Origin of the sequence: Pseudomonas sp. FBF18, assembly GCF_024261405.1 — a bacterium.
Taxonomy (GTDB): domain Bacteria; phylum Pseudomonadota; class Gammaproteobacteria; order Pseudomonadales; family Pseudomonadaceae; genus Aquipseudomonas; species Aquipseudomonas palmensis.
Map to the genome: position 1 here is coordinate 77063 of NZ_QKRS01000014.1, position 57671 is coordinate 134733.

A 57671-nucleotide genomic window follows, 5' to 3' on the forward strand; every position below is an offset into this window, starting at 1 on the left:
GCAAAAGCAAGAGCAAGAGCAAGAGCAAGAGCGGGAGCGGGAGCGAAGCCGTTTCTGAAGGGCAAAAAAAACCCCGGCACCTTTCGGCCCGGGGTCTCTTTCAACACATCAGATCAATGCGCGTAGGTCAGCAGCAGTTCGGTCGGCACCTTGGTGTCCAACGACATCATCACGCTCAACGCAGTGATGGTGAAGATGGAAAACACGAACAGCTTGCGCGCCCACAGGCGATCATCCACAGCCTTGTAGCCGGTCCAGGCCATGTACAACCAGTACATGCCCATCGCCGCCGCCACGGCCATGTAGCTCATGCCGGCATAACCACCGATGGTCAGCATCAGGGTCGCTGCCAGGAACGCCACGATGTACCAAAGGATGTGTTTCTTGGCCACCAGGATGCCACGCTTGACCGGCAGTACCGGAATCGAGGCCGCCAGGTAGTCGTTGAAGCGGAAGATCGCGATCGCATAGGAATGCGGCATCTGCCACAGGCTGAACATCACCAGCAGGGTCAACGCAGCCAGGTCGAAGCTGTTGCTCACGGCGCAGTAGCCGATCACCGGAGGCATGGCACCGGACAGGCTGCCTACCAGGGTGCCGTGCACCGATTTGCGCTTCAGGTACAGGCTGTAGAAACCCACGTAGATGATGAACCCGATCAGGCCGAACAACGCTGCCAGGGCATTGGCCTGCACGTACAGCAGGCCAAGCCCGGCCACCCCGAGCAGGGTGGCGTAGGCCAGCGCGATCTTCAGCGAGACCTGCCCTTGAACCATCACACGGTTCTTGGTGCGCTCCATCTTGATGTCGATGTCACGGTCGATGCAGTTGTTGAACACGCAACCGGACGCCACCACCAGCGAAGTGCCGATCACCGTGGCCAGGAACAGCATGAAGTCCACATGCCCTTGCGCGGCAAGGAAGAAACCGCCTGCCACAGAAAGCACGTTACCGAAAATGATCCCCGGTTTGGTGATTTGGATAAAGTGCTTAAAGGACATGCCGTCTTACCTCACTTCGCCATCATGCTGGTGTGGATGCTGAACATGATCCACAGCGACAGGCCGACCAACAGTGCAATGACCAACCCGGTGAACAGGAAGGCGCTGACGTTCTCACGCTGCTCTGGCGAACGGTCCAGGTGCAGGAAGTAGTACAGGTGCACGACGATCTGGATGACCGCGAAGGCCACCACGATCAGTACGGTCATGTCTTTGGGCAAGGTCGGGTACATCACCAGACCGAACGGGATCAGCGTCAGGATCACCGACAGTACGAAGCCGATTGCGTACGACTTCACGCTGCCGTGGCTGCCCTCGGCGTGCTCGTTATGTGCGTTAGCCATTTACAGAACCCCCAGCAGATAGACAACGGTGAATACGCAGATCCAGACCACGTCCAGGAAGTGCCAGAACAGGCTCAGGCAACCCATGCGGGTCTTGGCCGAACCGGTGATGCCCTTCTTCTGGATCTGGTACATCATCACGGCCATCCAGATCAGACCACCGGTCACGTGCAGACCGTGGGTGCCGACCAGGGCGAAGAAGCCCGACAGGAAGCCGCTGCGCTGCGGGCCGAAGCCTTCGCTGATCAGCAGGTGGAACTCGTTGACTTCCATGACGATGAAGCCAAGGCCGAGCAGGAAGGTGACTGCCAGCCAGGCCAGTACACCGTTCTTGTTGCCCTTGTACATCTGCAGCATGGCGAAGCCGAAGGTGATACTGGAGAACAGCAGCAGCGCGGTTTCAGCCAGTACATACGGCAGTTCGAAGATGTCGTGACCCGACGGGCCGCCGGCAAAGTTGCCGGACAGCACCGCGTAGGCTGCGAAGATCGACGCAAACAGGATGCAGTCGGTCATCAGGTACAGCCAGAAACCGAATACGGTCATCTGGCCCGAGTCGTGGTGTTCTTCGTGCCCATGGTCGTGACCATGAGCAGCATCAGCATTGATTACATGACTGGACATTGATTAAACCCGTTCAAACGATTCGACAGGCGCACCGACTGGCGAGCCGGTAGCCAGACCGAGGTGCTTCAGACGCTCACCTTCGATACGTGCCACTTCCTCGGCAGGAACCATGTAGCCCTGGTCGTCACGCGCAGCGTGAGCAACGAAGACAGCGATGGTGCCGATCAGGCCGACCGCGGCCAACCACCAGATGTGCCAGATGGTGGCGAAACCGAAGACGGTCAACAGCGCGCCCATGTACAGACCGGTAGCGGTGTTGTTCGGCATGTGGATCGGTGCGTACTGGGCCGGAGCCTTGTAGGCGATACCGGCGCGCTTGGCTTCGGTCCATGCGTCCAGGCCGACTTTTTCCGGCATGGTGGCGAAGTTGTAGAACGGCGGTGGCGACGAGGTCGACCATTCCAGGGTGTGCGCATTCCATGGGTCGCCAGTGACGTCCATGTTGTCCTTGCGATCGCGGATCGACACGTACAGCTGGATCAGCTGGCAGGCGATACCGAACAGGATCAGCACGGCACCGACCACGGCCACGTACAGGTACGGTTCCCAGGCAGGGTTGTCCGAGTGGTTCAGACGACGGGTCATGCCCATGAAGCCCAGTGCGTACAGCGGCATGAAGGCCACGTAGAAACCGGAGATCCAGAACCAGAAGGCAGCCTTGCCCCACTTCTCGTTCAGGGTGAAACCGAAGGCTTTCGGGAACCAGAAGGCGAAGCCGGCAATGTAGCCGAACACCGCACCACCGATGATCACGTTGTGGAAGTGAGCGATCACGAACAGGCTGTTGTGCAGCACGAAGTCAGCACCAGGTACGGCCAGCAGTACGCCGGTCATGCCGCCGATCGAGAAGGTCACCATGAAGCCCAGGGTCCACAGCACTGGCGCGGTGAAGCGCAGACGGCCCTGGTAGATCGTGAACAGCCAGTTGAACAGCTTGACCCCGGTCGGGATCGAAATGAGCATGGTCGCCAGACCGAAGAAGGTGTTGACGCTGGCGCCCGAACCCATGGTGAAGAAGTGGTGCAGCCATACGCCGAAGCCCAGAACCGAGATCGCACCCGAGGCGTAGATCATCGACTTGTGGCCGAACAGGCGCTTGCCGGTAAAGGTCGAGATGACTTCCGAGAACACGCCGAACGCCGGCAGGATCAGGATGTACACCTCAGGGTGACCCCATGCCCAGAACAGGTTGACGTACATCATCGGGTTCCCACCAAGCTCGTTGGTGAAAATGTGGAAGTCCAGATAACGGTCAACGGTCAGCAGTGCCAGGGTCGCGGTCAGGATCGGGAACGAAGCCACGATCAGGATGTTGGCCCAGGTGCAGGTCCAGGTGAAGATCGGCATGTCCATCAGCTTCATGCCAGGGGCGCGCATTTTCAGCACGGTGGCCAGGAAGTTGACACCGGTCAGCGTTGTCCCCAATCCGGATATCTGTAGCGCCCAGATGTAGTAGTCGACACCGACCCCAGGGCTGTACTGGATACCCGCCAGCGGTGGATAGGCCACCCAGCCGGTCTTGGCGAACTCGCCCACGCCCAGGGAGATGTTGACCAGCGCAACGCCGGACACCAGCAGCCAGAAGCTCAGGGAGTTGAGGAACGGGAAGGCAACGTCACGTGCACCGATCTGCAGAGGCAGGGCCAGGTTCATCAGGCCGGTGAAGAATGGCATCGCCATGAAGATGATCATGATCACACCGTGAGCGGTGAAGATCTGGTCATAGTGTTCAGGAGGCAGATAGCCCTCGGCGCCGCCAGTGGCCATGGCCAGCTGGGTACGCATCATGATGGCGTCGGCAAAGCCGCGCAGCAGCATGACCATCGCGACGATGATGTACATCACCCCGATCTTCTTGTGGTCGACCGACGTCAGCCACTCGGTCCACAAGTAGGTCCACTTGCGGAAATAGGTGATTGCAGCAACCAACGCGAGACCGCCGAGCGCGATCATGGCGAGGGTCACCATGACTATCGGCTCGTGATACGGGATCGCGTCCAGACTAAGTTTACCGAACATCTTTTACTCCTCTGCCCCAGCAGCTGAATGCATACTCACGTCCATCGCTTCGGCCGCTTCTTTGTGCTCTTTCTTCTCGTGCACCACCGGCTTGCCACGGTTCATGCCCTCGTACTTGTCGACGATGGACTGGAACATGTTTTCCGGGGCCACGCTGTAGAGCGCAACCGGGTTGTTTTCGCTAGGTTTGGCCAGAGCCTCGTAGGTGGCCTTGTCCAGTTGTTGCGGCGACTGCTTGACCTCGTTGACCCACGCCTCGAAATTTTCCTGGGACGTGGCGATCGCCTTGAACTTCATGCCGGTGAAGCCGGCACCGCTGTAGTTGGCGGAGATCCCGTCGAACTCGGCGTTCTGGTTGGCAATCAGGTGCAGCTTGGTGGTCATGCCCGCCATCGCGTAGATCTGGCCGCCCAGGCCCGGGATGAAGAACGAGTTCATCACGGCGTCGGAGGTCACGCGGAAATTGACCGGGGTGTTGGCCGGGAAGACGATCTTGTTGACCGTGGCAATGCCCTGTTCCGGGTAGATGAACAGCCATTTCCAGTCCAGCGCGACCACGTCGATCTGCACCGGCTTCACGTCGGAATCCAGTGGACGGTACGGGTCCAGCTTGTGGGTGGAGAGGTAGGTGACATAACCCAGGGCGATGATGATCAGCACCGGGATGGACCATACGGCCACTTCGATCTTGGTCGAGTGCGACCAGTCAGGGGTGTAGGTGGCAGCCTTGTTGGAGGCGCGATACTTCCACGCGAACGCGATCGTCATGAAAATGACAGGAATCACCACCAGCAACATCAGGCCGGTAGCGATCAGGATCAGGTTCCTTTGCTCAATGCCGACCTGGCCCTTCGGGTCGAGCAGGGTCCAGTTGCACCCACTGAGTAAAAGCATGCCTAAAAAGGGCAGAATGCCAAACAGTCTGGGGTAACGCTTTTTACTCATCTCACGACCTCTAGAGCAGCTTGCTTCAATGCAATTTGTGTTTTGGTCGCCAACACTTCGTCCTGCCAAGCGTCAGCATTTATGGGATCGAATACGGTCACGCCGGAATTCAGCTGCGGCTGCTCGGCAGAACCGGTGTGCAACGGTGCTTATTGTTTTGACTTCGTAGGCAATCAGGCCTGTTTACAGACCAATTCCATTTGGTGCGGAAAATCACGGGAGGGGGGTCAGCCCGGCATCGCCGCAGGCGATGCTCGTCAGAGTCACGAAAGGGGCCGGAGCTCCTTTAATCCTGCAACTCGCAAGCGGTGCCGAACGGAAATTGGGGGCGATTGTAGTGACGTAACATGGCCATGACTATGACTTATTGAGCAACAGTCCTTTACAGAAAACGTAACAATAGCGCAGCAAAAATCAATTTCGCGACAGTTTGTCGCACCCCTGGCTGTAGCCCTGAAATGCCCGTACCGCAAGGGTTGGGACTTGATCCAGGTCAACCTGGAGGCGACTTCTTCGGAAAATTCTCAAGCCCTGCGCACTTGCCTCGACACGGGACTTTTGTCTAACGCTGGCGACGGTTGCGGTAGATGCCCAGCGGCACCAGTACGGCGGTCAGCACAAAGGCCAGCAGCGCCCATTGCGCCAGCGACAGCCCCAGCACCGGCGGGTACGGCGTCGAGCAGAAACCATCCACCTGGAACACCAACGGCAGCACCGAGGCCAGCGGCAGGCCGTCGACGATCGGCTGCAGGGTGTCGATGCCGCAGCTGACGGCCGGGTTGGCCAGAATGTAGGCGTGGTTGCCCGCTGCAGCAATGCCGCCGATGGCGCTCAGCACCACCAGGGCCTCGAACAGCGTGAGGCTGCGCCGCCCGGGCATGGCCGCACCGATGAAGGCGAACAGGGCGATGAACAGCAATGCATAGCGCTGCAGGATGCACAGTGGGCACGGTGCCTCGCCCAGCACGATCTGCATGTACAGGGCACCGCCGATCAGCGCCAGGCAGATGGCGCCCAGCAGTACCAGAAAGCGCCGTTCCCGATTCAGGCGCTGCGTTAGATCGTTCATTCCCGTTCCCTTCACTAGATAGGTGGCTCAAGCCTGGGCGCAATTCTACACGCCGACCATGACCACAGGGAGTGAAGGTTAAACCGATTAAAAGAAGATTAAGGTCGGCAGCTTAGCCGGCGCCTGCAGCACATTCGTGCACCTGCAGGCGCCGGCATTGCCGGCGAACAGGCCCCGGCCCTTACTCGAGTGCCGCCGCCGGCCCAAAGAACTCGTAGCGGCTCTGCTGCTCCGGCACCCCCAGGGCCTTGAGCTGACGCCTGATCGCCGCCATGAAGCCCTTGGGCCCCAGGAAGTAGGCGTCCAGGTCACGCTCGACCGGCAGCCACTGCGCCAGTTGATCCTGGCTCAGCAGCCCCACGGCGTCGGCCGGCAGGCTCACCCCATCATCCTCGGCGTAGCAATAGAAGCGCTTGAGCTGCGGATGACGCGCCGCGCGTTCGTCCACCCAGTCGCGAAACGCATGCACCGCACCGTTGCGCGCGCAATGAATGAAGTGCACCAGGCGACCGCTGGCCAGGGCCGCGTCGAGCATCGCCAGGGTCGGGGTGATCCCTACCCCGCCGCTGATCAGCACCAGCGGCTTGTCGCTGGCGCTCAGGGTGAACTCGCCCGCCGGCGGGAACAGCTCCAGGGTATCACCCACCTGCAATTGCTCATGCAGGTAGTTGGACACCTTGCCGCCCGCCTCGCGCTTGACGCTGATGCGGTACTCGCGGCCGTCACCCAGCGCCGACAATGAATAGTTGCGCCGGTGCTCCTGGCCATCGATCTGCACCTTCAGGCCCAGGTACTGACCGGGCTCGCCCTTGAGAACCGGGCCGCCATCGAGCGGGGCGAAGTGAAACGAGACGATCTCGCTGCTCTCCTGCACCCGCGCCGCCAGCCGGAACGCCCGCGCACCGCGCCAGCCACCCGGCGCCTGGGCCTTCTGCTGGTACAGGCCCTCTTCGGCGCCGATCAGGATATCGGCCAGTTGCTGGTAGGCCGCGCCCCAGGCCGCGATCACCTCGGGGGTGGCGATCTCCTTGCCGAGCACCTCTTCGATGGCACGCAGCAGGCAGGCGCCGACGATCGGGTAATGCTCGGGCAGGATCTGCAGCGCCACGTGCTTGTTGATGATCTGGTTCACCAGGCCGCCCAGTTGCTCGAGCTGGTCGATATGGCGTGCATACATCAGTACGCCATTGGCCAGCGCCCGCGGCTGGTCGCCGCTGGCCTGGTTGGCCTGGTTGAACAACGGACGCACCTCGGGGTATTCGCTGAGCATCAGTTTGTAGAAGTGCGTGGTCAGCGCCTCGCCGCCGCTTTCAAGCAGCGGAACGGTGGCTTTGACGATGGCACGATCTTGGGCATTGAGCATGGGTAACTCCCGGGCCTTATGGCTTCTGGATAATCTGCCCGGGTTGTTTCAGCTTTCGTGCCAACTATTAAATCCATATAAATCAATAGCTTGAATATTTTGGAGTCAAATTGACCACAGCCCTGCTAGAGTCATAAAGACTCGAAGGAGTCATCATGACCGCAAAATCACTGCTTACCGCACTGCTGCCCCTGGTCAGCGACCTGTCTCGCGAGCTGCCCGAACGCGAACGCTACCGTCGCCTGCTCGAAGCCATGCGCGCCCTGTTGCCATGCGACGCCGCCGCGCTGCTGCGCCTGGATGGCGAATGGCTGGTACCCCTGGCGGTGGACGGCCTGAGCCCGGACACCCTGGGCCGGCGCTTCAAGGTCAGCGAACACCCGCGCTTCGCCGCCCTGCTCAGCCGCAGCGAGCCGACCCGCTTTGCCAGCGACAGCCAGCTGCCCGACCCCTACGACGGCCTGGTCGAGGGCCTGCACCAACACCTGGAGGTACACGACTGCATGGGCTGCCCGCTGTTCGTCGACGAACGGCCCTGGGGCCTGATCACCCTCGATGCGCTGGCCCCGGAGCGCTTCCAGCAGGTCGAGCTGGACGCCCTGCAGGCCTTCGCCAGCCTGGCCGCCGCCACGGTCAACGTGGCGCAACGTATCGAACGCCTGGCCCTGCGCGCCGAAGACGAACACCAGCGCGCCGAGATCTACCGCCAGGCCAGCGGCCAGCAGCACCAGGAACTGATCGGCCAGAGCAAGGCCCACAAGCACCTGCTCGAAGAGATCCGCCTGGTCGCCGGCAGCGACCTGACCGTACTGGTCACCGGTGAAACCGGAGTCGGCAAGGAGCTGGTGGCCCAGGCCATCCACCAGCAGTCGGCGCGTGCCGACAAGCCGATGATCAGCCTCAACTGCGCCGCCTTGCCCGACACCCTGGTCGAGAGCGAGCTGTTCGGCCATGTGCGCGGCGCCTTCACCGGCGCGGTGGGCGAGCGACGCGGCAAGTTCGAGCTGGCCAACGGCGGCACACTGTTTCTCGACGAAGTGGGCGAACTGTCGCTGGCCGTGCAGGCCAAGCTGCTGCGCGTGCTGCAAAGCGGACAGCTGCAGCGCCTGGGCTCGGACCAGGAGCACCAGGTGGATGTGCGCCTGATTGCCGCCACCAACCGCGACCTGGCCGAGGAAGTGCGTGCCGGGCGCTACCGCGCCGACTTCTACCACCGCCTGAGCGTGTACCCGCTGCGGGTGCCGGCGCTGCGCGAGCGCGGGCGCGACGTGCTGCTGCTCAGTGGCTACTTCCTGGAGCAGAACCGCTCGCGCATGGGCCTGAACAGCCTGCGCCTGAGCAGCGATGCCCAGGCCGCGCTGCTGGCGTACGACTGGCCGGGCAATGTGCGCGAACTGGAGCACCTGATCGGCCGCTCGTCGCTCAAGGCGCTGGGCCAGCACCCCGAGCGGCCGAAGATCCTGACCCTGGAGGCCCGCGACTTCGACCTGCCCGGCGCCGGCCCGGGGGCAGCGCCCAGCGTGGCGGCGCCACTGCCACCGCCGCCCGGCACCGACCTGCGCCAGGCCCTGGACCTGTACCAGCGCCAGCTGATCGAGGCCTGCCTGGAGCGCCACCAGCACAACTGGGCCAGTGCCGCGCGCGAGCTGGGCCTGGACCGCGCCAACCTCAGCCGCCTGGCCCGCCGACTGGGGCTACGCTGAAGTGCAGTGGCGGATTAAAGCCTGGCGTGCTCGGGTCGATAACCCGGCAGATCCCTTACTCTCTTTGCCCTGAAGGTGCCTATGGCCTCGCAAAATGCCCGCGCCGACTCGCTGTCGCTGCTGCTGTTCACCCTGCGCAGCGGCAAGCTGATGGCAATCAACCTGCTCAAGGTCAGCGAGATCATCCCTTGCCCGCCCCTGACCAAGCTCCCGGAATCGCACCCGCACGTCAAAGGCGTGGCCACCCTGCGGGGCAACTCGCTGTCGGTCATCGACCTGTCGCGCGCCATCGGCGAGCGCCCGTTGGAAGACCCCAACGGCGGCTGCCTGATCGTCACCGACATCAGCCGCTCCAAGCAGGGCCTGCACGTGCAGGCGGTGAGCCGCATCGTGCATTGCCTGAGTACCGACATCAAGCCGCCGCCCTACGGGTCGAGCAGCAAGGCATTCATCACCGGGGTAACCCAGGTGGACGGCACGCTGGTGCAGGTGCTGGACATCGAAAAGGTCATTCATGGCATTGCGCCGCCGCCGCGTGAAGTGAGCAGCAGCGAGCTGAACCCCGAAGACGCCGCCGTTCTGCAGGCCACCAACATACTGGTGGTCGATGACAGCCATGTGGCACTCCACCAGTCGGTGCTGACCCTGCGCGGCCTGGGGCTGGAATGCCACACCGCCAAGAGCGCCAAGGATGCCATCGACACCCTGCTGGAGCTGCAGGGTACCGACCGGGAGATCAACGTAGTGGTCTCGGACATCGAGATGTCCGAGATGGACGGTTACGCCTTCACCCGCACGCTGCGCGAAACGCCTGACTTCCAGCACCTCTATGTACTGCTGCACACCTCGCTGGACAGCGCGATGAACAGCGAGAAAGCCCGGCTGGCAGGGGCGAACGCGGTGCTGACCAAGTTCTCCTCGCCGGAACTCACCGATTGCCTGATCGTGGCAGCGCGGGCGGTGGCTTTCGCCGAGCGCTGAGACGGCCCCCTTCGCCGGCAAGGCCGGCTCCTACAGGCACCGCGTACCCTTGTAGGAGCCGGCCTTGCCGGCGAAAAAAACCGGACAAACGCTGAAACGCTCCCGCTCCTGCAAAAATCGACGCTCTGGCATAATCAGCGGCCTGCCCCCCCATGAGCCGCCCATCATGAAAACCCTTACCTTTACTCTGCTGGCCCTGTTCAGCCTGGGCGCCCACGCCTCCAGTGATCAAGCCTGGGCCGACCACGAACAAGCCCTGACCAGGGCCTGCCTCGCCGCCAGCCAGTTCAAGGATGCCCGGCCCGCCAGCAAGCCGGCCGAGTTCGACGACCGCGTCGGCTACAGTGCCCTGCTGATCAGCGGCCACTACCCGCAAAAGCACATGAAGAACCAGAAAGGCAGCGAGCTGTGCCTGTTCGACAAGCAGCGCAAGACCGCCTTCATCACCGAATGGACCCCCGCCAAACCGTGACCAGCGCTGCAACCTCACTCCAGTTCGACTGCACCGGCTGTGGCAAATGCTGCAATGGCCACCACGTTCCCCTGACCCTCGACGAAGCGCGCCACTGGGTGGCAGATGGCGGCCAGCTCATCGTGCTGGTGGAAGCCTTTCTGGCCAACGGCCTGGGCCTGCCCGACGCCCAGCGCGAGCACGCCACCCGCCGTGCCTGCGCCGTGCCCTGCGGCAGTACCCAGGCACACGTGGCCATCACCTTCGCCGCGTTCAACCCCGGCGCCTGCCGCAATCTGGATGCCGACAACCTGTGCCGCATCTATGAGCGCCGGCCGCTGGTGTGCCGCATCTACCCCATGGAAATCAACCCGCACATCCCGTTGCGCCCCGACGCCAAGGACTGCCCGACCGAAGCCTGGCAACGCGGCCCGGTACTGATCCACGGCAGCCAGCTGATGGACCGCCAACTGGCCGAGCTGATCGAGCGCTCGCGCCAGGCCGACCGCGACGATATCCACGCCAAGGTGCAGATCTGCCAGCAACTGGGCATCACCACCAGCGCGCTCAAGGGCAACGGCTTCACCGCCTACCTGCCCGACACCGGGGCGCTGCACGCCGCCCTGCACGCCCCGGGCAACGCCGCGCTGGCGCCCTGGACCCTGCACGTGGAAAGCCCGGCGCTGGTCGAGCAACTGCATCAGGCCGGCGCCCGGGTGTGCAGCACATCGGCTGGCCACTACAGCTTCATCGGTTTCTGAGCGGCGCCTAACGGCGCTGCCAGAACTCCTCGGCCAGGCGCCGGAGGTCTTCGGCCAGGCCGGCCACGTCGCTGGCGTTGGCATGCCCGTGCTGACCGGCCACCACGCTCTCTTCGCTGGCCTGGCGAATGCTGATGATGTTGCGGTTGATATCTTCGCTGACCAGGCTCTGCTGCTCCACCGCCGCAGCAATCTGCAGGCTCATCTCGCTGATCTGGTTGACCTGCTGGCTGATGCCGTCCAGCGCCACCGCCGCCTGCTGCGCCTGCTCGACGCTCTGCCCGGCATGCTCGCGGCTCTCGTGCATGGCCTGCACCGCATCGCGGGTGCCGCGCTGCAAGGCGCTGATCATGCGCTGGATTTCGCCGGTGGACTCGGCCGTGCGCTTGGCCAGGCCGCGCACCTCATCGGCGACCACCGCAAAGCCACGCCCCTGATCCCCCGCCCGCGCCGCCTCGATGGCCGCGTTCAGTGCCAGCAGGTTGGTCTGCTCGGCGATGCTGTGGATAACCGACAGCACCCCGGAAATTTCCATGCTGTGGCCTTCCAGGGTGTGGATAACCTCGGTGGCAGCGCTCAGTGCGCTGGCCAGTTCGAGGATGCTGCTGCGGCTGCGATCCACCAGCTGGTGACCATTCTGGGTGGCATCCTCGGCATGCTCGGCGGCCTCCGAAGCCTGCTGGGCATTGCTGGCCACCTCGGCCACGCTGGTGGTCATCTGGTTGATTGCCGCCGCCACCTGATCGGCCTCGCCCTGCTGGCCCAGGGTGGTGGTGTGGCTGTGCTGCAGGTGCTGGGCCAGCTCTGCGGTATGGCCGGCCAGGCGCTGCGAGGTGTCGCCAATGCGCCCCACCACCGCCCCGATCTGCGCCTCGAGCATCAGCAGGGCGAATTCGATCTGCCCCACGGCGCCCGCCTTGCCGGTATACAACTGCTGGCTCAACGGGTTGTCGGCAATCGACTGCGCCCGCACACGCAGTTGTTCCAGCGGGCGCAGCAGCGCCGACACCAGCAGCGCACTGAGCCCACCGGCGGCCACCAGCTCCAGCAGCCACTGCCACGGCAGCGCCGGCAACAGCAGGCGGCTGGTGCCCAGCACCACTGCCAGCACCAGGCCTGTGCCCAGCCCCAGCTGCAACGCCAGCCCAGGGCGCGGCAGGCGTTGCCACCAGGGCAACGGGCGCTGCTGGCGCAAGCGTGCATAGCAGCGTTCGGCGGCCTCCACCTGCGCCGGGGTGGGCTTGGTGCGCACCGACTGGTACTCCACCGTCTGGCCCTGGCTGGTGACCGGCGACACGAATGCGCTGACCCAGTAATGGTCGCCATTCTTGCAGCGGTTCTTCACCAGCCCCATCCACGAGCGGCCGGCCTTGAGGGTCTGCCACATCTGCGCAAAGGCCTGGGAAGGCATGTCGGGATGGCGTACCACATGGTGCAACTGGCCAATCAGCTCGTCGCGCTCGAACCCGCTGACCTTGAGAAAATCCTCGTTGGCATAGGTAATGGCGCTGGTCAGATCGGTGGTGGAAAGGATATTCGCGTCACCGGGGTAATCTACATTGCGGCCGGTCACAGGCAGATTGCTCTTCATCGAAAGCGCTCGCGTTTTTATAGGTGGAGGGGCGGCAGGGCGAGAGACTCTACGGGGCAACATTTAGTAAAACCTTGATCCAGCGCAGACTATTGGCACTTGGCCATCTGCCAGCTGACAGCGCTGACAGGTGGGCGTCACACTGCTGACCCCCAGTAGCAGCTATAACCTACTGACAGCCCTCCTTTTTCTGCCCTGGCGCCGTGCACGCATGCGAATTTCCAGCTCTCGAGTGTTTTTTTTCGGCCTGATAGCGTTGCTGCTGGGCCTGGCGCTGTACCTGACTTTCGGTCGCCACACGGCCAGCCAACCGGCCATGCCCGTGGCCACCCCGGTCAGTGTGATCCAGGTGCAGCAGCAGGATGTGCCGCACTACCTCAGCGCCATCGGCGCGGTGCAGTCGCTGCACAGCGTGCAGATCCGCCCCCAGGTGGAGGGCGTGCTGACCCGGATCCTGGTCAAGGAGGGCCAGCCGGTGCAGGCCGGTGACCTGCTGGCCACCCTGGATGACCGCAGCATCCGCGCCAGCCTCGAGCAGGCCCAGGCGCAACTGGGCCAGAGCCAGGCCCAGCAGCAGGTGGCCGAGGTCGACCTCAGGCGCTACCGCCTGCTCAGCGAAGACAACGGCATCTCGCGCCAGACCCTCGACCAGCAGCAGGCGCTGGTCAACCAGCTCAAGGCAAGCATCCTCGGCAACCAGGCAGCGATCGCAGCGGCCAAGGTGCAGTTGTCGTACACCCAGATCCGCTCGCCGGTCACCGGACGGGTGGGCATTCGCAACATCGACGAAGGCAACCTGGTGCGCACCAGCGACGCCCAGGGCCTGTTCAGCGTGACCCAGATCGACCCCATTGCGGTGGAGTTCGCCGTGCCGCAGCAATGGCTGCCGACCCTGCAGGGGCTGGTGGCCGCCGAACCCCCGGCGCCGATCCGTGCCTACCTCGAAGGCAACGGCGACAGCGGCGGCCTCCTGCTGGGTGAAGGGCACCTGAGCCTGATCGACAACCAGATCGCCGCCAACACCGGCACCCTGCGCGCCAAGGCCGCGTTCGACAATGCCCAGGCCCGCCTGTGGCCGGGGCAACTGGTGAGCCTGAAGATCCAGACCAGCATCCAGCGCGATGCGCTGGTGGTGCCCCCCGGCGTGGTGCAGCGGGGCATCGACCAGCACTTCGTGTACCGCGTCGAGGGCGACAAGGTCGCGGTGGTGCCGGTCAAGGTGCTGTACCAGGACAGCAATCTCAACGTGATCAGCGGCGTAGCGGTCAACGACACGCTGGTGGCCGACGGGCAGTCGCGGCTCAGGCCCGGCGCCCGGGTCGAGGTGCTGGCAGCCCCGCCCGCCGCGCCCGTCGGCGACGATGTTGCCGGCAGCGGTGTGCAGCCATGAGCGGGCGCAGCTCGATCAGTGCGTGGTGCATCGACCGCCCGGTGGCCACCCTGCTGCTGACCTTCGCCCTGGTGCTGCTGGGCGTGGTGGCGTTCCCGCAGTTGCCGGTGGCACCGCTGCCCGAAGCGGACTTCCCCACCATTCAGGTCAGCGCGCAGCTGCCCGGCGCCAGCCCCGAGACCATGGCCTCGTCGGTGGCCACCCCGCTGGAGGTGCAGTTCAGCGCCATCCCCGGCATGACCCAGATGACCTCCAGCAGCGCACTGGGCTCCACCAGCCTGATCCTGCAGTTCACCCTCGACAAGAACATCGACACAGCCGCCCAGGAAGTCCAGGCCGCGATCAACACCGCCTCCTCGCGCCTGCCCCAGGACATGCCGAGCCTGCCCACTTGGCGCAAGGTCAACCCGGCCGACAGCCCGGTGCTGATCATGACCGTCAGCTCCGCGCAGATGCCGGCCAACGAACTGAGCGACTACGCCGAAACCCTGCTGGCACGCCAGCTGAGCCAGATCGACGGGGTCGGGCTGGTCAACATCACCGGCCAGCAGCGCCCGGCGATTCGCGTGCAGGCCCAGCCGGAAAAACTCGCCGCCATCGGCCTGACCCTGGCCGACCTGCGCCAGGCCATCCAGCAGACCAGCCTCAACCTGGCCAAGGGCGCGCTGTACGGCGACAGCAGCGTGTCGACCCTGGCCACCAACGACCAGCTGTTCCACCCCGATGAATACGCCCAGCTCATCGTCGCCTACCGCGACGGCGCCCCGGTACACCTCAAGGACGTGGCCACGGTCATCAACGGCGCCGAAAACGCCTATGTCAAAGCCTGGTCCGGCGACCAGGAAGGCCTCAACCTGGTGGTGTTCCGCCAGCCCGGGGCCAACATCGTCGACACCGTGGACCGGGTCATGCAGGCGCTGCCGCACCTGGAGGAAATGCTCCCGGCATCGGTGCAGGTGTCGGTGCTCAGCGACCGCACCCAGACCATCCGCGCCTCGCTGCACGAGGTGGAGATCACCCTGCTGATCGCCGTGCTGCTGGTGATCGCGGTCATGGCGCTGTTCCTGCGCCAGTGGTCGGCCACGCTGATCGTCTCCAGCGTGCTGGGGGTATCGCTGGTGGCCAGCTTCGCGCTGATGTACCTGTTCGGCTTCAGCCTGAACAACCTGACCCTGGTGGCCATCGTCATCGCCGTGGGGTTTGTGGTGGACGATGCCATCGTGGTGGTGGAAAACATCCACCGGCACCTGGAGGCCGGCGACGACAGCCGCACGGCTGCCCTCAAGGGCGCCGGCGAGATCGGCTTCACCGTGGTCTCGATCAGCTTCTCGCTGGTGGCCGCGTTCATCCCGCTGCTGTTCATGGGGGGCGTGGTGGGGCGGCTGTTCAAGGAGTTCGCCCTCACCGCCACCTCCACCATCCTGATTTCGGTGGTGGTCTCGCTGACCCTGGCGCCGACCCTGTGCGCGCTGTTCATGCGCCGCCCGCAACACCCCGAGCACGCCGCGCCGACCTTCGGCGAGCGCCTGGTGGCCGGTTACGATCGTCTGCTGGTCAAGGCCCTGGCGCACCAGCGGCTGATGCTCGGGCTGTTCTTCGTGACCCTGGCCCTGGCCATCGGCGGCTACGTGGCCATTCCCAAGGGCTTCTTTCCGGTGCAGGACACCGGCTTCATCCTCGGCACCACCGAGGCCGCGGCCGACGTGTCGTACCCGGACATGGTGCGCAAGCACCAGGCGCTGGCGAAGATCATCGAGGCCGACCCTGCGGTACGCGCGTTCTCGCACTCGGTGGGGGTTACCGGCAGCAACCAGACCATCGCCAACGGGCGCTTCTGGATCGCCCTCAAGGACCCTGCCCAGCGCGACGTGTCGGCCAGCGAGTTCATCGACCGGCTGCGCCCCAAGGCCGCCCAGGTGCCGGGCCTGGTGCTGTACCTGCGGGCCGGGCAGGACATCAACCTCAGCTCCGGGCCCAGCCGCAGCCAGTACCAGTACGTGCTCAAGAGCAACGACGGCCCGGCGCTCAACCTGTGGACCCAGCGCCTGACCGAACGCCTGCACGCCAACCCGGCGTTCCGCGACCTGTCCAACGACCTGCAGCTGGGCGCCAGCGTGACCCGCATCGACATCGACCGCCAGGCCGCCGCGCGTTTCGGCCTGACCACCGCCGACGTCGACCAGGCGCTGTACGACGCCTTCGGCCAGCGTCAGATCAGCGAGTTCCAGACCGAGACCAACCAGTACAAGGTGATCCTGGAAATCGATGCACGCCAGCGTGGCAAGGCCGAGAGCCTGGCCTACTTCTACCTGCGCTCGCCCCTCAGTGGCGAGATGGTGCCGCTGGCGGCGCTGGCCAAGGTCGCGGCGCCCAGCACCGGGCCGCTGTCGATCAGCCACGACGGGCTGTTCCCGGCCGCCAACCTGTCGTTCAACCTGGCACCGGGGGTAGCCCTGGGCGATGCGGTGAGCATCCTCGAACGCACCCAGCGCGAGCTGGGCATGCCGGCCTCGATCATCGGTACCTTCCAGGGCGCGGCCCAGGCCTTTCAGAGTTCGCTGTCGAGCCAGCCGTGGTTGATCCTGGCCGCGCTGGTGGCGGTGTACATCATTCTGGGGGTGCTCTACGAGAGCTTCGTGCACCCGCTGACCATCATCTCCACCCTGCCCTCGGCGGGCCTTGGCGCACTGGCGCTGCTGTGGCTGATGGGCCAGGACTTCACCATCATGGGCCTGATCGGCGTGGTGCTGCTGATCGGCATCGTCAAGAAGAACGGCATCCTGCTCATCGACTTTGCCCTGGAAGCCCAGCGCCAGCGCGGGCTTGCGCCAGAGGCGGCGATCCACGAGGCGTGCCTGACGCGCTTTCGTCCGATCATCATGACCACCCTGGCCGCCCTGCTGGGCGCGGTGCCACTGATGCTCGGCGCCGGGGCCGGGGCCGAGCTGCGCCAGCCGCTGGGCATCGCGGTGGTGGGCGGGCTGCTGGTCAGCCAGGCGCTGACACTGTTCACCACGCCGGTCATATACTTGGCCCTGGAGCGCCTGTTCCACCGCCGCCGCAACGACCTGCCGGCGGCCCGGCCGATCGAGAACTGAGAGCCGACCATGCGCGTGCTGATTATCGAAGACGAACAGAAGACCGCCGACTACCTGCATCGCGGCCTCACCGAACAAGGCTTTACCGTGGACCTCGCCCCGGACGGCATCGAGGGCCTGCACCTGGCCCTCGAGGGCGACTACTCGGTGATCGTGCTCGACGTGATGCTGCCGGGCCTGGATGGCTACGGCGTACTGCGCGCCCTGCGTGCACGCAAGCAGACCCCGGTGATCATGCTCACCGCCCGCGAGCGCGTCGAAGACCGCATCCGCGGCCTGCGCGAAGGCGCCGACGACTACCTGGGCAAGCCGTTCTCGTTCCTCGAACTGGTGGCGCGCCTGCAGGCGCTGACCCGCCGCAGCGGCGGGCACGAGCCGGTGCAGATCCAGGTCGCGGACCTGTGGGTGGACCTGATCAGCCGCAAGGCCAGCCGCGCCGGCCAGCGCCTGGAACTGACCGCCAAGGAGTTCTCGCTGCTCAGCGTGCTGGCGCGGCGCCAGGGCGAGATCCTGTCCAAGACCGCGATTGCCGAGCTGGTGTGGGACATCAACTTCGACAGCGACGCCAACGTGGTGGAGGTCGCCATCAAGCGCCTGCGCGCCAAGCTCGACGGCCCGTTCGAGACCAAGCTGCTGCACACCATCCGAGGCATGGGCTATGTACTGGAAAGCCGTGCGCACTAACTCCATCGCCCTGCGCCTGAGCCTGCTGTTCAGCCTGGTGGCGCTGGGCGTGTTCCTGCTGATCGGCGGTGCCCTGTACAAACAGGTCGACCGCAGCCTCGACCTGCTGCCGGAGGCCGAGCTGGACGCCCGCTACAGCGTGCTGGAATCGGCGCTGACCCGCTATGGCACCCGGGAGCACTGGGCCAAGATCACCAACAAGCTCAACCTGCTGGGCGAGGAAGACCGGCGTATCCGCTTCTGGGTGGTGAGTGGCGACGCGCACTACGAGTACGGCCAGCCCGACGCCGCGATACGCGACTTTGCCGCCGGCCCGCTGGGCATGCGCGACCTGCAGCTGGAGGGCCGGCCGTACCCGTACAAGGTGCTGGTGAGCGAGCTGCCGGCGCTGGACCGGCGCCCTGCCCTGCGCTTTCTGCTCGGCATCGATACCGAAACCTTCTGGCACACCCAGCACACCCTGCTGGGGGCATTGATCAGCCTGGCGGTGATCGGCGTGCTGCTGGCCTCGGCCCTGGGCTACTGGGCCGCGCGCATCGGCCTGCGCCCGCTGCGGGCGCTCTCGGCCGAGGCCCAGCAACTGGCGCCACCGCACCTGAGCGCACGCCTGTATGCGGCCGACCTGCCGCCAGAGCTGCAACAGTTCGCCGGCACCTTCAATGCCACCCTGGAGCGGGTCGAGCAGGCCTATTCACGCCTGGAGGGGTTCAATGCCGACGTGGCCCATGAGCTGCGCTCGCCCCTGACCAACCTGATCGGCCAGACCCAGGTGGCGCTAACCCGCGGTCGCAGCGCCGAACATTACTTCGAGGTACTGCAATCGAACCTGGAGGAACTGGAGCGGCTGCGCAGCATCGTCAACGACATGCTGTTCCTGGCCAGTGCCGACCAGGGCAACAAGGCCACCGCGCTGACCAGCAGCTCGCTGGCCGAGGAAGTGGCGACCACCCTGGACTACCTGGACTACATCCTCGAGGACGCCCAGGTACGGGTGCAGGTCAGCGGCGATGCACGGGCGCGCATCGAGAAGGCGCAGTTGCGCCGGGCGCTGATCAACCTGCTCAACAATGCGGTGCAGCACACGGCCCGCCAGCAGGTGATCCAGGTGCATATCGAGCGTCAGGGCGAGCAGGTATGCATTGCCGTGAGCAACCCGGGCCCGGCCATCGAGGCCGTGCACCTGCCTCGCCTGTTCGAGCGCTTCTACCGGGTGGATGCCGCGCGCAGCAACAGCGCCGTGGGCAACCATGGGCTGGGGCTGGCGATCGTCAAGGCGATTGCGCTGATGCATGGCGGCAGCGTGTTTGCGCGCAGCCAGGCGGGGGCCAATACCTTCGGGATTCTGTTGCCGGCCTGAAGCCCCCATCGCGGGTCAAGCCCGCTCCCACAAGGGCCAGCGAACACCCTGTGGGAGCGAGCTTGACCCGCGATGGGCCAAACGCTGCGCTCGACTGTTGCCCGAAATGCAACAGTGCATTGCCCAATCCCCTCTGTTTCAACCCCCCACCGAGGACTATCGTACCCACACCAAATAGATAGCTTGCTATGCAAGAAGGTAGCTTCAAATGTCCAACAGTATGGGTATTGCCAGTATTTTCGTCCTGTCGTCCGTATTGCTCTCGCCCCTGGCCATGGCCGAGGAGTCCCCTGCTTTCGTGGCGCAGTACGCCGCCCGCGCCGCTGCCGCGCAGCAAGGCCGCGAAGCCCTCGCCCAGCAGCAGGACCACGCCAAAAACCTGGAGCAGACCGCGTCCAAAGGTTCTGCGAGTGCCGACAAAGACAGCTGATACGCTGCCTCTGCCTCTCTCCTATTCCCTCGACTGCTGCGCTGGCGACGTGTTCGCCTGCGTGGCCGTCTTTCAAAGCCGCTGCTATCAGCGGCTTTTTTTTGGCCTGGACAAAAGCTTCTACGGCCAGAGATGTGTCCTCACAAGAAAACACCGCTTCGCACAATAAAAAGCTGCATCCCTCACCTCAAGGAGTCCACACCGGTGATCCACGCGTTTCGCTTGACCCCGCTGTTCGTTGCGCTGGCTGCAACGATGCCCCTGCACGCCCAGGCCGACGAGGCCGAAGGCTTCGTCGAAGGTGCGCACCTCGACGTGCTCAGCCGCAACTACTACCTCAACCGCAACCAGCTGCAGCGCGGCAACCACGACAACCGGGAATGGGGCCAGGGCTTCATCGGCAAGTTCGAGTCCGGGTTCACCCAGGGCACCGTGGGCTTTGGTCTGGATGCCCATGCCATGCTCGGCCTCAAGCTGGACGGCGGTGGCGGTACGGCGGGTTCGAGCATCCTGCCCTACCACTACAAGGACGATGGCGAACTGGGCAAGGCCCCGGATTCGTTCTCCAATGCCGGCGCTGCCATCAAGCTCAAGGCCTTCGACACCGTACTGCGTGCCGGCGACCTGTTCCTGACCAACCCGGTGATCGCCGGTGGCGAGACGCGCATGCTGCCGCAGACCTTCCGCGGCGTCAGCCTGACCAACAACAGCATCGACGGGCTGCAACTGGAAGGCGGCCAGGCCAGCTTCACCAAGCTCTACAACCAGAGCGGCCACAAACGCATCGGCGCTACCTACGGCAACCTGCCAGATGACCGCGAAAGCCGTCACCTGAACTGGGCCGGCGCAGCCTGGGCACCGGTCGAAGGTTTTACCAGCAGCCTGTACGCCGCCGAACTCAAGGACGTGTGGAACCAGTACTACCTGGACCTGGACTACACCTGGCAGCTCGCCGACGGCGTCAGCCTCAACCCCGGCCTGCACTACTACCACACCCAGGACACCGGCGATGCGCTGCTGGGCAGCATCGACAACAACACCTACAGCCTGCACCTGGCGCTCGGCGTGGGTAACCACACCGTCACTGCGGTGTACCAGCGGGTCAACGGCAACACGCCGTTCGACTACATCACCCTGGGCGACAGCGTGTACCTGGACAACTCGCAGATGTACTCGGACTTCAACGGGCCTGGCGAGCGTTCGTGGAAACTCAAGTACGCCTATGACTTCGCCGGCGTCGGCATGCCCGGCCTGACCACCGCCGTGTCGTACTCGCGCGGCAAGCTGGACCTGAGCAAGGTCGACCCGGCCAGCGCCGGCTACAGCAACTGGTACAGCGCCGACGGCGACAATGCGCGCCACTGGGAACGCGACATGGACCTGGCCTACGTGTTCCAGCAAGGCTCCCTCAAGGACCTCAGCGTGCTGCTGCGCTGGGCCTCGCACCGTGGCAGCCAGGGCTACGCCCAGGTCGACAACGATGTGGACGAATACCGCGTGATCGTCGAATACCCGCTCAACGTCTTCTGATCCCACCGCCATGCGCCAAAGAGCTTGCAGGATGCAGGCTCTTTTCCTGCAAATAGCCCCAAGATGCCGTACATCAATCGGCACCAGCAACAGCTTGTCCGACAATCTGCACCCGCCTAGAATACCGCCGCCTCGCACCTGCCCTTTCAACGACAGCGGTACGAATCACCTCCATCATGCCTTCGCGCCTTCCGCCCCAGCGCCCGACCCTGTACGGGACTCATCCGGAGTTGATCCTTAACCTGGGCAGTTGCCTGGCGGTTCTGGCCATCATCACCATCGTGACCTTCCTGCTGGTACGCGAAAAAGCCAACGTGGGCCAGGCGGCCGCACGCTCGGCCAGCAATATCGTGCAGTTGATCGACACCGACATCGTGCGCAACGTCGAGCTCTACGACCTGTCGCTGCACGGACTGATCTGGGCCATCCAGCGCCCTGAACTGGCCAGCGTGGCCGCGCCGCTGCGCCAGCAACTGCTGTTCAACCAGGCCTTCACCGTGCCGTTACGCGGCGACATCCTGTGGCTGGACCGCAACGGCAACGTGGCGGCCGACTCCACCAGCGTGGTGCCACGCAGCGCCAACTTTGCCGACAGCAGGGTGTTCCAGGCCCATCGCGACAACCCCGGCCTGGGCCTGGTCATCAGCCCGCCATTCAAGGCACGCCTGGGCGAGCTGGACTGGTGCATCAGTTTCAGCCGGCGCATCAACGATGCCGATGGGGCCTTCGCCGGTATCGCGTCAGGCGCCCTGCGCCTGGCCTACTTCAGCGAGCTGTTCCAGCGCCTGGACATCGGCCGCGACAGCAGCGTCAACCTGTTCAACAGCGACGGCGTGATGCTCGCCCGCCACCCTTCGCTGCCCAGCGACCCGCTGATCGGCGCCGACCTGTCCGAGCAACCCAACTTCAAGCGCGCAATGGCCCAGGGCAACGGCAGCTTCACCGCGCGTTCGAGCCTGGACGGCAAGCATCGCCTGTACACCTTTTCACGGGTGGACGACCTGCCGCTGCTGGTGGTGGTGGCCTTGTCCACCGACGAGGTCTATGGCTCGTGGCGGCGTACCGCACTGGTGGTCAGTATCGCTACCGGCCTGTTGTGCATCGGCATCCTCTGGCTGTCGTTGCTGCTGGGGCGCGAATTGCGCAGGCGCCACAGCGCCGAGCAGGGCCTGGCCGAACTGGCAGCCACCGACAGCCTCACGGGGCTGGCCAACCGCCGTCAGCTCGACCAGGTACTGCGCCGCGAATGGGCACGTGCCCAGCGCAGCCAGCGCCCGCTGGCGGTACTGATGGTGGATGTGGACCACTTCAAGGCGTTCAATGAACGCCACGGTCACCAGGGCGGAGACGAAGCGCTACGCCAGGTGGCGACGACGATCGCGCACAGCATCCGCCGCCCGGCGGACCTGGCCGCACGATATGGTGGGGAGGAATTTCTGGTGATCGTGCCCGAGACCGACCTCAACGGCGTGCTGACCCTCGCCGAACGTATCCGCAGCAGCGTCGAGGCACTGCCGCCGTTCGGCGACGACCAGCACCCGGTAACCGTCAGCATTGGCGTGGGCCTGCAGACGCCAGAAGCCCAGCAGGATCTTTCGACCTTGCTGGGCTGTGCGGACGATGCGCTGTATTGCGCCAAGCGCAACGGGCGCAACCGGGTAGAGGTGTACGCCGGTTAGGAACGTGCGCGGGCCGCGTCGCGCAGCACCTTGACCTGGTCATGGTTGCGCTGCACGCCATGGTACTGGCGCTCGACCAGGGCATATGCCGGGTCACTTGCCGGTACATTCAGCTTGGCCAGTTTTTCCAGGGCATCCTTGTAGGCTTTGAGGGCGTGGTCTTCACCGCGCTCCACTTCTTCCAGCACCGCCTTGTCGTCGTTGCTGGTCAGCGAAGACTTGAGGTTGACCCAAGCGCGGTGCATGTCACCGCTGAGGCTGGTGGTGGTTTCCGGGTCGCCGCCCAGGGAACGCACGTGCTGCTGCAGATCTGCAGCGGCGCTACGGCATTCGCCTTCACGCTGCAGGAAGAACGCCTTCAGGTCCGGGTTCTTGGCATCCTCGGCAGAAGTCTTGAAGCCCTTCTCGCCATCCTTGCTGTACTCGATGAGGTTGTTCAGAACCGAAATAACGTCTTTGTTCACGTTGGTCATGACAGTGCTCCTTTGCATGAGGGTGGTTGCGTAGTACAGGAGCAGTGTTCATGCCAGCTTTTATGTAAAAATTAAATCTTTTAAAATCAACAACTTATAAAAATTTTGAACCTTCCCCAAGCAGCGTTTTGCATGAACGGACCTTTGGTCTCGTGCAGATTGCATGTATTGTCGGGCCTTTCCTGCACTGCTGCGCCGAGCCCATGACTCCCGAGACACTCGAACTGCTGGTTACCCGCGAAATGCCCTATGGCAAGTACCAGGGCCGGCTGATCGCCGACCTGCCCGGCCACTACCTCAACTGGTTCGCCCGCCAAGGCTTTCCCAAGGGCGAACTGGGCGGGCTGCTGGCGTTGATGCACGAGGTCGACCACAACGGCCTGGCCGACCTGCTCGAACCGCTGCGCAAGAAGCACCCGCGCCCACGCCCCTGATCAGGCCTTGGCCGGCTCCAGTGCCAGCTCGGCCACGTCCCTGCGCTTGAGCACCGCGTACACCACAGCGGTCAGCAGGCTGCCGGCGGCGATGGCCAGCAGGTACAGCAGGGCGTGGTTGATCGCGTTGGGAATCAGCATCACGAACAGCCCGCCGTGGGGCGACATCAGCTTGCAACCGAAATACATCGACAGCGCGCCGGTCAGTGCACCGCCGACCACGCTGGCGGGGATCACCCGCAGCGGGTCCTTGGCCGCGAACGGGATCGCCCCCTCCGAAATGAAGCACATGCCCAGCACCAGCGCCGCCTTGCCGGCCTCGCGCTCGCTCTGGGCGAACTTGCGTCGCGCCAGGAAGGTGGCGATGCCCAGGCCGATCGGCGGCACCATGCCGGCGGCCATGGTCGCAGCCATCGGCGCCATGCTCTGGTTGGCCAGCAGGCCCACCGAGAAGGCATAGGCGGCCTTGTTCACCGGCCCGCCCAGGTCCACGCACATCATGGCGCCGAGCAGTATGCCCAGCAGCACCGCGTTGGCAGTGCCCATGCTGTCGAGAAAATGCGTCAGGCCATCGAGCATGCCGGCCACCGGCTTGCCCACCACGTAGATCATCACCAGGCCGGTGAACAGGCTGGCCAGCAGCGGGATGATAAGGATCGGCTTGAGACTCTCCAGGCTACTGGGCAGGCGGACCCAGTGGCTGATCGCCTTGGCCGCGTAGCCGGCCACGAAGCCTGCGACGATGCCGCCGATGAAGCCGGCGCCCAGCGAACTGGCGAGCAGCCCGCCGATCATGCCCGGCGCCAGGCCCGGGCGGTCGGCAATCGAATAGGCGATGTAGCCGGCCAGCAGCGGCACCATCAGCTTGAATGCGGCGTCTTCGCCGATCTGGCGCAGGGCGGCGGCCAGGGTGCCCGGCTCCTGGTAGGCATCGAGCCCGAACATGTATGCCAGGGCGATCAGCAACCCGCCTGCCACCACCATCGGCAACATGAACGACACCCCGGTCAGCAGGTGCTTGTACACCCCAGCCCTTTCACTACGTGCAGGTGCGGCGCCGGCGCTGCCGGCGGCACGCTCTTCGCGACCTTCGGCCAGCGCCTTGTTCAAGGTGGCCTGGGCCTGCTTGAGGGCCACGCCGGTGCCACAGCGGTAGATGCGCTTGCCGGCGAAGCGCTCGGTGGGCACTTCGATATCGGCGGCCAGCAGTACCACGTCGGCTTCGGCGATGGCCGCGGCGCTCAGCGGGGTGCGTGCCCCCACCGAGCCCTGGGTTTCGACGGCCAGTTGATAACCCAGTTGCCGCGCCGCCTGCTGCAAGGCTTCGGCGGCCATGAAGGTGTGCGCCACCCCGGTGGGGCAGGCAGTGACCGCAACGATCTTCTTCACCGCCCCCGCTGCGGCCGGCGCAGGCGCCACGGCTTCGGGGTGATGCACCTGGGCCTGTTCGGCGGCCAGGCGCAGAAAGCTCTCCACATCCTGCAGGGCCTGGGCCGGGGTGCTCTGGAACAGGCGTTTGCCGGCAAAGCGCTGCAGGTCGAACGGGCCGGTGCTGATCACCAGCACCCAGTCGGCGGCGGCGATCACTGCCGGCGAAAGCTGGCGCTCGGGATGGTCGGGGTCGTGCACCTCGACACTGGTGCTCCAGCCCTGGCGCTGCGCGGCCGCATCCAGCAGGCGCGCGCTGAGCAGGCTGGACACCTGGCCGTTGGGGCAGGCGGTGACGATGGCGATCTTCATTGTTCACCCTCTTGTCGAGCGTGGGGAATCTGCACCCGGACGGCATCTTCGAGCTGCGCCAGTTGCACGCGGTCGCCGATGCCGAAGCCGATCTGGGTCACGGCCTGGGCGGCAATCGCGGTGGCGCGGCGCAAGGTCTGCGCGGCAGGCTCGGCATTGAGCAGGCCGTGCAGCATGCCGGCCAGCAACGAATCGCCCGCGCCCACCGTGCTGGCCACCACCACCTGGGGCGGCAGCGCCTGCAGGGCGCCGTCGCGCCGGAACCAGATCACCCCCTGCTCGCCCTGGGACACCACCACATGCTCGACGCCCTGGTCGATCAACTGGCGGGCAGCGGCCTGCTGCTCGGCAATGCTGTGCAGCGGGCGGCCCAGCGCTTCGGCCAGTTCGTCGGTATTGGGCTTGACCAGCCACGGCGCGCTCTTGAGCCCGGCGATCAAGGCCGCACCACTGCTGTCCAGGATCACCTTCAGGCCCAGCGACTTGAACCACGCCAGCAGCATCTGCAGCCACTGCGGGCTCACACCCGGCGGCAGGCTGCCGGCCACCACCACCGCGTCATACCCGCTGGCCAGGTGCTGCAGGCGTGCCAGCAGCTCGCCCTGGGCGTTTTCGTCGACCTGCGGGCCCACGCCGTTGATATCGGTGACCCGGCCATCGCCCTCCACCAGCTTGAGGTTGCTGCGGGTTTCGCCGGGCACCCGCACGAAGCAATCGGCAAAGCCGCGACGGGCCATCAGGGCCTCGAAGGGCTGCAGGTTGTCCTGGCCCAGGAAGCCGCCCACCGTCACCGAATGCCCCAGGTCGGCCAGCACCTGCGCCACGTTCAGGCCCTTGCCCGCCGCGTGGCTGTGCTGCGCGTGGCTGCGGTTGACCGCGCCGGGCTGCAGGGTGGCGAGGCTGACGGTGAGGTCCAGCGCCGGGTTGAGGGTCAGTGTGAGTATCCGTGCCATCAATGCATCTCCACCCGTGCGCGCACATCGGCGGCACTGCCCTGCACCAGCGCATCACGCGCCAGTTGCCGGGCCTGTTCAAAATTCAGTTCGCGCACCACCGCCTTGACCTCGGCAATGCTGCGCGCCGCCACGCTCAGTTCATCCACGCCCAGCCCCACCAGCACCGCCACCGCCTGAGGGTCGGCGGCCAGTTCCCCGCAGATGCCCACCCACTTGCCGTGGGCATGCGCGGCGCGCACGGTGATGTCGATCAGCTGCAGCACCGCTGGGTGCAGGCCATCGGCCTGGGCCGACAGGCTCGGGTGGCCGCGGTCGATGGCCAGGGTGTACTGGGTCAGGTCGTTGGTGCCGACGCTGAAGAAGTCCACCTCCGGCGCCAGCACCGGTGCCAGCAGCGCGGCCGAAGGCACCTCGATCATGATGCCCACCTGCAGGTCGCCGACCGGTATCTCCTGGCGCAGGCGCTCGATCATTGCTCGGGCCTGGCGCCACTCCTCCACCTGCCCGACCATCGGGAACATGATGCGCAGCGGTCGCTCGCCCGCCGCGCGCAACAGGGCGCGCAACTGGCTTTCCATGACCTGCGGCCGTTGCAGGGTCAGGCGAATGCCGCGTACCCCCAGAAACGGGTTTTCCTCCTTGGCGATGGGCCAGTAGGGCAACGGCTTGTCGCCGCCCACATCCAGGGTGCGCACCACCAGCGGCCGGCCCTGCAGGCCGTCGAGCACACAGCGGTACTCGGCTTCCTGGGTGGCCTCGTCGGGCACCTGTGGATGGGCCATGAAGATCAGCTCGGTGCGCAGCAGGCCGATGCCTTCCGCGCCCAGGTCGATCACCTGTTCGATACCCGCGCTTTCACCGATGTTGGCGAACACTTCCACGGCATGGCCGTCGCGGGTCACGGCAGGTTCCAGGCGACGCGCCCGGGCCGCCTGCAGGCGCTGTTCGCGCTGCTCGCGCTCGGCCAGGGCGCGCTGCAGCTCGTCCGCCGCCGGGGCCACGGTCAGGCGCCCACGCTGGCCGTCCAGCAACAGCTCGGTGCCGGCGGCGATCAGCAGCACCGCCGCGCCGGCCCCCACCACCGCCGGGATGCCCAATGCCCGCGCCACGATCGCGCTGTGCGCGGTGGCGCCACCGCGTGCGGTGAGAATCCCGGCCACCCGCGCCGGATCGAGGCGCGCCACATCGGACGGGCCGACTTCGTCCATCACCAGCACATAGGGCTGTTGCGGCTCCGCCACCTCGGCGGCCCCGCACAGGGTGGCCAGCACACGGCGGCCCACGTCGCGCAGGTCGGCGGCGCGTTCGGCCAGCAGGGCGTCGTGCAAGGCCTCCTGCTGCCGCGCTGCGGCCTCGATCACGGTCATCCAGGCCGCTGGGGCGCTTTCGCCCTGGAGCAGGCGCAGCTCGACTTCATCGCCCAGCCCCGGATCGCTGAGCATTTCCTGGTGAGTGACGAAGATCTCGCGGATGGCCTTGGCCGGGCTGCGCCGGATCAGCGCTTCGAGCTCACTGGCCACCGCGGCCAGGGCACGTTGCAGGCGGTCGCGCTCGATCACCGGCGACTCGCCTCGCAGCGGGTAGTCGAAATGGCGCAGCACCTGCACATGCGCCGGGCCGCAGGCGATGCCCGGCGATGCGGCCACGCCCTGGACCTGCGTGCCCGGCAGCGGCGCGCTCAGCACAGGCTCGAGCACCTGGGGCGCCGCTACCTCGCTCACCGGCGCCAGCGCCTCGACCGCTTCGCCCAGACCTGCCTGCACCGCCGCCAGCAACGCCGGCAGCGCGCTGTCGGCCACGCTCGGCTCGGCGATGAACTCCAGTACCTGGCCACGGCGTGCGCCCAGGCTCAACAACTTGCTCAGGCTCTTGACCGACACGGCGGCCTCGCCGCTGTCGACAACGCGCACGCGCACCTCGCCCTCGAACGCCTTGGCCAGTTGCGCCAGTTCCTTGGCCGGGCGCGCATGCAGGCCGTGGGCATTGGCCAGGCCGACGCGAACGCTGGGCCAGTCGGCCGGCAGCTCGCCGCCCAGCACCTCCAGCACCGCACGGCTGCTGGTAGCGCGGAACAGCTCCTGCGCCCGACCTTCGATCAGCAGGGTACACAGGCGTTCGAGCAGGGCCTGGTGCGCCGCGCCCAGGCTGGCCAGGCAGAACAGGCCGTTGAGCGGCTGGCCCAGGTAGCGCAGCGGCTGCTGCGGGGTGACGAACGCCAGGCCCGGCTTGCGCACGGTCTGCTCGCTGTGCAGCCACCACAGGCCATCGCCCAGGGGCAGCGCCTCGACCTGCTGCAGCACGGCGGCAAAGCCATTGCCGGCGCAATCGGCGCGGCGCAGCAGGCGGGCGCCACGCCATACCAGCTCTTCGAAATCCTCGGCGGGCACACCCAGGCCGATCATCTGTGCATCCAGTGCCAGCTCCTGCGGCGCCCCCTGCAGCAGTTTGAGCAACGCCTCGGCGCTGCCGGCCCGGCGCAGCGCCTGGGCCAGGTCGGTCTCGCCCAGCGCGCGGGTGAGCAATTGCAGCAGGCGCAGGTGCTCGTCGGAGCGCGCGGCGATGCCGATGGCCAGGTACACGATCTGCCCGTCGCCCCAGTCCACGCCCTCGGGGAACTGCAACAGGCGCACGCCGGTGGCATGCACCAGCTCGCGGGTCTGCGGGGTACCGTGGGGGATGGCGATGCCCTGGCCGAGAAAGGTCGAGCCCTGCGCTTCACGCGCCTGCAGCCCGGCCAGGTAGCCCTCGGCCACCAGCCCGTCGGCCACCAGGCGCTCGGCCAGCAGCTGCAGCGCGGCGGTCTTGTCCACGGCCGACTGGCCCATGGAAATCTGCTCTATGGTGAGCTCGAGCATGAACCTCTCCTTTGCAGCGCCGGGCCGGCGCCGAGGTATTGTTGTGAATTTAGCAGCACCCGACACGTCGCAGGGCCGGGCGCAGGCGAAGGCCACGGCAGAAAAATCGCCTGCTGAATCGTTTAACCTAGAATAGCGTGCACGTTACTCGATAACCTGCGAACAATGAAAGCCCCATTTTGTCGGACAATTGCGACAATGGTCGTCTGCGCCGATGCTTCGCAATCGGCGACAATACCCGGTCAGGCTCTGCAGCCAACCCCGGTAATAACAAGGAAAATTCGGTGAAACTCAGCGATATCGCCCGTCTGGCCGGTGTGTCCGTTACCACTGCCAGTTATGTCATCAATGGCAAGGCCGAACAGCAACGCATCAGCAGCAGCACGGTAGAGCGTGTGCGTGCGGTGGTCGAGGCCCATGGCTTCACGCCCAACCCGCAGGCGGCCGGGCTGCGCAGCCGTCACACGCGCACCCTTGGCTTCATCCTGCCAGACCTGGAAAACCCCAGCTATGCGCGCATCGCCAAGCAACTGGAGCAAGGCGCAAGGGCCCAGGGCTACCAGCTGCTGATCGCCAGCAGCGACGACCAGCCCGACAGCGAGCGCCAGTTGCAGCAGCTGTTTCGCGCACGGCGCTGCGACGCCCTGTTCGTCGCCAGTTGCCTGCCCGAAGACGACGACAGTTACCGCACGCTGCAGGCCAACGGCCTGCCGATCATCGGCATCGACCGCAGCCTGGACCCGGCGCAGTTCTGCTCGGTGGTCAGCGACGACGAGCATGCCAGCCTGCACCTGACCCGCAGCCTGCTCGACAGCGCCCCGGCGCATATCGCACTGATTGGCGCACGCCCTGAGCTGAGCGTCAGCCGCGCTCGCGCACGTGGCTTCGACCAGGCCCTGCAAGGCTTCGACGGACGGGCCAGCCAGCACCAGGGCGAAGCCTTCAGCCGCGAGTGCGGGCGCCGCCTGATGAGCGAGCTGCTGGCCGACCTGGGGCGCCTGCCCGACGCGCTGGTGACCACCTCCTATGTGCTGCTGCAAGGCGTGTTCGATGTGCTGCAGACCCGCCCGCCAGCATCGCGCAGCCTGCACCTGGGCACCTTCGGTGACAACCAGTTGCTGGACTTCCTGCCCCTGCCGGTCAACGCCATGGCCCAGCAGCACGGCCTGATGGCCGAAACCGCCCTGCGCCTGGCGCTGGAGGCGGTGGAGAAGCAGCACTACACGCCGGGTGTGCACGCAGTGGCGCGCACCTTCAAGCAACGCCTCTTCAAGGCCTGACCATGCGCCTGGTAGACACCCACACCCACCTGGACTTTCCCGACTTCGATGCCGACCGCAGCGAAGTGCTGGGGCAGGCGCGCCGCGCCGGGGTCGAGCGCATGGTGGTGCTGGGGGTGTACCAGGACAACTGGCAGCGGGTATGGGAGCTGGTCAAGAGCGATCCGCAGCTGTATGCGGCGTTCGGCCTGCACCCGGTGTACCTGGAACAGCATCGCCCGGAACATCTGCTGGCGCTGGGCGACTGGCTGAGCCGCCTGCGTGGCGACCGGCAGCTGTGCGCGGTGGGCGAGTTCGGCCTGGACTACTACGTGGCCGAGCTGGACCGCGAGCGCCAGCAGGCGCTGTTCGAGGCCCAGTTGCAGCTGGCGGTGGACTTCGACCTGCCGGCGCTGCTGCATGTACGGCGCAGCCATGCCGACGTGATCGCCCGGCTCAAGCGCTTCAAGCTGGCGCGTGGCGGCATCGTGCATGCGTTTGCCGGCAGCTACGAGGAGGCCCGCGAGTACCGCCGCCTCGGGTTCAGGCTGGGGCTGGGCGGTGCGGCCACCTGGCCCCAGGCGCTGCGCCTGCGCAAGGTGCTGCCACGCCTGGGGCTGGACGGCGTGGTGCTGGAGACCGACTCGCCGGACATGGCCCCGGCGATGTACGCCGGGGTGCGCAACAGCCCTGTGCACCTGCCGCAGATTGCCGTGGCACTGGCTGAGGTGATGGGGGTTGCGCCCCAGGTGCTGGCCGAAGCCAGCACGCGCAATGCCTGCGAGCTGTTTGGCTGGTAATACCGGCCCTGCGCCTTGCCGGCGAAGGGCCCAGCCCTCGCTCAGACCCTGAACGCCCCGATCAACTGCTTCAACTCCATCACCTGCGCCGACAGCTGCCGGCTCGCATCTTCGGTCTGGTGCGCGCCCTCGGTGGTGTGCTCGGCCGCGCGGTTGATCTGCACGATGTTCAGGTCGATGTCATGCGCCACCGCCGTCTGCTGCTCCACCGCCGCCGCAATCTGCTGGTTCTGCTCCACGATGCTGCCCATCGCCCCCAGAATGTTGACCAGCGCCTGCTGCACCTGCTGCGACTGCCCCACCGTGCCCGCCGCCATCTGGTGACTGCTGTCCATCGCCCGCACCGCCGCCTCCACCCCACCCTGCAGGCGTGAAATCATCTGGTCGATTTCCTCGGTCGACTGCTGCGTGCGCTTGGCCAGCGTGCGTACCTCGTCGGCCACCACCGCGAAGCCACGCCCCTGCTCCCCGGCCCGCGCCGCCTCGATGGCGGCGTTGAGCGCCAGCAGGTTGGTCTGCCCGGCGATGCTCTTGATCACCTCCAGCACCTGGCTGATCTGCTGGCTGTCGCTGACCAGCTGGTTGATCACCCCCACCGACTGGTCGATTTCGGCCGCCAGCCCGGCAATGCTGCCCTGCTGCGACTCCACCAGCTCGCGCCCGCTGACCGTCTCGCGGTTGACCCCGTGGGCGCTGTTCACGGCTGCCGCAGCGCTGCGAGCCACTTCCTGGGCAGTGGCCGACATCTGGTTCATGGCCGTGGCCACCTGCTCGATCTGCCCGCGCTGGCCGCTCACCGCCTGGTTGCTGCGCGCCGATACCGCATGCACCTGCTCGGCCTGGTGTTCCACCTCGGCCACCGTCTGCCCGACCCGCTCGATCAGGTCATGGATGCGCCGCACCGTGGTGTTGAACACCTCGCCCAGCTCGCCCAGCTCGTCGCGACTGCGGGCCTGGAAGGTCACCGTCATGTCGCCACCGGCCACCTTGTCCATCACCTTGCCCAGGGTACGCAGGGTGCTGCGGGTGGAGGCGTAGAAGCCGCCATACAGGTAGCCGATCAGCATGAACACCGCCGCCAGGGCCAGCACCAGCAGCACCATGTGCTGGCGGTAGTCGCCCAGGCGCGCCTGTAACTGCTGTTCGAGTACCTGCAGGGTGGCGCCATTGAGCAGGTAGGTCTGCTCGATCAGGCCGCTGACCTGCTGGTAGAACGCCGGCCACGGCGCATCGAGGGTATCGGCCATCACCACCTGGTCTTCGAGCAGCTCGCTGGCCTGCTTGAGCGACGCCTGGCTGCTGGCGGCCTGGCTGGCCAGCCGCGGCTCGTCGCCCAGGGCGTCCTGCAGGCGAATGGCGTAGTCGGCCGACAGCTTGTCGAGGCTTTTGAGCAGTTCTTCGAAACGGGTACTGGCCGATGAGTTGAGAAACCCCTGGCCCAGCGAGTAAGCCCCGATTGCCCGGCCTTCACCCAGGGTCTGGGTGACCTGGGCGGTGACCGTGGTCAGCAGCTCGCCCATCTGGCGCACGCCGGCATCGCTGTCCTGGCCAAGGCCCGACTGGCTGACCACCAGCTTGCCAAGCAGGTGCGCCTGCGCCAGCAGGGCGTCGTACAGGGCTGCACGGGTCTGCAACGAGGAGTCGGCCCGCGCCGCTTCGAGCCCTGCCAGCAACTCGTCGCGCCGGGCGGTGAAGGCCTGCACCTGGGCCGGGTCCTCGGTCATCGGGGCCAGCGCGGCCACGCGCTTTGCCACCTGCTGTTCCAGCGCATCGATGCGCGCCTCCAGGTCGTCGGCCTTGCCGGACTGCCCCAGCACCGCGTTGATCTGCACCAGGTTGCCCAGGCTCTCCAGATCACCGCGCACGGCCAGGCTCTCGCTCAGCAGGCCGAGGCTGTGCAGCTCCACACGGGTGGCGTGGAACTTGGCATAGGCGTCGCGCACCAGATAGAAATTGGTGACCAGCATGGGCAGAAAGAACAGCACGCTGATCAGGCTGAACTTCATGCCGAAGCTCAGCCGGTTCATCAATGCGATTGCCGGATATAAGAGGCGCTTCAAGGGTCGTCTCCTTTCGATTTCTTATTGTTTTCTGCGCAATAGCACTAGGCCACTGGCGATCGTCAGCAGCCTCTGTATAGCGCATATCGAAGGGAAGTTTTGTAACTTAAGGTTAACCACCCGTAGCGGCGGCCTGTAGGAACGAGCCGCCGTTGCGGCAGCCCGTTTACACGTTGTGAGTCAGCCGAGTACAGTCCACAGGGCAAAGCCCGCGTACCAGAGCACTGCGGCACGCAGCAGCAGTTCCCACAGGCTGTCGAGCCCGGTCAGGCCTTGCGGGCCGGTCTCGACGTCGGCGGGAATCTCCGCCGCTGCCGTGCCCGCCTGCTCCACCAGGCGCGGCGCACCGATGTGCCAGTTGAGCAGCTCGTGCAGCATCATGCGGCTGACCGCCACAAAGTTGCCCACCAGTGCAAAACTGGCGGCCAGTACCCGCACCGGCGCCCAGTCGAAGGCGTGGCGCAACTGCCGGGCGCGTTCCTGTACCGCCGGGTTGCCGGCCCGCTCGCCCGTCAGCGCCAGCAGCCGATAGGCCAGCGCTGCAGCCGGGCCCAGCAGCACATACCAGAAGATCACCGCAAAGAAGCTCTGGTAGGCCTGCCACAGCAGGTGCCCCTGCACCTTCTGGATCAGGCCCTGGCTGTCGTCGGCCGTCACCCCCAGGTCGCGCTCGGCCACGTGCACGGCCGCCTGTTCATCGCCGCGTCGCCAGGCATCGCGAAACGGCCCCAGCGCCGCCTTCACATCGCCCCGGCCCAGGCTGTAGATCAGCACCAGCAGGTGCACCGGCAGGGCCAGCAGGCCATAGGCGACCGGGTCGAGCACGTGCAGCAGCAGCGCCAGTACCACTACTGGCAACAGCACCAGAATGCCCAGCACCCACCAGGGGTCGGCCTTGGGCCTGCGCTCCAGGCGGGCCAGTTCGGTGAGAAAAAAGCCGTCGCGTTGCAGGCGCTGGCGCAGCGCCGAGAACTTCTCGACCCACAGCACCAGCAGTAACACCAGAAAACTCATGATCTGTCCTCGTTGACGTGCAGGCTGGCGCGATAGCGTTCCCAGTCGAACGCCGGCCCCGGGTCGGTCTTGCGCCCCGGCGCAATGTCGCTGTGGCCGCGGATTCGCCCCGCGATGGGCCAAGCAGCCTGCAGTTGCAGGGTCAAGTGTTGCAGGGCAGTGTACTGGGCGTCTGTGAACGGCGTCTGATCGGTGCCTTCGAGTTCGATGCCCACGGAAAAGTCGTTGCAGCCCTCGCGGCCCTCGAAGCGCGATACCCCGGCATGCCAGGCCCGGTCCAGGCACGAGACGAACTGGGTGACCCTGCCGTCACGCTCGATCAGAAAGTGCGCCGATACACGCAGGTCCTTGATCTGCTCGAAAAACGCATGCTCGGCGATGGGCAGGCGGTTCTGGAAGAACGCCTGCACCTTGCCGGTGCCGAACTGCCCGGGCGGCAAGCTGATGTTGTGGATCACCAGCAGGCTGATGGCTTCGCCCTCGGGGCGCGCGTTGAAGTTGGGGGAAGGGCAATGGGTGACGCCAGCGACCCAGCCAGTAGCGTGGTCAAGTTGCATAGAAGATCCTGAAGCATGAGGGCTCTGGCGCAGTATGCCCCGAGGAATCGACGGTTGTATCGTTAAAAAGTGCGGGCGCTCAGGGTTGACGCTGGCGCAGTTGGCTGACCACCGAACCCAGTGCACGTTCGAACAGCTGGGTGGCATCGAGCAGGCGTACCTGGCCCTGGCTCAACGCCCCGGCAAGCCCCTGCTGCGACCATTCGCGCAGCTTGCGCCCGGTACGGTCGACGAACACATAGGTGTGAGTGCTGTCGATGATCGCGATCAGCTTGCCGCGCACCGGCTCGTCATCCTCGTCGCGCAGCTCGATCCAGGCCCCCGGGCGCAGGTCGCGCACCTGGTGCAGCGCCGGGTCGTCGTCGGGCAGGCTGGAGCACAGCCCGCCCGCCGCCACCGACTCCGGCCCCAGCAGTACGATGCGGTCACGCACCAGCACCCGCTCGATACGCGCCTGGCCGGGGTGCCCTGCCCCTTCCACAGCCTGCAGGTGCAGCGCTTCGAGCTGGGCGAAGAACTCGCTGGTGGCAAAGGGGTCGTAGGCAACCCGGGTCAACCCCTCGCGCAGGGCCTTGAGCAGGCCCGGCACCTGCTCCAGCAGCCGAGCACGGTCGTCGCCTGTGTGTGACTCGACGCTCCAGAGCAACAGGTCCATGTTGGCCAGCGCGTCCTGCCACTGGGTCGAACCCCGCCCATGCTTGAGGCAGGCCAGCAGCAGCACCTGGCTCCAGGCCTGCTCGATCACCCGTACCACGCCTTGCGGCAGGCACTTGCCGAGCAGGCGCAGGTTGAGTTCGCTTTCAACCTGCTGGCGCGCCAGCACGGTGCGTGCCCGGCCCTCTTCGGCATCGCGGGTGCGCTGTTCGAGCAACTCGGTACGGCGGCGCTCATCGGCACTGAAAGCAAGGAACTCGGCCAGCAGCTCGGCGAAGATCTGCGGGTCGTCGGCAAAATCGGTGAGCAGGCGCTGCACGATGGCCTCGACCCGCAGGTACAGCTCGTCGCGCTGCACGTCATCACGCGCGCCCCAGCCCATCGCCACTGCGGCAATCTCGTCGAGCAGGCGGCGCGCCGGGTGGGTGGCGCGGCTGAAGAAGCTCTTGTCGAGCAGCGCCACCTTGAGCATCGGGATCTGCAGGCGTGCGATCAACTGGCGCAGCGAATGCGGCAGGTTGCGATCGCCGAGGATGAAGTCGAAGAGCATGGCGATCAGGTTGATCACATCCTCATCGATCACCTCGACCCTGCAGTACTTGCCGCTTTGCACGCTGGCCCGGGTCAGCAGTTGCTCCAGCTGGTGGCGCAGGTCGAAGTCCTGCACCTCCCCCGCTGCCGGCACGAACTGCTGCAGGTGCGAGAGCAGGCGCAGCAGGTCCTGCCTGCTGATCGGCTGCACCCGGTCATAGGGCTCCAGGCGCGGGGCCACCCGACCGCGCACCGGGGACAACAGCACCTGCAGCGAGGCGAAGGCGGCCTGCGCCCCGGCATCGGCCATCAGCGGGGCTGGCTTGACCTCCGGATCGCCGGCCGGGTGCGCCGGTTCGGCCGCCGGGGTGCGCCAGCCCGGCGCGCTCTTGAGGTCGGGCAGGATCCCGGTGGCGCTCAACAGCTGGTTGGCTTCGCCGTACAACTGGCCGACGTCGCACAGCACGTAACGCTCGAACAGCTTGAGCAATATCAGCTTGACCTTGATGCCCACGCCCAGGCTGCGCCCGGCCTGCAGAAAGTACTCGCACAGCAGCGCCGGCCCCAGCGGGTTGGCGCGATCGTCCAGGCGCTGGCTGATCAGGCTGTTCATGCGCAGGGTCAGCTGGCCGAGGGCGAAACCGTCACGCGTGGCCACGCGGGCCACCATCGTCTCCACGGCCTGGGCCCGCTCACGCGCATCGTCGGCCATCAGCGCCTGCCTGTCGTAGCCACGGCGCGCCAACGGCGCGGTCGGGTCGTTGCCGGCAATATCGATGAAGGCGTCATAGAACAGGTCGAGGAAGGCACGCTCGATGCTCTTGCGCTTGAGGCGCAGGTCGCGCATCGCTTCGAAGAACAGGCTGCGGTCATGGTTGTCGGCGGCCGTGTCGGCCATTTCGAAGAGCGTGTCGTCGGCGTTGTCGAACAGCCCCTGCAGCGCCTGGCGCAGGTGCTGCGCTGCCTTGTCGCGCACTTGCAGCAGGATGACCGGCAGACGAGCGAACGGCGTGCGTGACGCCTGATCGGTGGCCGCCTTGAACGGCACCACCTTCCCGTCATTGGGCATCCCGGTCTCCTTGCTGGGTTGGCTACGAAGTGGATTGAATGGCTGTCAAAGTCATGACGCCAATTACAAGGCGCGCATTATCTGGCAAAAACGCGCGGCCTGCCAGCGAACTGTGCAGTACGTTTCGGCCAGCCTGTGGATAGACCGCCATGGGGCGCAAATGCTCATTTGCTGCGACCAAAGGCGGATTGCTGCACGCCCGCCCCGGGCTGCCCTATAATCGCGGCCACCTAGCTTGTGGAGTCCACCATGCCGAATCTACGCCTCGCCGACCTGACCGCCGAAATCGAAGCCAACGTGCGCCGTGCGTTGCTCGAGGATGTCGGCAGCGGCGACATCACCGCCCAGCTGATTCCTGCCGAGCGCCTGGCCAAGGCCACCATCATTACCCGCGACGACTGCGTGATCAGCGGCACGGCCTGGGTGGACGCGGTGTTTCGTCAGCTCGACCCGCGGGTGGCGGTGCACTGGCAGGTCAAGGACGGCGACCGGGCCACGGCCAATCAGGCACTGTTCCACCTGGAAGGGCCGGCCCGCTCGCTGCTGACCGGCGAGCGCAGCGCGCTGAACTTTTTGCAGCTGCTGTCGGGGGTGGCCACCCATGCGCGGCACCTGGCCGACCTGGTGACCGATACCCAGGTCAAGCTGCTGGATACGCGCAAGACCCTGCCGGGCCTGCGCCTGGCGCAGAAGTACGCAGTGACCTGCGGCGGCTGCCACAATCATCGCATCGGCCTGTACGACGCGTTTCTGATCAAGGAAAACCACATTGCCGCCAGCGGCGGGATTGCCGAAGCGATCGCTGCGGCGCGCCGCATTGCGCCGGGCAAGCCGGTGGAAATCGAGGTGGAGAGCCTGGATGAACTGCAGCAGGCGCTGGAGGCCGGGGCCGACATCGTCATGCTCGACGAGCTGAACCTGGACGAAATGCGCGAGGCGGTGCGCCTCAATGCCGGCAAGGCCAAGCTGGAAGCCAGCGGCGGGATCAGCGAAAGCACGTTGCGCGCAATTGCCGAGACGGGGGTGGACTACATCTCGATCGGGGCAATGACCAAGGATGTGAAGGCAGTGGACCTGTCGATGCGCCTGAGCCTGTAAGAAACATCGCCGGCAAGGCCGGCTCCTACAGGGTTGTGCATGAACCTGTAGGAGCCGGCCTTGCCGGCGAAGGGGCCAATCAGAACGAAGCGTTCTGCAGGCCGTCCAGGTAACGCTCGACATCCAGTGCCGCCATGCAGCCGGCACCGGCCGAGGTGATTGCCTGGCGATACACGTGGTCGGCCACGTCGCCGGCGGCGAATACGCCCTCGATGCTGGTGGCGGTGGCATTGCCGTCACGCCCGCCGTTGACCACCATGTAGCCATCCTTGAGCGCCAGCTGGCCTTCGAACAGCGAGGTGTTGGGGGTGTGACCGATGGCGATGAACACGCCGTCGACCTTCACTTCATCGAAGCTGCCGTCGTTGTTCTTCAGGCGCGCACCGGTCACACCCATGTTGTCGCCCAGCACTTCGTCCAGGGTGGCGTTGAGCTTGAGCTCGATCTTGCCTTCGGCCACGCGGGCGTGCAGCTTGTCGATCAGGATCTTCTCGGCGCGGAAGGTCTCGCGGCGGTGCACCAGGGTCACCTTGCTGGCGATGTTGGCCAGGTACAGGGCTTCCTCGACGGCAGTGTTGCCACCACCGACCACGGCCACCGGCTTGTTGCGGTAGAAGAACCCGTCACAGGTCGCGCAGGCCGAAACGCCCTTGCCCATGAACGCCTCTTCCGACGGCAGGCCCAGGTAGCGCGCGCTGGCGCCGGTGGCGATGATCAGTGCGTCGCAGGTGTAGGTGGCGCTGTCGCCCTTGAGGGTGAACGGCTTGTTGGCCAGGTCCACGGCGTTGATGTGGTCGAACACCACTTCGGTCTCGAAACGCTCGGCATGCTCCTGCATGCGCTGCATCAGCGCAGGGCCGGTCAGGCCATGTGCATCGCCCGGCCAGTTGTCGACTTCGGTGGTGGTGGTCAGCTGGCCGCCAGCCTGCATGCCGGTGATCAGCAGCGGCTTGAGGTTGGCACGGGCCGCGTACACGGCGGCGCTGTAACCGGCAGGGCCGGAACCGAGAATGATCACTCGCGAATGACGAACTTCAGACATGAAACGCTCCTGTCGAGCTGGCGAGCCAGCCACATGACGCCGGGGGCACCGGCTGGAATAAAAAAGAACCCGCGAAGCACTTGGGGAAGGCTATTGGCCGCAGGTTCTGGAAACCGTGAAATTGGTGCGACTGTAACGAGGAGGCAGAGATTAAGGAAATATCCTTAGACAATCCACCTTATAGACGACCTCTATTCACCTGCCGAGCACCGGCCGCTTTGCCTATTAAATGATCGACAGGGTTTTGTTACCGGGGGTTGCGCGCATTTCGCCGCGCTTTCGCCCAGGCGTCAAACTCGGTAAGGTCGGCGCGTTTACCACCGCTCGGAGCCTTTTATGCAAGCCCCTGTCCTGTCCGGCCCCCAATACCTGCGCGAGGGCCTGAAACTGGTCCTGAGCCCGGGCCTGCGCCTGTTCGTGCTGCTGCCGCTGGCGGTCAACCTGCTGCTGTTCGTGGGCCTGATCTATTTTGCCGGTCACCAGTTCAGCCTGTGGGTGGACTCGCTGATCCCGACCCTGCCGGGCTGGCTGAGCTTTCTCAACTATGTGCTGTGGCCGCTGTTCGTGGTGCTGGTGGTGCTGATGGTGTTCTTCACCTTCACCATGCTGGCCAACATCATCGCGGCACCGTTCAACGGTTTTCTGGCCGAAAAGGTCGAGGTGGTGGTACGTGGCACCGACCCGTTCCCGGCCTTCAGCTGGGGCGAACTGGCGGCCATGGTGCCGCGCACCCTGAGCCGCGAACTGCGCAAGCTGGGCTACTTCGTGCCGCGCGCCCTGGCGCTGTTCATCCTGTCGTGGATCCCGGTAGTCAACATCGTGGCCGCGCCGCTGTGGCTGCTGTTCGGTGTCTGGATGATGGCCATCCAGTACATCGACTACCCGGCAGACAACAACAAGATGAGCTGGCAGGACATGCTCGCCTGGCTGCGCGCCAAGCGCTGGCAGAGCCTGGGCTTTGGCGGCTCGGTGTACCTGGTGCTGCTGATCCCGTTCGTGAACATCGTGATGATGCCTGCCGCCATCGCCGGTGCCACGCTGTTCTGGGTGCGCGAACGCGGCTGACGGTTGCCGGGGCGACGGTGGCGACGGTGCAAGGCCGCCGCCACCGCGCCGTCAGGGCGCCAGCTGGTTGGAGAACTGGCCGACCGCGTCCACCACCTTCTGCGCCCCGTCCTGAATCTCGACGATCACCGTACCGGTCTGCCCGGCCAGCGACAGGCCCTCTTCGGCCTGGCGCTTGCTGTTGTCGATGATGTCGACCGCCGCCTTGGCCAACTGGGCGTTCTGCTGCACCACCCGGGCGATTTCCTCGGTGGCGGTGCTGGTGCGCGAGGCCAGTTGCCGCACCTCGTCGGCCACCACTGCAAAACCCCGGCCCTGCTCGCCGGCACGCGCGGCTTCGATGGCCGCATTGAGCGCCAGCAGGTTGGTCTGCCCGGCAATGTCGCTGATGGTCTTGATGATCGAACCGATCACCTGGGACTGCTTGTCCAGCGCCTCGATGCCGTCGGCGGCCTGCTGCATGTACGTCTCCAGGCCGCGCATGACCTCGACCGTCTGAGTCACCACCTCGGTGGCGCGACGTGCACTGGAGTCGGTGTCCAGGGACGTGGTGTAGGCGATGTCGGCGGCGTGGGCCACCGCCGCTTCCTGGTTGACCTGGTCGGTGATCACGGTGGCGAACTTGACCACCTTGTACAGCACGTCATGGGCGTCGATGATCGGGTTGTACGACGCCTCCAGCCAGACCACGCGGCCATGGGCATCGATGCGCTTGAAGCGCTCGGCCACGAACTCGCCACGGCGCAGTTTTTCCCAGAACTGCTGGTAATGCGCCGAGTTGTACTCTTCCGGCTCGCAGAACATGCGGTGGTGCTTGCCGCGCACCTGCTCCAGGGAATAGCCCATGGTCTTGAGGAAGCGGTCGTTGGCAGCCAGCACCTCGCCGTTGAGGTTGAACTCGATCACTGCCGTGGAGCGCATCAGGGCCTTGATCAGGCTCTCGTGCTCGCGTGACGTCTCGATGGTGCGGGTCAGGTCGCTGGAGTGCAGGGTGAAGTAGCGCAGGCGCCCGTCACTGCCCTTGACCGGCTGCAGGATCGAGCGCAGCCAGGCTTCCTCGCCGTTGCCGCGCAGCAGGCGAAACGCGCCGTTGAGGTGCTCGCCACGGTTGATCGCCTGCTTCATGCGCTGGTAGAAATCCAGCGGCTTCACATGCGCCGGCACGATCTCTTCGATGTTGCGGCCCAGCAGCTGCTGGCTGCTGTAGCGCATCTCTTTCTCGAAGTTGCCGTTGACCGCTTCGATACGGCCCTGGGGGTCCAGTTGCAGCACCAGCATCTCGCTGTCCAGGCTGCACTTGACCTGCTCCATGGTCATCAGCTCTTCGCGCAGCCTGGCATTTTCTTGTTTCAGTTTGCTGTTGAACATCACCGCTCCTGGAGCGAAAGTCTCATTCGAATGCAACTTCATCGGCTGGCGATGCGGCATTCTTGAGGCGCTGGCCAAGCTTATTTTCACAGCGCAAAAGCGCCAATGATCGGGCGTCATGTATCCGTCATTTTGCTGTCATCCGGGCGCAATCGGCACCTCGGAAAATCCCCCCATGACCAGTCCCGCCGCCCTGCACATCACCCTTGTCAGCGAAACCTTCCCACCCGAAATCAATGGCGTGGCCAACACCCTTGGCCGCCTGCACGAAGGCCTGCGCCTGCGCGGCCACCGGGTGGAGCTGGTGCGCCCGCGCCAGGCCGGCGATGCCGCCGGCCCTGCGCAGGCCGACCTGCTGTTGTGCCGTGGCTGGCCCCTGCCCGGCTACCCCGGCCTGCAATGGGGGCAGGTGTCGATGCACAAGCTGCTGCGCCGCTGGCGCCGCGACCGCCCGGACGTGCTGTACATCGCCACCGAGGGGCCACTGGGCCTGAGTGCACTGCGGGCGGCGCGGCGCCTGGGCATCGCGGTGGTCAGCGGCTTTCATACCAACTTCCAGCAGTACTCCGGCCAGTACGGCTTCGGCCTGCTCACGCGGCTGGTCACCCGTTACCTGCGCGGCTTCCACCATCGCTGCCACAGCACCCTGGTGCCCAGCGTCAGCCAGCGCCTGGAGCTGCAGCGGCGCGGCTTCGAACGCCTGACCCTGCTGTCGCGCGGGGTCGACAGCAGCCTGTTCAACCCGGCCCGGCGCCGCCAGAGCTTGCGCGACCAGTGGGGCCTTGGGCCCGACGACATCGCCCTGCTGCATGTGGGGCGCCTGGCCACCGAGAAGAACCTGGGCCTGCTCGGCCAGTGCCTGGACGCCCTGCGCAAGGCCTACCCCCTGCGCAACCTGCGCCTGATCGTGGTGGGGGACGGCCCGCAGCGCGGCGCACTCGAGCAGCAGTTGCCAGGTGCCGTGTTCTGCGGGGTACAGCGCGGCGAATGCCTGGCCGAACACTACGCCTCGGGGGATATCTTCCTGTTCCCGAGCCTGACCGAAACCTTCGGCAACGTGGTGCTGGAGGCGCTGGCCTCCGGCCTTGGGGTGGTGGCCTACGACGAGGCCGCAGCAGCCCAGCACATTCGTCATGGGCACAGTGGCGCACTGGCCATGCCGGGAGATGCAGAGGCCTTCATCGATGCCGCCAGCTGGCTGCTGGAAGACAGCGAGACCTTGCGCCGGGTGCGCCTCAATGCCCGCCAGCATGCCAGCCGCCAGGGCTGGCCGGCCATCGTCGAACAGTTCGAGGCGCACCTGCGCGGCGCCTGCGAACAGGCACCGGCACCGTCTCAGCGCCGCGTCGATGCGGCGCTGCTGGTCAAGCCAGGCTCGTCAGCGCCTCGCGGCTGAACGGCAGGATGTCCTGCTCGCGCCCCTCACGCACCTTGGCCGCCCACTGGGCATCCACCAGCAAAGCACGCCCTACGGCCACCAGGTCGAACTCCTGGTCGCCCAGGCGCTGCAGCAGTTTCTCCAGGCTGGCCGGTTGCGCCACCTTGTCGGTGTCGACCATGAACTGCAGAAACTCCCCATCCAGGCCCACGCTGCCCACGGTGATGGTGGGCTTGCCGGTGAGCAGGCGGGTCCAGCCAGCCAGGTTCAGGTCCGAGCCTTCGAACTCAGGCTCCCAGAAGCGGCGCGTGGAGCAGTGGAAGATATCCACGCCGGCGTCGGCCAGCGGGCGCAGGAACTCGCCCAGCGCCTCGGCGTTGTCGACCAGGCGGGCGCTGTAGTCCTGCTGCTTCCATTGCGAGAAGCGCAGGATGATCGGAAAGTCCGGGCCTACGGCGGCGCGTACCGCCTGCACCAGCTCGATGGCAAAGCGCGAGCGGCCGGCCAGGTCGCCGCCGTACTCATCGCTGCGCTGGTTGCTCGTGGCCCAGAAGAACTGGTCGATCAGGTAGCCGTGTGCGCCGTGGATCTCGACGCCATCCATGCCGATGGCCTTGGCATCGCGGGCAGCCTGGGCGAACGCCTCGATCACGTCGCGGATGTCGGCATGACTCATGCCGTGCACCACCACCTGGCCATCCTTGAGTTTTTCGCTAGGGCCGTAACCCGGCACGCTGGCGTCCGGCTCGGTACCCAGGCGGCGCACGCTGCCCACGTGCCACAGTTGCGGCACGATCCTGCCGCCTTCGGCGTGTACGGCATCGACGACCTTCTTCCAGCCCGCCAGGGCATCTTCACCATGAAAGCGCGGCACGTTGGGGTAACCGTTGGCGGCCGGGTGGTCGACGGTAGTGCCTTCGGTGATGATCAGGCCGACATCGGCAGCGGCGCGGCGGCGGTAATACTCGACCACCTGCGCATGAGGCACACCGCCGGGGCAGAAGGTTCGGGTCATCGGTGCCATGACCACACGGGTCGGCAGCTCGAGGGCGCCCAGCTTGAAGGGGGTGAACAGGGCTTGAGCAGGCATTCGGCGCTCCTGGGAAAGGGATGGCGCCTGAGCATAGGGCGGGATTGTCGCTGACCCCAGTACTATTGATAGCGGTGATCGGGGTGGATTTTTCGCCGGCAAGGCCGGCTCCTGCATACGACGGTGCATCCATTGCAGGAGCCGGCCTTGCCGGCGAAGGGGCACGTCAGGCCAAGGCTTTCTCGATAGCCTGCACCACCGTGGCATCATCCGGCGCAGTACGCGGCGCAAAGCGCGCCAGCACGCGGCCGTCCTTGCCTACCAGAAACTTCTCGAAGTTCCAGGTGATATCCCCCGGGAACTCGGCGCCTTCACCGGCCAGCAGGCGGTACAGCTGATGCCGCTCCGGGCCGTTGACCTCCAGCTTGCTGCCCAGCGGGAAACTCACCCCGTAGTTCAGGCTGCAGAACTGGGCGATCTCCTGCTCGCTGCCCGGCTCCTGCCCGGCAAACTGGTTGCACGGCAGGCCCAGCACGCTGAAGCCCTTGTCCTTGTAATGCTGGTAGAGATTCTCCAGCGCCGCATATTGCGGGGTCAGGCCACATTTGGAGGCGACATTGACCACCAGCACCACCTGCCCCTTGAACGGCGCCAATGGCAACTCCTGGCCATCCAGCGCCTGCAATTTCAGGTCGTGAAATGCACTCATGACGTACTCCCCTTTCCAGTTCCCGGCCAGTTACCGGCATCGGTCCCGGCTGGCGCAACAAATGCTGCCCACTAAAAAAGCGCCCGGCCAAGCCGTCTGCCTCCTGGGAGAACACGACAGACTTGCCCGGGCGCCTTAGCGACCTTCTGAGCTTAGCGCAGAAATCAGTGCTGATGGCCACCTTCGCCATGCACGTGACCATGGGCGATTTCTTCTTCGCTGGCATCACGCACGGCAACGACCTTGACCTTGAAGTTCAGGCGCTGGCCAGCCAGTGGGTGGTTGCCGTCGACGGTCACGTCGTCGCCGTCCAGGTCACGGATGGTCACGATCTGCATCTGGCCATCAGGCGCGGACGCGTGGAACTGCATGCCCACTTCCAGCTCGTCGACACCTTCGAACATGCTGCGGTTCAGGGTGCTGACCAGTTCGGCCAGGTATTCGCCGTAGGCGTCTTCCGGCTCGATGGCAACGTCCAGCTCGGCGCCGGTATCCTTGCCTTCCAGGGCTTTCTCCAGGCCCGGAATGATGTTGCCTGCACCGTGCAGGTAAACCAGCGGCGCGCCGCCGTTGGAGCTATCGATGACCTCACCAGCGTCGTTGGTCAGGGTATAGTCGATGGAGACAGCCTTGTTGGCGGCGATCGGCATGGGGCGAGACCTTTTGCATAAGAATGTAGAACGAACAAGTGTAACCAACGCATCGCCTGAAAGCGAACGCAACCCGGACAAACGGGAAGCCGCTTTTCCCAGCCGGGTGCTGGGTTTTCATCAGGACGAGCATGGCCACTGGGTGGTCGAACTGTCGTGCGGGCATACCCAGCACCTGCGCCACGAACCGCCGTGGCAGTCGCGTGGCTGGGTGCTGGACGCAGACCTGCGCCAGCAACGAATCGGCCAGCCATTTGCCTGCGGCTGGTGCGCTCAGGGGGTCGATAGCGCTACCCTTGGCAATTGATTCTTTTGCAACAGCTCACTTCGAGAAGCTCGCATGCAGACATTTTTCATCGCGCCGACCGACTTTGGTGTCGGCCTGACCTCCATCAGCCTGGGCCTGGTGCGCACCCTGGAACGCGCCGGACTCAAGGTCGGCTTCTTCAAGCCGATCGCCCAGCCCCACCCCGGCGACACCGGCCCGGAACGCTCCACCGAACTGGTCGCCCGCACCCACGGCCTCAAGCCGCCGCAACCGCTGAGCCTGGCGCATGTGGAACGCATGCTCGGCGATGGCCAGCTGGACGAACTGCTCGAAGAGATCATCACCCTGTACCAGCAGGCCTGCATCGGCAAGGACGTGCTGGTGGTCGAGGGCATGGTGCCGACCCGCCATGCCAGCTACGCCGCACGGGTCAACCTGCACCTGGCCAAGAGCCTGGACGCCGAGGTGATCCTGGTGTCGGCGCCGGAAAACGACGTGCTGGCCGAGCTGTCGGGCCGTGTCGAGCTGCAGGCCCAGCTGTTCGGCGGCCCGCGCGACCCCAAGGTGCTGGGCGTGATCCTCAACAAGGTGCGCAGCGACGAACCGATGGACACCTTCGCCAGCCGCCTGCAGGAGCATTCGCCCCTGCTGCGCAGCGGCGAGTTCCGCCTGCTGGGCTGCATCCCGTTCCAGGCCGGGCTCAACGACCCGCGCACCCGCGACGTGGCCGAGCTGCTCGGTGCCCAGGTACTCAACGCCGGCGACTACGAAACCCGGCGCATGAACAAGATCATCATCTGCGCCCGCACCGTGGCCAACACCGTGCCGCTGCTCAAGCCCGGCACGCTGGTGGTGACCCCGGGTGATCGCGACGACATCATCCTGGCCGTCAGCCTGGCGGCGATCAACGGTGTGCCACTGGCCGGCCTGCTGCTGACCAGCGACAGCAAGCCCGACCCGCGCATCCTCGAACTGTGCCAGGGCGCCCTGCTGGCCGGCCTGCCGGTGCTGTCGGTGAGTACCGGCTCCTACGACACCGCCAACCAGCTGAACCAGTTGAACAAGGAAATCCCGGTGGACGACCGCGAGCGTGCGGAGATCATCACCGACTTCGTGGCCAGCCACCTGGACGCCGACTGGCTCAACCAGCGCTGCGGCACCCCGCGCGAGATGCGCCTGTCGCCTGCGGTGTTCCGCTACCAGCTGATCCAGCGAGCCCAGCAGGCCAACAAGCGCATCGTGCTGCCCGAAGGCGCCGAGCCGATGACCGTGCAGGCCGCCGCCATCTGCCAGGCCCGCGGCATCGCCCGCTGCGTGCTGCTAGCCAGGCCCGAGGACGTACAGGCAGTGGCCCGCGCCCAAGGCATCAGCCTGCCCGAGGGGCTGGAGATTCTGGACCCGGACCTGATTCGCGAGCGCTACGTCGAGCCTATGGTCAGCCTGCGCAAGAGCAAGAGCCTGAACGCGCCGATGGCCGAGCAGCAGCTAGAAGACCCGGTGGTGATCGGCACCATGATGCTGGCCCTGGACGAGGTCGACGGCCTGGTCTCGGGCCTGGTGCACTCCACCGCCAACACCATCCGCCCGGCCCTGCAACTGATCAAGACCGCCCCCGGCTGCAGCCTGGTGTCGTCGGTGTTCTTCATGCTGTTCCCCGAGCAGGTGCTGGTGTATGGCGACTGCGTGATGAACCCGCACCCCACTGCCGGCGAGCTGGCCGAAATTGCCCTGCAAAGCGCCGATTCGGCCGAAGCCTTCGGCATTACCCCGCGGGTGGCGATGATCAGCTATTACAGTGGCGATTCGGCCAGCGGCGAAGAGGTCGAGAAGGTGCGCGAGGCCACCCTGCTGGCCCAGGAAACCCAGCGTGGCCTGCAGATCGATGGGCCGTTGCAGTACGACGCCGCCGCCAACCAGGACATCGCCCGCCAGCTGGCACCCAACAGCAAGGTGGCCGGACGCGCGACGGTGTTCGTGTTCCCCGACCTGAACACCGGCAACACCACCCACAAGGCCGTGCAGCGCAGCGCCGATTGCGTGAGCCTGGGGCCGATGCTGCAGGGCCTGCGCAAGCCGGTCAACGACCTGCCGCGTGGCGCCCAGGTCGACGACATCGTCTACACCATTGCCCTGACCGCGATTCAGGCCAACCGCTCGCTGGATAACTGACCATGCTCGCTTTTCTGCCCGCGCCCGTGCGCGGAGTCATCGGCTCGCTGCTGCTGGCCGCCAACACCATCCTGTGCTGCACACCGCTGTTCATCGTCAGCCTGTTCAAGCTGTGCCTGCCCTTTGCCGCCGCGCAGCGCGTCACCGACGAACTGATGCGGCACATCCACGAAGCCTGGATCAGCAACAACAAGGGCTGGATGAACCTGGTCGGGCGCACCCGCTGGGACATCGAGGGGCTGGCCGGGCTGGACTACCAGCACAGCTACCTGGTGACCAGCAACCACCAGAGCTGGGTGGACATCATGGTGCTGCAATACGTGCTCAACCGGCGTATCCGACCGCTCAAGTTCTTCCTCAAGCAGGTGCTGATCTGGGTGCCGGTGATCGGCCTGGCCTGGTGGGCGCTGGGCTTCCCCTTCATGAAGCGCTACAGCAAGGCCTACCTGGCCAAACACCCAGAAAAACAGGGCAAGGACCTGCAGACCACACGCCGTACCTGCGCCAGGTTCCGTGGCAAGCCCACGGCGATCTTCAACTTTGCCGAAGGCACGCGTTTCACCCCCGCCAAGCATGCCGAACAGGGTTCGCCGTTCCGGCACCTGCTCAAACCCAAGGCGGGCGGCATTGCCTTCGTGCTGGATGCGATGGGCGAGCAACTGGAGTCGATCATCAACGTGACGATCCATTACCCGCAGGGCACACCGGGCTTCTGGGACCTGCTGTGCGGGCGAGTGGCGCGGGTGGAGGTGACGTTCGAGGCGCTGGCGATTCCCAAGGAATTTCTGGGACGCAGCTACGACCAGGATGAAGCCTACAGGCTGGCGTTCCAGCAGTGGATCAACCGGTTGTGGGAAGAGAAGGATGAACGGCTGGAGCGGATGCGCCAGCAGTGAGCCCTTCGCCGGCAAGGCCGGCTCCTACAACGGCGTGAGCCCCCTGTAGGAGCCAGCATTGCTGGCGAAAAGATTTACTGGTACTGCTGCCCAGGAATCGGCTTGAGGTTCACCTCCACCCGACGGTTCTGCGCACGCCCGTTGGCATCGGCGTTGCTCGCGATCGGCTGGTCCGGGCCCAGGCCACGCGCACTCACGCGCGAAGGGTCGACGCCCTGGGAGGTCAGGTAGGTGCTCACGGCCTGTGCACGACGCTGCGACAGGTCCATGTTGTGCTGGCGACTGCCGGTGCTGTCGGTGAAACCGACCACTTCGATGGTGTTCTGGTTGAACTGCTTGAACGAGTTGGCCAGGTTGTTCAGCGGCGCGTAGAAGCTTGGTGCAATGCTCGCCGAGTCGGTGGCGAAGGTGATGTTGCCCGGCATGATCAGCTTGATCTGGTCGCCTTGACGCTGCACTTCGACACCGGTGTTGGCCATGCTCTCGCGCAGTGCCGCCTCCTGGCGGTCGGCGTAGTAGCCGTAGCCGGCGGCGGCGGCGCCCACCGCAGCGGCGCCGATCAACGCACCCTTGCCACGGTTGTTGTGGTCGATGGCGGCACCGGCAACGGCACCGGCCAATGCGCCCAGGCCGCCGTACTTGGCGGTCTTGCTCATCCCGGTGGAGCCTTGCGCCTGGCCCTGGTTGTCATAGGGGTTCTGACTGGCGCAGCCAGTCATCAGGGCAGCAGCAGTAGCGACGATAATCAGACGACGCATGGTGAACATGGACAAGCTCCTACAGAATTCGTGTATGCAGCGGACCGACGGCGGTTCCCTGCCAGGCTTGGAACGCGAGCTGCGATAAAAATTCCCTCGGGACAAACTGTAGTCTACTGGCTGCCACGGTAAACCCGAAAAGTGCGAAGCCGGCGGCCCCCCCAAACAAACAGGATGTTCATCACGCGCACCGGTCAGAACCGAGTGCACGTCTGCGCCCTGCAAATTCGACGCTGTTCACCCCATGCGCAGCAACCGGAAACCTCCTACACCCGTTACAAAAATGACGTCAATTAGCCATCACTTCGACGCTTTTTTGCAGTATCCTGCGCCGCGTTTGTAGGAAACAGACGTTCTTTTTGCATAACGAGTGATGGATCACCCTCATGCTCTACCTCTTCCGTCGCCTGGCTTTCGGCCTGGCGCTGCTGCCGTTTTTCGCCTCGGCCGACCCGCTGCAAACCCCAGGCGACCGCGACCTGATCCGCGACCGACAGGAGCGGCTGCTGCAAGAACAGCGCAAACGCCTGCAGGAGCTGCAAAGCCTCCCAGGCAGGGCTGCGCCCCAGGTGCCAGCCAGCACACCTGAAGACACCCGTTGCTTTACCATCCGTCACATAGTGCTCGAGGGCGCCGAGCACCTGGGCGAGCGCGAGCAGCGCCGTCTGCTCGAACCCTACGAAGGCCAGTGCCTGGGTGTCGGCCAGCTCAATGCGCTGCTCAAGGTGGTCACCGATCACTACCTCAACCGTGGCTACATCACAACCCGCGCCTACCTGCCCCAGCAGGACCTGTCCTCCGGCACCCTGCAGATCACTGTCGTCGAAGGGCGCCTGGACGGCCTGGACAGCTCCAGCCTGGCCAGCCCGCGCGAGCTGGCCATGGCCTTCCCCGGCACCACCGGCGAGGTACTGAACCTGCGCGAACTGGAGCAACTGGTCGACCAGCTGACCCGCCTGCCCTCGCGCCAGGCGCAACTGGAACTGGTGCCGGGCGACGAGGTGGGCAGCAGCCGGGTGCAACTGCAGGGGCAGCGCGACAAGCCCTGGCGCGTGTCGGCCACGCGCAACAATGACGGCGACCGCAGCAGCGGTGAACAGCAGATGGGCCTGGGCCTGGACTGGGACAGCCCACTGGGCCTGGCCGATCAGTTCAGCCTGAGGGCCAATCAGGACGCGGTCAGCGACCACTGGCGCCACTCCGACAGCCAGTACCTGAACTACAGCGTGCCATGGGGCTGGTGGACCTTCACCTACAGCTACAACCAGAGCTACTACCGTACCCGCGACGATTCCAGCGGCTTTACCTTCAAGCTCGATGGCGACAGCCAGATGCACCAACTGCGCGTCGAGCGCGTGATACACCGCGATGCCCTGAGCAAGACGGCGGTCAACCTCGGCATCAGCCACCTGCGTACCAACAACTACCTGGACGACAGCCTGATCGACGTGTCGAGCACGCGCCTGAGCGAAAGCCAGCTGGGCGTGAACCATGGGCGGCGCATCGGCACCGCCTTCCTCAACCTCGACGCCGGCTGGCAGCAAGGCATCGGCGCCTTCGACGCCCAGGGCGCGGGCAACCCGCACGGCACCGAACCGGTTGCCCGCTACAACAAATACAGCCTGACCCTGAGCTACCTGCAGCCGTTCACCCTGTGGGGCGAAGCCTTCAGCTTCGACAGCCTGGCCACCGGCCAGCGCAGCGAAGACCCGCTCTACAGCCCGCAGCGCATCAGCGTGGGCGGGCTCAACTCGGTACGCGGGTTCAAGCAGCAGACCCTCACCGGCAATAGCGGCGGCTACTGGCGCAACCAGTTGCGTTGGCGTCGCCCGGTGAGCTGGGCGCCCTTGCAGCCCTTCGTGCAGGAGTACGGCGCGGCACTGGCCTACGACGTGGGCGTGATAAAGGGCGACCACAACAACCCCGACACCCATGGCCGCCTGAGCGGCAACGCCGTGGAACTGAACCTGCGCGGGCAGTACTTCGCCGCCAGCGTCAGTTTTGCCCGCTCGTTGCAGCGGCCCGACAGCCTCGAACGTCGTGAACACCCGATCTACGTGCGCATGGACGCGTTCTTCTGACCGGCCCCCCAGCCGATTAACGTGCCCTGATGGAGGGGCACCGATTTTCCGGAGTATTGACATGGACGCCCGCAGCCCGTTGAACCAGTACCTGGCCCTGATCGTTGCCGGGGTCATGTTCCTCAACCCGATCGTCGCCACCGCCGCGCAGGTTACCGTGGATGCGGCGGCCAAGGCCGGCACCACGGTGGGCGCAGCCGGCAACGGGGTGCCCATCGTCAACATCGCCCGCCCCAACGGCAGCGGGCTGTCGAGCAACACCTTTCGCGACTACAACGTCGGCAAGCAGGGGCTGATCCTCAACAATGCCACCAACAAGACCCAGAGCACCCAGCTGGGCGGCATCATCGTGGGCAACCCCAACCTCAAGGGCCAGGCGGCCAAGGTCATCCTCAACCAGGTGACCGGGGGCAACCGCAGCACCCTGGCGGGCTACACCGAAGTGGCCGGCTCCGCTGCGCGGGTGATCGTGGCCAACCCCCACGGCATCACCTGCAACGGTTGCGGCTTCATCAATACCCCGCGCGCCACGCTGACCACCGGCAAACCGATCATGGACGGCGAACGCCTGGACCGCTTTCAGGTCGATGGCGGCGACATCGCGCTCGAAGGCGCCGGGCTCAATGCCAGCAATGTCGAACAGTTCGACCTGATCACCCGCAGCGCCAAGCTCAACGCCACGTTGCACGCCCAGCAACTGAACATCGTTACCGGACGCAACGACGTCAAGGCCGACAGCCTGCAGGTCACGCCACGGGCGGACGACGGCAGCGGCAAACCCTTGCTGGCCATTGACAGTTCCGCACTGGGTGGCATGTACGCCGGCGCCATCCGCCTGGTGGGCACCGAAAAGGGCGTGGGGGTGAAACTGGCCGGCAACATGGCCTCCACCGCCAGTGACGTGCAGATCGACGTGAACGGCAAGCTGAGCCTGGGCAATGTCACCGCCGAGCGCGACCTGAAAATCGCCGCCCACCAGGTCGAGCTCGAAGGCAAGACCTACGCAACGCGCAACGCCGAGATTCGCAGCGCCGAGCAACTGGTCAACCGGCAAAGCCTGGCTGCTCGCGAACGCATCGACGTGGCAGCCAGGCAGATCGACAACCGCGGCGTGATCGAAGCCGGTGTCGAAGCCAACAACACCCGCAACAACCGCGGCGACCTGCACCTGGCCAGTCAGGACCTGCGCAACAGCGCCAGCGTGGTTGCCAGCCGCCAACTCGAAGTGACCGCCCGCGCCAACCTGGACAACCAGGGTGGCAGCCTGAAGGGCGCTACCACCACGGTGACCGCCGGCAAACTGGACAACCGCCAGGGCCAGGTACTGGCCAGCCACACCCTCACGCTCAAGGCCGACACGCTGGACAACCGCGACAAGGGCCTGCTGCATAGCCAGCGCAGCACCGTGGTGCAGGCCAACTCCGGCCTGAACAACCAGGGTGGTCGAGTGATCGGCCTCGACAGCCTGGCCATTGACGCACCGCAGTTGGACAACAGCAACGCAGGATTGCTGGCCAGCAACCGGCAGGTGCTGATTCAAAGCCACGCGCTGAACAACCAGGCCGGCGAGGTTTCCGGCGCACGCAACGAAGTGCGCAGCGCCAGCGTGAACAACCAGGGCGGCAAACTGCTTGGAGGCGACGTGCTGCTGATCGCCAGCGCTGCCATCGACAACCGCCTGGGCCTGATCTCGGCCAGTCAGCACCTGGACATCCAGGGCCTTGGCCTGAACAACAGCAACAAGGGCGCCCTGCTCAGTCAGGGCACGCTGAACACCCGCATCAGCGGCCTGCTGGACAACCGCAACCAGGGCAACGTGGTGAGCGAAGGCGCGCTGCAGGTCACGGCCGGCCAATTGAACAACAGTGGCAGCGGCCTGCTGTCGAGCAAGGCCACACTGACGCTTTCGGGTGAGCGGCTGGACAATCGAGGCGGTGTACTGGTTGCCAATCAGGGGCTGACGGTGGTCGGCGACACCCTCGACAACAGTGGCGGCGGCAAAGCCAGCACCCAGGCCGACCTGGTCGTTGACGTGGGCACGCTGCGCAACCATGACGCCGGCAAGCTGCTCGGCCAGGGCCGCGTGACCCTCGACGCCAAGCACATCGACAACCAGCGCGCCGGGCAGATCGTCGGCAACGATGCGGTGACTATCACCACCCACGACCTGCTCAACCAGCAAGGTGTGGTGTCGAGCATCGGCACGGTGGGCATCGCAGCTACCGGGCAACTGGACAACACCAGCGGCAAGGTCATCGGCGACAGCGGCCTGACCCTCACCGTGCAGCGTCTGCTCAACCAGAGCAAGGGCCTGCTGGCTGGACGCGATGGGGTAGTACTGCGCGGCGCCGAGTTGCTCAACAGCGATGCCGGCCGGGTCAGCAGCCTGGCTTCGGTCGATATCGAACTCAGCGGCACGCTGGACAACAGCGTGGGCGGCGAGCTGGTCAGCGAGGGCCGCCTGAGCCTGAGTGCAGCTCAGTTGGACAACCACAACAAGGGCCTGGTATCGGCCATCGATACCTTGAATGTGGTCAGCCACGGCGCCCTGAACAACCAGGGCGGGACCCTGGTGACCGACGCCGCGTTGTCGATCCGCAGCGCGAACCTGGACAACCGTCATGGCGGCGCAATCAGCGCGGTGGGCGCACTCGAGCTGCGCAGTGGCGGGCTCGACAACCGCGACAAGGGCCGCATCGGCAGCGACACCGGCATAACCCTGCATGGCGCCCAGTTGTACAACGGCGAACAGGGCCGCATCACCTCCAGGGGCAAGATCGAGGCCACCCTCAGCGGGCTGGACCAGCGCGATGGCGGCTACCTGTTCAGCGCAACCGGCATCAGCCTGGACCTGCAGGGCGGCACACTGATCAACCGCGACAAGGGCGTGATCGCCAGCCCCGGCCAACTACTGCTGCGCCAGATCGGCGCGCTGGACAACAGCGCCGGTGGCGAGATATCCAGTGACCTCGGCTACAGCCTGCACACCGATCGCCTGGACAACCAGGGCGGGCGCCTGATCAGCGCCGACAGCCTCATCCTGCGCATCGCCAACGCCCTGGACAACAGCCGCAACGGCGTACTGTCGGCGGGCGCCGGGCTGGATATCGAAGCCGGCAGCCTGAGCAACACCCATGGCGGCACCCTGGCCAGCCGTGGCGACATCGGGCTGACCCTCGAAGGCCTGCTGGCCAACCAGCATCAGGGCACCCTGTCGGCAGGCGGCAATCTGCGCCTGAACAGCGGCGTTTTCGACAACAGCGACCAGGGGCTGGTATCCGCCAACCTGGGCTTGCACATCGACACCGGCACCCTGGACAACAGCCAGGGCGGCCAGTTGATCAGCCAGGGCGATGCACGCATCGACAGCACTACGCTGGATAACCGCAGCGGCGCCATCACCAGCGCCAAAGCCTTGCTGTTGAACAGCACCGACCTGCGCAACGGCGCCTACGCCAACGCCCTGCCCGGTGGCCGCATCAGCAGTGACGCCAACCTCACGATCACTGCCCGCCACCTGGACAATGGCCCGCGCGGCGAACTCTCGGCCAAGGGCGACCTGCGCCTGAGCGTACAGCGACTGATCCAGCAGCAAGGCCGCCTGATCGGCGAACAGGCCGTGCACCTGAACCTGCAAGGCGGCACGCTGGACAACCAGGGCGGGCTGATTCACGCCCGCGGCCCGCTGACCTTCGAGCGCCTGGGGCTGGTCGACAACAGCAATGGCGGTGAGATATCCAGCGAGCAGGCATTCAGCCTGCTCGCCACGCAACTCGACAACCAGCACAAGGGCCGCCTCATCAGCGCGGGCACATTGCAGGTCGAGGCCACCAGCATCGACAACAGCAACGCGGGGCTTGTCTCGGGCCTGCAGGGCCTTGAGGTCAGGGGCACTACGCTGGACAACCGCGGCGCCGGCACCCTCTCCAGCCAACATGGCCGCCTCGACGTGCACCTTGAAGACACCCTGGACAACCGCGACCAGGGCGCACTGGTCAGCCTTGGCAGGCAGCAGATCACTGCCACGCGCCTGGATAACCGACACGGCATCATCGCCGGCGAAGCCGATGTGACCCTGAGCATCGACGGCCGGCTCGACAACAGCCAGGGTGGCCTGATCGCGGCCACCCAAACCCTGAGCCTGAACCGTACCAGCAGCGTGATCGACAACAGCGGCGGCCAGCTCAATGGCCAGCGCCTGGAAATCGACGGCAAGCAGCTGAACAACCAGAACGGCCAGGTGACCAGCCAGGGCGCACTGCGCGTCACCCTGCTCGGCGCGCTGCTCAACACCCAGGGCGCACGCCTGGCCAGTGGCGGCGACCTGCTGCTAAACAGCGCCAACCTCGACAATCGCGGCGGCAGGCTGGTCAGCCAGGCCTTGCTGCGCATCGGCGCCGACAGCCTGAACAACAGCGCTGGCGGCACACTGGCCAGCCAGCAGAACCTGGTATTACGTCTGAAGGGCGACCTGCTCAACCAGCAGGACGGCCTGGTATTCAGCGAACGCGGCAGCCTCGACATCCAGGCCCAGGCCCTCGACAACCAGGCGGCGAGCCTCAAGGCCCAGGGCAATATCCTGCTGCGCCTGGGCGACGACCTGCGCAATCAGGGCGGGCGCGTGGACAGCGTGGCCGGCAACCTCGATATCCACAGCACCCACCTGAACAACAGCGCCGGCGGCATGCTCAATAGCAGCCAGGGCCGGCTCACGCTGGTCAGCGGCCTGCTCGACAACAATGCTGGCACCCTCCAGGCCCAGACGCTGGACCTCGAGGCCCGCGACGGCCTGCACAACCGCAAGGGTTTCATCTCTGCCTTGTCCGGCGACAACCGCATCGCCACCGCCACGTTCGACAACCAGGGCGGCGGGCTGTATGCCGCAGGATGGCTGGGTGTGAACGCCGGGCAGTTCCTCAACCAGGCCGGCAAGGTGGGTGCCGGGCGCATCGACTTCGACCTGTCGGGCCTGCTCGACAACCAACTGGGCCAGCTCGAGAGCGAGGCTGACCTGGCCCTGCGCAGCCAGACGCTGAACAACGCCAATGGCAGCCTGCGCGCGCTGGGGCGCAGCGGCACCACCCTGATCAGCACCCGCGAGACGTTCAACAACAACGCTGGCCTGCTGGAAACCGCCAACCAGCACCTGGACCTGCAAGTCGCCGGCCTGAGCAACAACAGCGGGCAGTTGCTGCACACCGGTAGCGGCAACTTCGGCCTGGCCGCCGACAAGGTGATGCGTGCGGGCGGCCTGCTGTACACCAACGGCCTGCTCGACATCAAGGCCGCCAACTGGACCAACAGCAGCGTATTGCAGGCCGCGCGCCTGAACCTGGACATCGGCCAGTTCACCCAGACCGCGAGCGGCAAGCTGCTGGCGGCGCAGAGTTTCACCGGCAAGGGGGTCAATTGGCGCAACGACGGCCTGCTGGCCGGCGACGGCAGTTTGCGGCTCGACCTCACCGGCACCTACAACGGCACCGGGCGCACCACCAGCCTGGGCAACCTGACCCTGAACGCGGCCAGCATCGACCTTGCCAGCACCAGCACCCTTACCGGGGGCGCCACCAGCGTGGTGAGCGCCACCAACACCTTGACCAACCGCGGGCGGATCACCTCGGCGGGCAATCTGACCGCCACGGCCGGCACGCTCGACAACTACGCCACCCTGGGCGGCGCCACGGCCTTGCGCATCAATGCCGACACCCTGCGCAACGACCGCGGGCTGATCTTC

The 57671-nt window shown here is 65.6% G+C and carries 44 protein-coding genes (1 of these 44 cut by a window edge); 22 read left to right on the forward strand and 22 right to left on the reverse strand.

Going from position 1 to position 57671, the window contains the following annotated elements; genetic code table 11:
* Positions 1-113 precede the first annotated feature (113 nt).
* From cyoE to hmpA, 7 genes are all read right to left on the reverse strand, one after another.
* Positions 114-1001, reverse strand: a complete 888-nt coding sequence (gene cyoE / locus DN387_RS20035) for a heme o synthase (RefSeq protein ID WP_043864408.1) — start codon at positions 999-1001, stop codon at positions 114-116.
* Between the two features lie 11 nt (positions 1002-1012).
* Positions 1013-1345 (reverse strand): cytochrome o ubiquinol oxidase subunit IV, encoded by a 333-nt coding sequence (cyoD, locus tag DN387_RS20040; RefSeq protein WP_043864407.1) that lies wholly within the window; start codon positions 1343-1345, stop codon positions 1013-1015.
* Positions 1346-1969, reverse strand: coding sequence for a cytochrome o ubiquinol oxidase subunit III (cyoC, locus tag DN387_RS20045; protein ID WP_043864406.1), 624 nt, complete (start codon positions 1967-1969; stop codon positions 1346-1348).
* Positions 1970-1972: 3 nt separating this feature from the next.
* Positions 1973-3991 carry a cytochrome o ubiquinol oxidase subunit I gene (gene cyoB / locus DN387_RS20050; RefSeq protein ID WP_043864405.1) on the reverse strand — a complete coding sequence of 673 codons (2019 nt, stop codon included), beginning with the start codon at positions 3989-3991 and terminating at the stop codon, positions 1973-1975.
* 3 nt (positions 3992-3994) lie between these two features.
* Complete coding sequence (gene cyoA, locus DN387_RS20055) at positions 3995-4936, reverse strand: ubiquinol oxidase subunit II (RefSeq protein ID WP_054916294.1); 942 nt, start codon at positions 4934-4936, stop codon at positions 3995-3997.
* Positions 4937-5498: 562 nt separating this feature from the next.
* Positions 5499-6005, reverse strand: a complete 507-nt coding sequence (locus DN387_RS20060; RefSeq protein ID WP_043864403.1) for a disulfide bond formation protein B — start codon at positions 6003-6005, stop codon at positions 5499-5501.
* A gap of 181 nt (positions 6006-6186) precedes the next feature.
* Positions 6187-7368, reverse strand: coding sequence for an NO-inducible flavohemoprotein (gene hmpA / locus DN387_RS20065; RefSeq protein WP_054916293.1), 1182 nt, complete (start codon positions 7366-7368; stop codon positions 6187-6189).
* A 155-nt stretch (positions 7369-7523) separates the two neighbouring features.
* Here hmpA and norR point away from each other — a divergent pair, with 155 nt between their 5' ends.
* From norR to DN387_RS20085, 4 genes are all read left to right on the forward strand, one after another.
* Positions 7524-9071 carry a nitric oxide reductase transcriptional regulator NorR gene (gene norR, locus DN387_RS20070; RefSeq protein WP_043864401.1) on the forward strand — a complete coding sequence of 516 codons (1548 nt, stop codon included), beginning with the start codon at positions 7524-7526 and terminating at the stop codon, positions 9069-9071.
* An 81-nt stretch (positions 9072-9152) separates the two neighbouring features.
* Complete coding sequence (locus tag DN387_RS20075) at positions 9153-10052, forward strand: chemotaxis protein (RefSeq protein WP_043864400.1); 900 nt, start codon at positions 9153-9155, stop codon at positions 10050-10052.
* 166 nt (positions 10053-10218) lie between these two features.
* Entirely contained in the window at positions 10219-10524 is a 306-nt protein-coding gene (locus tag DN387_RS20080; RefSeq protein ID WP_054916292.1) for a hypothetical protein, read from the forward strand.
* Positions 10503-11264, forward strand: a complete 762-nt coding sequence (locus DN387_RS20085) for a YkgJ family cysteine cluster protein (protein WP_054916291.1) — start codon at positions 10503-10505, stop codon at positions 11262-11264. Before DN387_RS20080 ends, DN387_RS20085 begins: the two co-directional genes overlap by 22 nt.
* 7 nt (positions 11265-11271) lie before the next feature.
* Here the strand turns inward: DN387_RS20085 and DN387_RS20090 are convergent, their stop codons facing one another.
* Positions 11272-12855 (reverse strand): PAS domain-containing methyl-accepting chemotaxis protein, encoded by a 1584-nt coding sequence (locus DN387_RS20090; protein WP_054916290.1) that lies wholly within the window; start codon positions 12853-12855, stop codon positions 11272-11274.
* Between the two features lie 211 nt (positions 12856-13066).
* Here DN387_RS20090 and DN387_RS20095 point away from each other — a divergent pair, with 211 nt between their 5' ends.
* The 7 genes from DN387_RS20095 (at position 13067) to DN387_RS20125 (ending at position 23023) form a co-directional block, all read left to right on the forward strand.
* On the forward strand, positions 13067-14245 hold the full coding sequence (locus DN387_RS20095) for an efflux RND transporter periplasmic adaptor subunit (protein ID WP_054916289.1): 1179 nt from the start codon (positions 13067-13069) through the stop codon (positions 14243-14245).
* Positions 14242-17343, forward strand: coding sequence for a multidrug efflux RND transporter permease subunit (locus DN387_RS20100; RefSeq protein WP_054916288.1), 3102 nt, complete (start codon positions 14242-14244; stop codon positions 17341-17343). The genes DN387_RS20095 and DN387_RS20100 overlap by 4 nt, the downstream gene beginning before the upstream one ends.
* Before the next feature lie 9 nt (positions 17344-17352).
* Positions 17353-18027 carry a heavy metal response regulator transcription factor gene (locus DN387_RS20105; RefSeq protein ID WP_043864394.1) on the forward strand — a complete coding sequence of 225 codons (675 nt, stop codon included), beginning with the start codon at positions 17353-17355 and terminating at the stop codon, positions 18025-18027.
* Positions 18002-19384: a heavy metal sensor histidine kinase gene (locus DN387_RS20110; protein ID WP_043864393.1), complete on the forward strand. Its 1383-nt coding sequence runs from the start codon at positions 18002-18004 to the stop codon at positions 19382-19384. Before DN387_RS20105 ends, DN387_RS20110 begins: the two co-directional genes overlap by 26 nt.
* A gap of 208 nt (positions 19385-19592) precedes the next feature.
* Entirely contained in the window at positions 19593-19814 is a 222-nt protein-coding gene (locus DN387_RS20115; protein WP_043864392.1) for a hypothetical protein, read from the forward strand.
* 255 nt (positions 19815-20069) lie between these two features.
* Positions 20070-21344: an OprD family porin gene (locus DN387_RS20120; RefSeq protein ID WP_231390716.1), complete on the forward strand. Its 1275-nt coding sequence runs from the start codon at positions 20070-20072 to the stop codon at positions 21342-21344.
* A 176-nt stretch (positions 21345-21520) separates the two neighbouring features.
* Complete coding sequence (locus DN387_RS20125; protein ID WP_054916286.1) at positions 21521-23023, forward strand: diguanylate cyclase; 1503 nt, start codon at positions 21521-21523, stop codon at positions 23021-23023.
* On the opposite strand, the gene DN387_RS20130 is transcribed toward DN387_RS20125, so the two are convergent.
* Entirely contained in the window at positions 23020-23496 is a 477-nt protein-coding gene (locus DN387_RS20130; protein WP_043864389.1) for a PA2169 family four-helix-bundle protein, read from the reverse strand. The two genes, DN387_RS20125 and DN387_RS20130, sit on opposite strands and share 4 nt — an antisense overlap.
* Before the next feature lie 203 nt (positions 23497-23699).
* Between DN387_RS20130 and DN387_RS20135 the strand changes: the two genes are divergently transcribed.
* On the forward strand, positions 23700-23930 hold the full coding sequence (locus DN387_RS20135; RefSeq protein ID WP_043864478.1) for a DUF3820 family protein: 231 nt from the start codon (positions 23700-23702) through the stop codon (positions 23928-23930).
* Here the strand turns inward: DN387_RS20135 and DN387_RS20140 are convergent, their stop codons facing one another.
* Genes DN387_RS20140 through ptsP form a run of 3 tightly spaced genes read right to left on the reverse strand, consistent with a single transcriptional unit; the run spans position 23931 to position 29481 of the window.
* Positions 23931-25670, reverse strand: a complete 1740-nt coding sequence (locus DN387_RS20140) for a PTS fructose-like transporter subunit IIB (protein ID WP_054916285.1) — start codon at positions 25668-25670, stop codon at positions 23931-23933.
* Positions 25667-26623, reverse strand: coding sequence for a 1-phosphofructokinase (gene pfkB, locus DN387_RS20145; RefSeq protein ID WP_054916284.1), 957 nt, complete (start codon positions 26621-26623; stop codon positions 25667-25669). Before pfkB ends, DN387_RS20140 begins: the two co-directional genes overlap by 4 nt.
* Positions 26623-29481, reverse strand: coding sequence for a phosphoenolpyruvate--protein phosphotransferase (gene ptsP, locus DN387_RS20150; RefSeq protein ID WP_054916283.1), 2859 nt, complete (start codon positions 29479-29481; stop codon positions 26623-26625). The genes pfkB and ptsP overlap by 1 nt, the downstream gene beginning before the upstream one ends.
* Before the next feature lie 284 nt (positions 29482-29765).
* Here ptsP and cra point away from each other — a divergent pair, with 284 nt between their 5' ends.
* Positions 29766-30761: a catabolite repressor/activator gene (gene cra / locus DN387_RS20155; protein WP_054916282.1), complete on the forward strand. Its 996-nt coding sequence runs from the start codon at positions 29766-29768 to the stop codon at positions 30759-30761.
* Between the two features lie 2 nt (positions 30762-30763).
* On the forward strand, positions 30764-31540 hold the full coding sequence (locus DN387_RS20160) for a TatD family hydrolase (protein ID WP_054916281.1): 777 nt from the start codon (positions 30764-30766) through the stop codon (positions 31538-31540).
* A 41-nt stretch (positions 31541-31581) separates the two neighbouring features.
* On the opposite strand, the gene DN387_RS20165 is transcribed toward DN387_RS20160, so the two are convergent.
* The 4 genes from DN387_RS20165 to DN387_RS20180 form a co-directional block, all read right to left on the reverse strand.
* Positions 31582-33600, reverse strand: coding sequence for a methyl-accepting chemotaxis protein (locus DN387_RS20165; RefSeq protein WP_236171862.1), 2019 nt, complete (start codon positions 33598-33600; stop codon positions 31582-31584).
* Between the two features lie 180 nt (positions 33601-33780).
* Positions 33781-34614, reverse strand: a complete 834-nt coding sequence (gene ampE / locus DN387_RS20170) for a regulatory signaling modulator protein AmpE (RefSeq protein WP_054916279.1) — start codon at positions 34612-34614, stop codon at positions 33781-33783.
* Positions 34611-35171: a 1,6-anhydro-N-acetylmuramyl-L-alanine amidase AmpD gene (ampD, locus tag DN387_RS20175; RefSeq protein WP_043864381.1), complete on the reverse strand. Its 561-nt coding sequence runs from the start codon at positions 35169-35171 to the stop codon at positions 34611-34613. Before ampD ends, ampE begins: the two co-directional genes overlap by 4 nt.
* Positions 35172-35250: 79 nt before the next feature.
* Positions 35251-37425, reverse strand: coding sequence for a DUF1631 domain-containing protein (locus DN387_RS20180; protein ID WP_236171860.1), 2175 nt, complete (start codon positions 37423-37425; stop codon positions 35251-35253).
* A gap of 249 nt (positions 37426-37674) precedes the next feature.
* On the opposite strand from DN387_RS20180, the gene nadC reads away from it, so the two are divergent.
* Positions 37675-38523 carry a carboxylating nicotinate-nucleotide diphosphorylase gene (nadC, locus tag DN387_RS20185; RefSeq protein WP_054916277.1) on the forward strand — a complete coding sequence of 283 codons (849 nt, stop codon included), beginning with the start codon at positions 37675-37677 and terminating at the stop codon, positions 38521-38523.
* Positions 38524-38602: 79 nt separating this feature from the next.
* On the opposite strand, the gene trxB is transcribed toward nadC, so the two are convergent.
* Positions 38603-39565 carry a thioredoxin-disulfide reductase gene (trxB, locus tag DN387_RS20190; protein WP_043864378.1) on the reverse strand — a complete coding sequence of 321 codons (963 nt, stop codon included), beginning with the start codon at positions 39563-39565 and terminating at the stop codon, positions 38603-38605.
* A gap of 336 nt (positions 39566-39901) precedes the next feature.
* Here trxB and cysZ point away from each other — a divergent pair, with 336 nt between their 5' ends.
* A complete protein-coding gene (cysZ, locus tag DN387_RS20195; RefSeq protein WP_054916276.1) occupies positions 39902-40630 on the forward strand; it encodes a sulfate transporter CysZ in 729 nt (242 codons plus the stop codon).
* A gap of 51 nt (positions 40631-40681) precedes the next feature.
* On the opposite strand, the gene DN387_RS20200 is transcribed toward cysZ, so the two are convergent.
* Positions 40682-41998, reverse strand: coding sequence for a PAS domain-containing methyl-accepting chemotaxis protein (locus tag DN387_RS20200; protein WP_043864376.1), 1317 nt, complete (start codon positions 41996-41998; stop codon positions 40682-40684).
* Between the two features lie 175 nt (positions 41999-42173).
* Here DN387_RS20200 and DN387_RS20205 point away from each other — a divergent pair, with 175 nt between their 5' ends.
* Positions 42174-43394, forward strand: coding sequence for a glycosyltransferase family 1 protein (locus DN387_RS20205; RefSeq protein WP_043864375.1), 1221 nt, complete (start codon positions 42174-42176; stop codon positions 43392-43394).
* On the opposite strand, the gene DN387_RS20210 is transcribed toward DN387_RS20205, so the two are convergent.
* The 3 genes from DN387_RS20210 to DN387_RS20220 all read right to left on the reverse strand — a co-directional run bounded on the left by DN387_RS20210 (position 43363) and on the right by DN387_RS20220 (position 45765).
* Complete coding sequence (locus DN387_RS20210; protein ID WP_054916275.1) at positions 43363-44466, reverse strand: NADH:flavin oxidoreductase; 1104 nt, start codon at positions 44464-44466, stop codon at positions 43363-43365. The two genes, DN387_RS20205 and DN387_RS20210, sit on opposite strands and share 32 nt — an antisense overlap.
* A 166-nt stretch (positions 44467-44632) precedes the next feature.
* Positions 44633-45115, reverse strand: a complete 483-nt coding sequence (locus DN387_RS20215) for a glutathione peroxidase (protein WP_043864373.1) — start codon at positions 45113-45115, stop codon at positions 44633-44635.
* Between the two features lie 164 nt (positions 45116-45279).
* A complete protein-coding gene (locus DN387_RS20220; RefSeq protein WP_043864372.1) occupies positions 45280-45765 on the reverse strand; it encodes a peptidylprolyl isomerase in 486 nt (161 codons plus the stop codon).
* Here DN387_RS20220 and DN387_RS20225 point away from each other — a divergent pair.
* Genes DN387_RS20225 through DN387_RS20235 form a run of 3 tightly spaced genes read left to right on the forward strand, consistent with a single transcriptional unit; the run spans position 45764 to position 49098 of the window.
* Positions 45764-46072, forward strand: a complete 309-nt coding sequence (locus DN387_RS20225; RefSeq protein WP_043864371.1) for a DUF3565 domain-containing protein — start codon at positions 45764-45766, stop codon at positions 46070-46072. The two genes, DN387_RS20220 and DN387_RS20225, sit on opposite strands and share 2 nt — an antisense overlap.
* Before the next feature lie 33 nt (positions 46073-46105).
* Positions 46106-48202 (forward strand): phosphate acetyltransferase, encoded by a 2097-nt coding sequence (gene pta / locus DN387_RS20230; RefSeq protein WP_254506263.1) that lies wholly within the window; start codon positions 46106-46108, stop codon positions 48200-48202.
* 2 nt (positions 48203-48204) lie between these two features.
* A complete protein-coding gene (locus DN387_RS20235) occupies positions 48205-49098 on the forward strand; it encodes an acyltransferase (protein WP_054916274.1) in 894 nt (297 codons plus the stop codon).
* Positions 49099-49172: 74 nt separating this feature from the next.
* On the opposite strand, the gene DN387_RS20240 is transcribed toward DN387_RS20235, so the two are convergent.
* The gene (locus DN387_RS20240; protein ID WP_043864368.1) at positions 49173-49865 is read right to left on the reverse strand and encodes an OmpA family protein; all 693 of its coding nucleotides are present in this window, start codon (positions 49863-49865) and stop codon (positions 49173-49175) included.
* A 377-nt stretch (positions 49866-50242) separates the two neighbouring features.
* Between DN387_RS20240 and DN387_RS20245 the strand changes: the two genes are divergently transcribed.
* Both DN387_RS20245 and DN387_RS20250 read left to right on the forward strand, forming a co-directional pair.
* Complete coding sequence (locus DN387_RS20245) at positions 50243-51937, forward strand: ShlB/FhaC/HecB family hemolysin secretion/activation protein (RefSeq protein ID WP_054916273.1); 1695 nt, start codon at positions 50243-50245, stop codon at positions 51935-51937.
* Positions 51938-51998: 61 nt separating this feature from the next.
* On the forward strand, positions 51999-57671 hold part of the coding region annotated (locus tag DN387_RS20250; protein WP_054916272.1) for a filamentous hemagglutinin N-terminal domain-containing protein (this coding region is incomplete at its 3' end). The annotated region continues 2280 nt past the right edge of the window; 5673 of 7953 annotated nt are visible.

Bases quoted from the DNA above. Each gene is read 5' to 3' on its own strand.
- cyoE (WP_043864408.1), bottom strand. From the start codon at position 1,001: ATGTCCTTTAAGCACTTTATCCAAATCACCAAACCGGGGATCATTTTC.
- cyoD (WP_043864407.1), bottom strand. From the start codon at position 1,345: ATGGCTAACGCACATAACGAGCACGCCGAGGGCAGCCACGGCAGCGTG.
- cyoC (WP_043864406.1), bottom strand. From the start codon at position 1,969: ATGTCCAGTCATGTAATCAATGCTGATGCTGCTCATGGTCACGACCAT.
- cyoB (WP_043864405.1), bottom strand. From the start codon at position 3,991: ATGTTCGGTAAACTTAGTCTGGACGCGATCCCGTATCACGAGCCGATA.
- cyoA (WP_054916294.1), bottom strand. From the start codon at position 4,936: ATGAGTAAAAAGCGTTACCCCAGACTGTTTGGCATTCTGCCCTTTTTA.
- DN387_RS20060 (WP_043864403.1), bottom strand. From the start codon at position 6,005: ATGAACGATCTAACGCAGCGCCTGAATCGGGAACGGCGCTTTCTGGTA.
- hmpA (WP_054916293.1), bottom strand. From the start codon at position 7,368: ATGCTCAATGCCCAAGATCGTGCCATCGTCAAAGCCACCGTTCCGCTG.
- norR (WP_043864401.1), top strand. From the start codon at position 7,524: ATGACCGCAAAATCACTGCTTACCGCACTGCTGCCCCTGGTCAGCGAC.
- DN387_RS20075 (WP_043864400.1), top strand. From the start codon at position 9,153: ATGGCCTCGCAAAATGCCCGCGCCGACTCGCTGTCGCTGCTGCTGTTC.
- DN387_RS20080 (WP_054916292.1), top strand. From the start codon at position 10,219: ATGAAAACCCTTACCTTTACTCTGCTGGCCCTGTTCAGCCTGGGCGCC.
- DN387_RS20085 (WP_054916291.1), top strand. From the start codon at position 10,503: ATGGACCCCCGCCAAACCGTGACCAGCGCTGCAACCTCACTCCAGTTC.
- DN387_RS20090 (WP_054916290.1), bottom strand. From the start codon at position 12,855: ATGAAGAGCAATCTGCCTGTGACCGGCCGCAATGTAGATTACCCCGGT.
- DN387_RS20095 (WP_054916289.1), top strand. From the start codon at position 13,067: ATGCGAATTTCCAGCTCTCGAGTGTTTTTTTTCGGCCTGATAGCGTTG.
- DN387_RS20100 (WP_054916288.1), top strand. From the start codon at position 14,242: ATGAGCGGGCGCAGCTCGATCAGTGCGTGGTGCATCGACCGCCCGGTG.
- DN387_RS20105 (WP_043864394.1), top strand. From the start codon at position 17,353: ATGCGCGTGCTGATTATCGAAGACGAACAGAAGACCGCCGACTACCTG.
- DN387_RS20110 (WP_043864393.1), top strand. From the start codon at position 18,002: ATGTACTGGAAAGCCGTGCGCACTAACTCCATCGCCCTGCGCCTGAGC.
- DN387_RS20115 (WP_043864392.1), top strand. From the start codon at position 19,593: ATGTCCAACAGTATGGGTATTGCCAGTATTTTCGTCCTGTCGTCCGTA.
- DN387_RS20120 (WP_231390716.1), top strand. From the start codon at position 20,070: ATGCCCCTGCACGCCCAGGCCGACGAGGCCGAAGGCTTCGTCGAAGGT.
- DN387_RS20125 (WP_054916286.1), top strand. From the start codon at position 21,521: ATGCCTTCGCGCCTTCCGCCCCAGCGCCCGACCCTGTACGGGACTCAT.
- DN387_RS20130 (WP_043864389.1), bottom strand. From the start codon at position 23,496: ATGACCAACGTGAACAAAGACGTTATTTCGGTTCTGAACAACCTCATC.
- DN387_RS20135 (WP_043864478.1), top strand. From the start codon at position 23,700: ATGACTCCCGAGACACTCGAACTGCTGGTTACCCGCGAAATGCCCTAT.
- DN387_RS20140 (WP_054916285.1), bottom strand. From the start codon at position 25,670: ATGAAGATCGCCATCGTCACCGCCTGCCCCAACGGCCAGGTGTCCAGC.
- pfkB (WP_054916284.1), bottom strand. From the start codon at position 26,623: ATGGCACGGATACTCACACTGACCCTCAACCCGGCGCTGGACCTCACC.
- ptsP (WP_054916283.1), bottom strand. From the start codon at position 29,481: ATGCTCGAGCTCACCATAGAGCAGATTTCCATGGGCCAGTCGGCCGTG.
- DN387_RS20160 (WP_054916281.1), top strand. From the start codon at position 30,764: ATGCGCCTGGTAGACACCCACACCCACCTGGACTTTCCCGACTTCGAT.
- ampE (WP_054916279.1), bottom strand. From the start codon at position 34,614: ATGAGTTTTCTGGTGTTACTGCTGGTGCTGTGGGTCGAGAAGTTCTCG.
- ampD (WP_043864381.1), bottom strand. From the start codon at position 35,171: ATGCAACTTGACCACGCTACTGGCTGGGTCGCTGGCGTCACCCATTGC.
- DN387_RS20180 (WP_236171860.1), bottom strand. From the start codon at position 37,425: ATGCCCAATGACGGGAAGGTGGTGCCGTTCAAGGCGGCCACCGATCAG.
- nadC (WP_054916277.1), top strand. From the start codon at position 37,675: ATGCCGAATCTACGCCTCGCCGACCTGACCGCCGAAATCGAAGCCAAC.
- trxB (WP_043864378.1), bottom strand. From the start codon at position 39,565: ATGTCTGAAGTTCGTCATTCGCGAGTGATCATTCTCGGTTCCGGCCCT.
- cysZ (WP_054916276.1), top strand. From the start codon at position 39,902: ATGCAAGCCCCTGTCCTGTCCGGCCCCCAATACCTGCGCGAGGGCCTG.
- DN387_RS20200 (WP_043864376.1), bottom strand. From the start codon at position 41,998: ATGTTCAACAGCAAACTGAAACAAGAAAATGCCAGGCTGCGCGAAGAG.
- DN387_RS20205 (WP_043864375.1), top strand. From the start codon at position 42,174: ATGACCAGTCCCGCCGCCCTGCACATCACCCTTGTCAGCGAAACCTTC.
- DN387_RS20210 (WP_054916275.1), bottom strand. From the start codon at position 44,466: ATGCCTGCTCAAGCCCTGTTCACCCCCTTCAAGCTGGGCGCCCTCGAG.
- DN387_RS20215 (WP_043864373.1), bottom strand. From the start codon at position 45,115: ATGAGTGCATTTCACGACCTGAAATTGCAGGCGCTGGATGGCCAGGAG.
- DN387_RS20225 (WP_043864371.1), top strand. From the start codon at position 45,764: ATGGGGCGAGACCTTTTGCATAAGAATGTAGAACGAACAAGTGTAACC.
- DN387_RS20220 (WP_043864372.1), bottom strand. From the start codon at position 45,765: ATGCCGATCGCCGCCAACAAGGCTGTCTCCATCGACTATACCCTGACC.
- pta (WP_254506263.1), top strand. From the start codon at position 46,106: ATGCAGACATTTTTCATCGCGCCGACCGACTTTGGTGTCGGCCTGACC.
- DN387_RS20235 (WP_054916274.1), top strand. From the start codon at position 48,205: ATGCTCGCTTTTCTGCCCGCGCCCGTGCGCGGAGTCATCGGCTCGCTG.
- DN387_RS20240 (WP_043864368.1), bottom strand. From the start codon at position 49,865: ATGTTCACCATGCGTCGTCTGATTATCGTCGCTACTGCTGCTGCCCTG.
- DN387_RS20245 (WP_054916273.1), top strand. From the start codon at position 50,243: ATGCTCTACCTCTTCCGTCGCCTGGCTTTCGGCCTGGCGCTGCTGCCG.